Origin of the sequence: Citrobacter sp. wls615 (genome assembly GCF_005281355.1) — a bacterium.
In the GTDB taxonomy this organism is placed as follows: domain Bacteria; phylum Pseudomonadota; class Gammaproteobacteria; order Enterobacterales; family Enterobacteriaceae; genus Citrobacter; species Citrobacter werkmanii.
Genome location: NZ_SZXM01000006.1, coordinates 1 through 57468, shown reverse-complemented (window position 1 = coordinate 57468; position 57468 = coordinate 1). Strand labels below are relative to the sequence as shown.

At 53.1% G+C, this 57468-nt stretch carries 54 protein-coding genes (1 of these 54 only partly in view); 24 read left to right on the top strand and 30 right to left on the bottom strand.

The window, feature by feature from the left end; translation table 11 throughout:
* Nucleotides 1–874, bottom strand: partial view of a replicative DNA helicase gene (gene dnaB, locus FDX04_RS02650; protein ID WP_003826610.1) — the 5' portion only. The gene continues 542 nt to the left of window position 1, outside the view; only the first 874 of its 1416 coding nucleotides appear in the window; the start codon lies at nucleotides 872–874; its stop codon lies beyond the left edge, outside the window.
* Nucleotides 875–938: 64 nt separating this feature from the next.
* Here dnaB and FDX04_RS02645 point away from each other — a divergent pair, with 64 nt between their 5' ends.
* Complete coding sequence (locus FDX04_RS02645; protein ID WP_079226193.1) at nucleotides 939–1922, top strand: quinone oxidoreductase; 984 nt, start codon at nucleotides 939–941, stop codon at nucleotides 1920–1922.
* Nucleotides 1923–2085: 163 nt separating this feature from the next.
* Here the strand turns inward: FDX04_RS02645 and pspG are convergent, their stop codons facing one another.
* From pspG to FDX04_RS02630, 3 genes are all read right to left on the bottom strand, one after another.
* Nucleotides 2086–2328 carry an envelope stress response protein PspG gene (pspG, locus tag FDX04_RS02640; RefSeq protein ID WP_003031713.1) on the bottom strand — a complete coding sequence of 81 codons (243 nt, stop codon included), beginning with the start codon at nucleotides 2326–2328 and terminating at the stop codon, nucleotides 2086–2088.
* 133 nt (nucleotides 2329–2461) lie between these two features.
* The gene (gene dusA / locus FDX04_RS02635; RefSeq protein ID WP_137370416.1) at nucleotides 2462–3460 is read right to left on the bottom strand and encodes a tRNA dihydrouridine(20/20a) synthase DusA; all 999 of its coding nucleotides are present in this window, start codon (nucleotides 3458–3460) and stop codon (nucleotides 2462–2464) included.
* A gap of 106 nt (nucleotides 3461–3566) precedes the next feature.
* Nucleotides 3567–4055 (bottom strand): cupin domain-containing protein, encoded by a 489-nt coding sequence (locus FDX04_RS02630; protein ID WP_038636260.1) that lies wholly within the window; start codon nucleotides 4053–4055, stop codon nucleotides 3567–3569.
* 114 nt (nucleotides 4056–4169) lie between these two features.
* Here FDX04_RS02630 and zur point away from each other — a divergent pair, with 114 nt between their 5' ends.
* Nucleotides 4170–4688 (top strand): zinc uptake transcriptional repressor Zur, encoded by a 519-nt coding sequence (gene zur, locus FDX04_RS02625; protein ID WP_038636258.1) that lies wholly within the window; start codon nucleotides 4170–4172, stop codon nucleotides 4686–4688.
* Between the two features lie 41 nt (nucleotides 4689–4729).
* On the opposite strand, the gene FDX04_RS02620 is transcribed toward zur, so the two are convergent.
* The 4 genes from FDX04_RS02620 to FDX04_RS02605 all read right to left on the bottom strand — a co-directional run bounded on the left by FDX04_RS02620 (nucleotide 4730) and on the right by FDX04_RS02605 (nucleotide 7611).
* Nucleotides 4730–4939 (bottom strand): CsbD family protein, encoded by a 210-nt coding sequence (locus tag FDX04_RS02620; RefSeq protein WP_006688302.1) that lies wholly within the window; start codon nucleotides 4937–4939, stop codon nucleotides 4730–4732.
* Nucleotides 4940–5070: 131 nt separating this feature from the next.
* Nucleotides 5071–6396: an MATE family efflux transporter DinF gene (dinF, locus tag FDX04_RS02615; protein WP_061382695.1), complete on the bottom strand. Its 1326-nt coding sequence runs from the start codon at nucleotides 6394–6396 to the stop codon at nucleotides 5071–5073.
* Nucleotides 6397–6527: 131 nt separating this feature from the next.
* Nucleotides 6528–7133: a transcriptional repressor LexA gene (gene lexA / locus FDX04_RS02610; RefSeq protein ID WP_137370415.1), complete on the bottom strand. Its 606-nt coding sequence runs from the start codon at nucleotides 7131–7133 to the stop codon at nucleotides 6528–6530.
* A gap of 109 nt (nucleotides 7134–7242) precedes the next feature.
* Nucleotides 7243–7611, bottom strand: coding sequence for a diacylglycerol kinase (locus tag FDX04_RS02605; RefSeq protein ID WP_003826594.1), 369 nt, complete (start codon nucleotides 7609–7611; stop codon nucleotides 7243–7245).
* A gap of 171 nt (nucleotides 7612–7782) precedes the next feature.
* On the opposite strand from FDX04_RS02605, the gene plsB reads away from it, so the two are divergent.
* Nucleotides 7783–10203 (top strand): glycerol-3-phosphate 1-O-acyltransferase PlsB, encoded by a 2421-nt coding sequence (gene plsB / locus FDX04_RS02600; protein ID WP_137361111.1) that lies wholly within the window; start codon nucleotides 7783–7785, stop codon nucleotides 10201–10203.
* A 54-nt stretch (nucleotides 10204–10257) separates the two neighbouring features.
* Here plsB and ubiA read toward each other — a convergent pair whose 3' ends face one another.
* The 5 genes from ubiA to malK form a co-directional block, all read right to left on the bottom strand.
* The gene (gene ubiA, locus FDX04_RS02595) at nucleotides 10258–11130 is read right to left on the bottom strand and encodes a 4-hydroxybenzoate octaprenyltransferase (protein ID WP_042313002.1); all 873 of its coding nucleotides are present in this window, start codon (nucleotides 11128–11130) and stop codon (nucleotides 10258–10260) included.
* Nucleotides 11131–11143: 13 nt separating this feature from the next.
* Nucleotides 11144–11641, bottom strand: coding sequence for a chorismate lyase (gene ubiC, locus FDX04_RS02590; protein WP_042313004.1), 498 nt, complete (start codon nucleotides 11639–11641; stop codon nucleotides 11144–11146).
* Between the two features lie 180 nt (nucleotides 11642–11821).
* Nucleotides 11822–12769 carry a maltose operon protein MalM gene (gene malM / locus FDX04_RS02585; protein WP_069325183.1) on the bottom strand — a complete coding sequence of 316 codons (948 nt, stop codon included), beginning with the start codon at nucleotides 12767–12769 and terminating at the stop codon, nucleotides 11822–11824.
* A gap of 113 nt (nucleotides 12770–12882) precedes the next feature.
* The gene (locus FDX04_RS02580) at nucleotides 12883–14238 is read right to left on the bottom strand and encodes a maltoporin (protein ID WP_038636248.1); all 1356 of its coding nucleotides are present in this window, start codon (nucleotides 14236–14238) and stop codon (nucleotides 12883–12885) included.
* A gap of 90 nt (nucleotides 14239–14328) precedes the next feature.
* Nucleotides 14329–15438 (bottom strand): maltose/maltodextrin ABC transporter ATP-binding protein MalK, encoded by a 1110-nt coding sequence (gene malK / locus FDX04_RS02575; RefSeq protein WP_137370414.1) that lies wholly within the window; start codon nucleotides 15436–15438, stop codon nucleotides 14329–14331.
* Between the two features lie 360 nt (nucleotides 15439–15798).
* On the opposite strand from malK, the gene malE reads away from it, so the two are divergent.
* The 4 genes from malE (at nucleotide 15799) to xylE (ending at nucleotide 21368) form a co-directional block, all read left to right on the top strand.
* A complete protein-coding gene (gene malE, locus FDX04_RS02570; protein ID WP_032940895.1) occupies nucleotides 15799–16989 on the top strand; it encodes a maltose/maltodextrin ABC transporter substrate-binding protein MalE in 1191 nt (396 codons plus the stop codon).
* A gap of 130 nt (nucleotides 16990–17119) precedes the next feature.
* The gene (malF, locus tag FDX04_RS02565) at nucleotides 17120–18664 is read left to right on the top strand and encodes a maltose ABC transporter permease MalF (RefSeq protein ID WP_137361110.1); all 1545 of its coding nucleotides are present in this window, start codon (nucleotides 17120–17122) and stop codon (nucleotides 18662–18664) included.
* A 14-nt stretch (nucleotides 18665–18678) separates the two neighbouring features.
* Nucleotides 18679–19569, top strand: coding sequence for a maltose ABC transporter permease MalG (malG, locus tag FDX04_RS02560; RefSeq protein ID WP_038636242.1), 891 nt, complete (start codon nucleotides 18679–18681; stop codon nucleotides 19567–19569).
* A 323-nt stretch (nucleotides 19570–19892) separates the two neighbouring features.
* Nucleotides 19893–21368, top strand: a complete 1476-nt coding sequence (gene xylE / locus FDX04_RS02555; protein WP_137370413.1) for a D-xylose transporter XylE — start codon at nucleotides 19893–19895, stop codon at nucleotides 21366–21368.
* 45 nt (nucleotides 21369–21413) lie between these two features.
* Here xylE and psiE read toward each other — a convergent pair whose 3' ends face one another.
* Complete coding sequence (psiE, locus tag FDX04_RS02550; protein ID WP_003031674.1) at nucleotides 21414–21824, bottom strand: phosphate-starvation-inducible protein PsiE; 411 nt, start codon at nucleotides 21822–21824, stop codon at nucleotides 21414–21416.
* Between the two features lie 139 nt (nucleotides 21825–21963).
* On the opposite strand from psiE, the gene FDX04_RS02545 reads away from it, so the two are divergent.
* Both FDX04_RS02545 and FDX04_RS02540 read left to right on the top strand, forming a co-directional pair.
* Complete coding sequence (locus FDX04_RS02545; protein WP_137370412.1) at nucleotides 21964–22473, top strand: GNAT family N-acetyltransferase; 510 nt, start codon at nucleotides 21964–21966, stop codon at nucleotides 22471–22473.
* Nucleotides 22474–22483: 10 nt separating this feature from the next.
* Nucleotides 22484–22939: an acyltransferase gene (locus tag FDX04_RS02540; protein ID WP_137370411.1), complete on the top strand. Its 456-nt coding sequence runs from the start codon at nucleotides 22484–22486 to the stop codon at nucleotides 22937–22939.
* A 79-nt stretch (nucleotides 22940–23018) separates the two neighbouring features.
* On the opposite strand, the gene FDX04_RS02535 is transcribed toward FDX04_RS02540, so the two are convergent.
* The 5 genes from FDX04_RS02535 to pgi form a co-directional block, all read right to left on the bottom strand.
* Nucleotides 23019–25115: a YjbH domain-containing protein gene (locus FDX04_RS02535; RefSeq protein WP_042313024.1), complete on the bottom strand. Its 2097-nt coding sequence runs from the start codon at nucleotides 25113–25115 to the stop codon at nucleotides 23019–23021.
* On the bottom strand, nucleotides 25115–25852 hold the full coding sequence (locus FDX04_RS02530; RefSeq protein WP_137370410.1) for a capsule biosynthesis GfcC D2 domain-containing protein: 738 nt from the start codon (nucleotides 25850–25852) through the stop codon (nucleotides 25115–25117). Before FDX04_RS02530 ends, FDX04_RS02535 begins: the two co-directional genes overlap by 1 nt.
* Entirely contained in the window at nucleotides 25849–26487 is a 639-nt protein-coding gene (locus tag FDX04_RS02525; RefSeq protein ID WP_137370409.1) for a YjbF family lipoprotein, read from the bottom strand. Before FDX04_RS02525 ends, FDX04_RS02530 begins: the two co-directional genes overlap by 4 nt.
* A gap of 117 nt (nucleotides 26488–26604) precedes the next feature.
* Nucleotides 26605–26847 carry an exopolysaccharide production protein YjbE gene (yjbE, locus tag FDX04_RS02520; RefSeq protein ID WP_061382702.1) on the bottom strand — a complete coding sequence of 81 codons (243 nt, stop codon included), beginning with the start codon at nucleotides 26845–26847 and terminating at the stop codon, nucleotides 26605–26607.
* A gap of 421 nt (nucleotides 26848–27268) precedes the next feature.
* Nucleotides 27269–28918, bottom strand: a complete 1650-nt coding sequence (gene pgi, locus FDX04_RS02515) for a glucose-6-phosphate isomerase (protein WP_042313030.1) — start codon at nucleotides 28916–28918, stop codon at nucleotides 27269–27271.
* 314 nt (nucleotides 28919–29232) lie between these two features.
* Between pgi and lysC the strand changes: the two genes are divergently transcribed.
* The 3 genes from lysC to FDX04_RS02500 all read left to right on the top strand — a co-directional run bounded on the left by lysC (nucleotide 29233) and on the right by FDX04_RS02500 (nucleotide 32017).
* Entirely contained in the window at nucleotides 29233–30582 is a 1350-nt protein-coding gene (gene lysC / locus FDX04_RS02510; RefSeq protein ID WP_042313032.1) for a lysine-sensitive aspartokinase 3, read from the top strand.
* A gap of 92 nt (nucleotides 30583–30674) precedes the next feature.
* Nucleotides 30675–31601, top strand: coding sequence for a ketopantoate/pantoate/pantothenate transporter PanS (gene panS / locus FDX04_RS02505; protein WP_137370408.1), 927 nt, complete (start codon nucleotides 30675–30677; stop codon nucleotides 31599–31601).
* A gap of 143 nt (nucleotides 31602–31744) precedes the next feature.
* Nucleotides 31745–32017, top strand: coding sequence for a DUF3811 domain-containing protein (locus FDX04_RS02500; RefSeq protein ID WP_003826541.1), 273 nt, complete (start codon nucleotides 31745–31747; stop codon nucleotides 32015–32017).
* Here FDX04_RS02500 and rluF read toward each other — a convergent pair.
* The gene (gene rluF, locus FDX04_RS02495; protein ID WP_042313037.1) at nucleotides 32014–32889 is read right to left on the bottom strand and encodes a 23S rRNA pseudouridine(2604) synthase RluF; all 876 of its coding nucleotides are present in this window, start codon (nucleotides 32887–32889) and stop codon (nucleotides 32014–32016) included. The two genes, FDX04_RS02500 and rluF, sit on opposite strands and share 4 nt — an antisense overlap.
* A 349-nt stretch (nucleotides 32890–33238) precedes the next feature.
* Between rluF and FDX04_RS02490 the strand changes: the two genes are divergently transcribed.
* From FDX04_RS02490 to FDX04_RS24115, 9 genes are all read left to right on the top strand, one after another.
* Nucleotides 33239–34186: a sugar-binding transcriptional regulator gene (locus FDX04_RS02490; protein ID WP_121530049.1), complete on the top strand. Its 948-nt coding sequence runs from the start codon at nucleotides 33239–33241 to the stop codon at nucleotides 34184–34186.
* Between the two features lie 70 nt (nucleotides 34187–34256).
* The gene (locus FDX04_RS02485) at nucleotides 34257–35063 is read left to right on the top strand and encodes an SDR family oxidoreductase (RefSeq protein ID WP_137348851.1); all 807 of its coding nucleotides are present in this window, start codon (nucleotides 34257–34259) and stop codon (nucleotides 35061–35063) included.
* A gap of 9 nt (nucleotides 35064–35072) precedes the next feature.
* Nucleotides 35073–35480, top strand: a complete 408-nt coding sequence (locus FDX04_RS02480) for a mannose/fructose/sorbose PTS transporter subunit IIA (RefSeq protein WP_061382705.1) — start codon at nucleotides 35073–35075, stop codon at nucleotides 35478–35480.
* Complete coding sequence (locus FDX04_RS02475) at nucleotides 35480–35974, top strand: mannose/fructose/sorbose PTS transporter subunit IIB (protein WP_137361101.1); 495 nt, start codon at nucleotides 35480–35482, stop codon at nucleotides 35972–35974. The genes FDX04_RS02480 and FDX04_RS02475 overlap by 1 nt, the downstream gene beginning before the upstream one ends.
* A 65-nt stretch (nucleotides 35975–36039) precedes the next feature.
* Entirely contained in the window at nucleotides 36040–36837 is a 798-nt protein-coding gene (locus FDX04_RS02470; protein WP_042313048.1) for a PTS mannose/fructose/sorbose transporter subunit IIC, read from the top strand.
* Between the two features lie 11 nt (nucleotides 36838–36848).
* Nucleotides 36849–37673 (top strand): PTS system mannose/fructose/sorbose family transporter subunit IID, encoded by an 825-nt coding sequence (locus FDX04_RS02465; protein ID WP_042313051.1) that lies wholly within the window; start codon nucleotides 36849–36851, stop codon nucleotides 37671–37673.
* 68 nt (nucleotides 37674–37741) lie between these two features.
* Entirely contained in the window at nucleotides 37742–38965 is a 1224-nt protein-coding gene (gene sorE, locus FDX04_RS02460) for an L-sorbose 1-phosphate reductase (protein ID WP_042313054.1), read from the top strand.
* 1 nt (nucleotide 38966) lies between these two features.
* Entirely contained in the window at nucleotides 38967–39779 is an 813-nt protein-coding gene (locus tag FDX04_RS02455) for a shikimate 5-dehydrogenase (protein ID WP_137361100.1), read from the top strand.
* Between the two features lie 24 nt (nucleotides 39780–39803).
* Nucleotides 39804–40040, top strand: coding sequence for a hypothetical protein (locus tag FDX04_RS24115; protein WP_170972937.1), 237 nt, complete (start codon nucleotides 39804–39806; stop codon nucleotides 40038–40040).
* A gap of 86 nt (nucleotides 40041–40126) precedes the next feature.
* Here FDX04_RS24115 and FDX04_RS02445 read toward each other — a convergent pair whose 3' ends face one another.
* The 4 genes from FDX04_RS02445 to FDX04_RS02430 all read right to left on the bottom strand — a co-directional run bounded on the left by FDX04_RS02445 (nucleotide 40127) and on the right by FDX04_RS02430 (nucleotide 43099).
* Nucleotides 40127–40747, bottom strand: coding sequence for a histidine phosphatase family protein (locus tag FDX04_RS02445; protein WP_042313085.1), 621 nt, complete (start codon nucleotides 40745–40747; stop codon nucleotides 40127–40129).
* 259 nt (nucleotides 40748–41006) lie between these two features.
* Complete coding sequence (gene arsC, locus FDX04_RS02440) at nucleotides 41007–41432, bottom strand: glutaredoxin-dependent arsenate reductase (RefSeq protein WP_079225682.1); 426 nt, start codon at nucleotides 41430–41432, stop codon at nucleotides 41007–41009.
* 12 nt (nucleotides 41433–41444) lie between these two features.
* Nucleotides 41445–42734, bottom strand: coding sequence for an arsenic transporter (locus tag FDX04_RS02435; RefSeq protein WP_137361099.1), 1290 nt, complete (start codon nucleotides 42732–42734; stop codon nucleotides 41445–41447).
* A gap of 44 nt (nucleotides 42735–42778) precedes the next feature.
* On the bottom strand, nucleotides 42779–43099 hold the full coding sequence (locus FDX04_RS02430; protein WP_038636209.1) for a transcriptional regulator: 321 nt from the start codon (nucleotides 43097–43099) through the stop codon (nucleotides 42779–42781).
* Nucleotides 43100–43316: 217 nt separating this feature from the next.
* Here FDX04_RS02430 and pepE point away from each other — a divergent pair, with 217 nt between their 5' ends.
* A complete protein-coding gene (gene pepE, locus FDX04_RS02425; protein ID WP_032942056.1) occupies nucleotides 43317–44006 on the top strand; it encodes a dipeptidase PepE in 690 nt (229 codons plus the stop codon).
* A 127-nt stretch (nucleotides 44007–44133) separates the two neighbouring features.
* Here the strand turns inward: pepE and FDX04_RS02420 are convergent, their stop codons facing one another.
* Nucleotides 44134–45762, bottom strand: a complete 1629-nt coding sequence (locus FDX04_RS02420; RefSeq protein WP_038636190.1) for a Na/Pi cotransporter family protein — start codon at nucleotides 45760–45762, stop codon at nucleotides 44134–44136.
* 213 nt (nucleotides 45763–45975) lie between these two features.
* Complete coding sequence (metH, locus tag FDX04_RS02415; protein ID WP_137361098.1) at nucleotides 45976–49659, bottom strand: methionine synthase; 3684 nt, start codon at nucleotides 49657–49659, stop codon at nucleotides 45976–45978.
* A gap of 195 nt (nucleotides 49660–49854) precedes the next feature.
* Between metH and iclR the strand changes: the two genes are divergently transcribed.
* Nucleotides 49855–50679: a glyoxylate bypass operon transcriptional repressor IclR gene (gene iclR, locus FDX04_RS02410; protein WP_038636184.1), complete on the top strand. Its 825-nt coding sequence runs from the start codon at nucleotides 49855–49857 to the stop codon at nucleotides 50677–50679.
* Nucleotides 50680–50723: 44 nt separating this feature from the next.
* Here iclR and aceK read toward each other — a convergent pair whose 3' ends face one another.
* The 4 genes from aceK to metA all read right to left on the bottom strand — a co-directional run bounded on the left by aceK (nucleotide 50724) and on the right by metA (nucleotide 56743).
* Nucleotides 50724–52505: a bifunctional isocitrate dehydrogenase kinase/phosphatase gene (aceK, locus tag FDX04_RS02405; RefSeq protein ID WP_137370407.1), complete on the bottom strand. Its 1782-nt coding sequence runs from the start codon at nucleotides 52503–52505 to the stop codon at nucleotides 50724–50726.
* 102 nt (nucleotides 52506–52607) lie between these two features.
* A complete protein-coding gene (gene aceA, locus FDX04_RS02400) occupies nucleotides 52608–53912 on the bottom strand; it encodes an isocitrate lyase (RefSeq protein WP_042313073.1) in 1305 nt (434 codons plus the stop codon).
* A gap of 31 nt (nucleotides 53913–53943) precedes the next feature.
* Nucleotides 53944–55545, bottom strand: coding sequence for a malate synthase A (gene aceB / locus FDX04_RS02395; protein WP_137370406.1), 1602 nt, complete (start codon nucleotides 55543–55545; stop codon nucleotides 53944–53946).
* Nucleotides 55546–55813: 268 nt separating this feature from the next.
* Nucleotides 55814–56743, bottom strand: coding sequence for a homoserine O-succinyltransferase (gene metA, locus FDX04_RS02390; RefSeq protein WP_042313076.1), 930 nt, complete (start codon nucleotides 56741–56743; stop codon nucleotides 55814–55816).
* 157 nt (nucleotides 56744–56900) lie between these two features.
* Here metA and FDX04_RS02385 point away from each other — a divergent pair, with 157 nt between their 5' ends.
* Nucleotides 56901–57338 (top strand): acetyltransferase, encoded by a 438-nt coding sequence (locus FDX04_RS02385; RefSeq protein WP_137370405.1) that lies wholly within the window; start codon nucleotides 56901–56903, stop codon nucleotides 57336–57338.
* Nucleotides 57339–57468: the final 130 nt, after the last annotated feature.

Below are 57468 nucleotides of genomic sequence, written 5' to 3'. Positions count from 1 at the left end.
CGTCATCCAGTTGACCGGTACGGATTTTGGTTTGGTCTACGCGTGAGAGCGAGGCCAGGGAACGCATCATGATCTGTTCTGAGGGCATTTCCAGACTAAAGATAAGAACTGGCTTATCCTGCAACATCGCCGCGTTTTCGACGAGGTTCATTGCAAATGTCGTTTTACCCATCGACGGACGCGCAGCGACGATGATGAGGTCTGACGGCTGCAAACCAGCGGTTTTTTTGTTGAGGTCGTCATAACCGGTGTTCACCCCGGTAACGCCGTCGTGCGGCTGCTGGAATAGCTGCTCGATACGCGCGACGGTGGCGTCGAGCACATCGGTAATGTTTTTCGGGCCTTCGTCTTTGTTGGCGCGGCTTTCAGCGATTTTAAAGACGCGGGATTCCGCAAGGTCCAACAGATCTTCACTGGAGCGTCCTTGCGGATCGAATCCGGCTTCCGCAATTTCGTTCGCGACCGAAATCATGTCACGGACAACGGCACGTTCGCGAACGATATCCGCATAAGCGCTAATGTTGGCCGCACTTGGCGTATTTTTCGATAACTCAGCCAGGTACGCAAAACCGCCGACGCTGTCCAACTGGCCCTGAACTTCCAGCGACTCTGCCAGAGTAATCAGATCGATGGGTTTTCCCATCTCCTGCAAGCGATGCATTTCCGTGAAGATATGCCGGTGCGGGCGGGTATAAAAATCTTCCGCCACCACGCGTTCGGCCACGTCATCCCAGCGTTCGTTATCCAGCATTAAACCGCCCAACACCGACTGTTCCGCTTCAATCGAGTGCGGCGGTACTTTCAGCCCGGCGACCTGGGGATCGCGCTCACGAGCATCAGTCTGTTGTTTGTTGAAGGGTTTATTTCCTGCCATAGTGAATGGAGTTACCGAGATAATGATTGGGTCGAAAGATTACCACATTTCTTTTGGAGGAAGCATGGCAACACGTATTGAATTTCACAAGCATGGTGGGCCTGATGTACTCAAGGCTGTGGAGTTTACGCCAGTTGACCCGGCGGAAAACGAAATCCAGGTCGAGAATAAAGCGATTGGGATCAACTACATCGATACCTACATCCGCAGTGGTCTTTATCCACCACCTTCTCTGCCCAGCGGTCTGGGTACCGAAGCCGCGGGCGTGGTCAGCAAAGTTGGCAGCAAAGTGACGCACATTAAAGCTGGCGATCGCGTGGTGTATGCTCAGTCTGCGCTTGGCGCTTACAGCTCAGTGCATAACGTGCCGGCTGATAAAGCCGCTATTCTGCCTAACGCTATCTCATTTGAACAGGCAGCCGCCTCGTTTCTGAAGGGGCTGACCGTTTTTTACCTGTTACGCAAAACCTATGAAATCCAGCCTGACGAACCGTTTTTATTCCACGCAGCCGCAGGTGGCGTCGGTCTGATCGCTTGTCAGTGGGCGAAAGCGTTGGGAGCGAAACTGATTGGCACCGTCGGCAATGCGCAAAAAGCGCAAATTGCGCAGCAGGCCGGCGCGTGGCAGGTAATTAACTATCGTGAAGAAAGCATTGTTGAGCGGGTAAAAGAGATCACCGGCGGTAAAAAAGTGCGGGTGGTGTACGACTCGGTGGGGAAAGATACCTGGGAGGCGTCTCTCGATTGTCTGCAGCGCCGCGGACTGATGGTCAGTTTTGGCAACGCGTCCGGACCAGTGACCGGTGTAAATTTAGGGATTCTGAATCAGAAAGGTTCGCTATACGTGACCCGTCCCTCTCTGCAGGGTTACATCACCAACCACCGCGAATTAACCGAAGCCAGTAATGAGCTTTTCTCATTGATTGCCAGTGGGGTCATAAAAGTGGATGTCGCACCTGGTCAGACATTTGCGCTGCACGACGCGCAGCGTGCCCATGAAGTGCTGGAAAGTCGCGCCACGCAGGGATCGAGTCTGCTAATCCCGTAAAGAATTAGGGCTTCCCGCAGGAAGCCCTTTCTTTTTTTAGTTCGGCTGTATGTAGGGTACAGCTCGATGAATTCGTTAACCTGGCAATAGTGACAGATTTGATAATCAATTCCTATTTGGTTCTAAAGGCAATGTTTCAGGTTGTGACGGACCACTCAATACCTTAGTAAAATCGGCGGTTATTGCGCTGATACTGTGGGACTTTTGGCGCTTTTATCGCCTTGATCACCCACACCACGGCAACGGCCAATAGCAGCCAGGGCAACAGTTTAATCATCAAGGCAAATAGTCCGCCCAAAAACATCACGGCGGTGGCTACCACCAGCGCGGCCAGCACCCCCAGCAACGATACGCCGGTGACCATCAGCATGATAAAAAATCCAATCACAAAAAGTAGTTCCAGCATGACTCTCTCCCGAAATGAAATACTCTCCATTCCTTTACAAGAAACATGCCAAAGTTAATCTACTGATTTATAAACACAACGCCCCGTGACAAAGCACAGGGCGTGGTGAAATTAACTAACTATTAGTGAGAAACTAACGCTTATCGGTCACCAGCTTCAAAGCATGTTCCAGGACGTTAATATCGGCTCCGGCTTTATGCGCGTTCTCACTCAGGTAACGACGCCACTGACGTGCGCCGGGGATCCCCTGAAACAGTCCCAGCATATGGCGTGTGACATGCCCCAGATAAGTGCCCTGACTCAGTTCACGCTCAATATATGGGTACATGGCACGCACCACGGCGACCGGATCGGCATCATGGGTAGCGGCAGCAAAAATTTCGCGGTCGACCGACGCCAGAATTCCGGGATTTTGATAGGCTTCACGCCCCACCATCACGCCATCCATATGTTGCAGATGCTTTTTCGCTTCCTCCAGCGATTTAATACCGCCGTTGATCGACATCGTCAGATGCGGGAAATCACGCTTTAACTGATAAACACGGTCATAATCCAACGGTGGGATCTCGCGGTTTTCTTTCGGGCTTAACCCGGACAGCCAGGCCTTGCGGGCGTGGATGATAAACATCTCGCATTCGCCGTTGCCAGACACCGTGTTGATGAAGTCGCACAGGAATTCGTAGCTGTCCTGATCATCAATGCCGATTCGGGTCTTCACCGTCACCGGAATCGACACCACATCGCGCATCGCCTTGACGCAATCGGCGACCAGTTGCGCATTCCCCATCAGGCAGGCGCCAAACATGCCATTCTGTACGCGGTCGGAAGGACAACCCACATTGAGGTTAATTTCGTCATAGCCCCGCTGTTCAGCGAGCTTCGCACACTGCGCCAGCGCAGCAGGATCGCTCCCGCCCAGTTGCAACGCCACCGGATGTTCTTCTTCGCTATACGCCAGATAATCGCCTTTACCATGAATGATCGCTCCGGTGGTCACCATCTCCGTATACAGCAGCGTCTGGCGGGACAGTAAGCGCAAAAAGTAGCGGCAATGTCTGTCCGTCCAGTCGAGCATCGGCGCGATAGAAAAACGATGAGCGGGAAAAGCGGTAGACTGAGATTCAGGCAGCATGGCGAATATTCAAGCATCCGGTTAAAAAAGGGGCGCTACTATAGCATAGACCGGTGCGATAGTGCGCCTCATCATCGTGGCTACCGCAGCATATTCTCGCAGTGCGTTATTTGCGCCCCGGCTTGCCGTCATGTGGGCCAAAAAACTGCGGCGGATGGTCAACCCAGCGATCCTCGCGCGTGGCGGCATAGACCGGATTAAGCGGGTAATAAATGCGATTATATTTTTTGTTTGCCTCACCCACGACCAGCAGGCGCACCTCTTCACTGGTGTTATTGATAAAGGTGTGACATACCCCGGTTCCAGCCGGAAAACCGACGCTGTCGCCAGGCTCGAGCTTCCATAAATAACCGTTGATCCAAGCTTCCGGATAGCCTTCCAGCACATAGATAAACTCTTCTTCATCGCTTTCCGCATGAGGATAAGATGTGCGACGCCCCGGCGGCAGGCGTTCATGATGAATACCCAGTCTTCCTAACCCCAGTTTACGGGCAAGCGGCGCGCCAATAGCAAAAAGTTCATTGCTGTCGGGGTAGGTGGAGTCATCAGCCCCCTCCACCTCTCGCCAGTGGCGAATACAGTCGGGTCTTTTCATGTTGATTCTCCAGAATACGATGCGTCAGGTATAGCACACAGCGGCGGATCTCGGCGTTTTATGCAGAACATGATAAAGTAAGGGATTAACCTTTCACACAAATCGAGGCGCCAAATGGACAAAACCACCACGCAGGAGTTATTGGCTCAAGCTGAAAAACTCTGTGCGCAACGCAACGTGCGGCTAACGCCACAGCGCCTCGAAGTGCTGCGCCTGATGAGCCTGCAGGAAGGCGCCATTAGCGCTTACGACCTGCTCGACCTGCTACGGGAAACCGAGCCGCAGGCCAAGCCGCCAACCGTTTATCGTGCGCTCGATTTTCTGCTGGAACAAGGTTTTGTACATAAAGTGGAATCGACCAACAGCTACGTGCTGTGTCACCTGTTCGATCAACCGACCCACAGTTCTGCGATGTTTATTTGCGATCGCTGTGGCGTGGTAAAAGAAGAGTGTGCGGAAGGTGTGGAAGACATCATGCATATGCTGGCGGCAAAAATGGGTTTTGCTCTGCGGCATAACGTGATTGAAGCTCACGGACTCTGCCCGGCATGCGTGGAGGTTGAAGCCTGTCGCCATCCAGGCGAATGCCAGCATGACCACTCAATTCTGGTGAAAAAGAAAGTCGGTCGCTAAGCAAGAGAGCGTACATCCCTGTACTCTCAGGAGGGGACTAATTACCAGCGGTAATCGTTGCGGGTTTCCCAGTCAGTGACTTCTTTCTCCGCCTGATCTTTTGCATAACCGTAACGCTCCTGGACTTTACCGACCAGCTGGTCACGTTTGCCTTCAATGACCGTCATATCATCGTCGGTCAGTTTGCCCCATTGCTCTTTCACTTTACCTTTGAACTGTTTCCAGTTACCGCCGACTTCGTCTTTATTCATCATCAAATCCTCATCGTTAGGTTGTGAATAGCCAGAGTATCTCGTCCAACTCTGCTATCTTTTCTGCTGGACGTGAGAATAAGTGTAGTCACTGATTCGGCATTCGATTCACTATTCAGAATTTTTAACCGTCAGGCTTCAACGAACCACGTCCCGTTGCGCCAGTGACGTCGCCAGATAAAGGCCAGCGAAAGCCCGCGCAGGGCAAGAAACACGGTGAGCGCCAGCCACAAGCCGTGGTTACCCAGCAGCGGTAGAGCCAGCAACGTTAATGCGAATCCCGCGGCGGCAACGGCCATGCTGTTGCGCATTTCTGCAGCCCGTGTTGCGCCGATAAACATACCGTCCAGCAAATAACACCAGACGCCAACCAGCGGCAAAATCACCTGCCAGATAAGATAGCGATCGGCCAGCAGTTGAATCTGCGGGAGCGAGGTTAGCAACGCTATAATGTGCTCGCCAAACAGGGCATAAACCAGCGAAAACAGAATCGCCACAAGACCGGACTGTCGACAGGCTGCGCGCCAGACATCCAGTAACTGGCTGCCATCCCGTGCACCATAGGCCTGACCAGAATGCGCTTCCACTGCGTAGGCAAACCCGTCCAGCGCGTAGGCGGTAAAAGTCAGTAGAGTCATCAGAACAGCATTTACCGCAATGATATCGCTCCCCAGACGTGCGCCCAGCACCGTAATGGCACCAAAACAGAGCTGCAGCAACAGCGAGCGCAGCATGATGTCGCGGTTAAGCGCCAGTAAGCGGCGGAAATTGCCACGCCACGCTTGTTTCAACATTGCCAGCGAAATTCCGCGCATATGCAGGACTTTGCGGACCATTAACAGACCGATCAGCAAGGTGGCGTATTCAGCAATGACCGTTGCCAGCGCCGCGCCCTGCACGTTCATATGCAGGCCCATTACCAGCCATAAATCGAGCACAATGTTGAGAACATTACCGACTATCAGCAGGATAACCGGCGCCCGCGCATACTGAACGCCAAGCAGCCAGCCGAGCAGCACCAGATTCGCCAGAGACGCGGGTGCGCTTAACCAACGGATTTCCAGGAAACGTCGGGCCTGCTCCAGTACCGCTTCACTTCCCCCGACAATATGCAGAGCCAGATCGATAATCGGCGTACGAAACAGTGCGATAAGCAGCCCCGCACCCAGCGCCAGCATTAGCGGCTGCACCAGCGCACGCGCCAGTGCCTGCGGATTTTTCGCGCCAAATGCCTGGGCGGTAAGGCCCGTGGTGCTCATGCGTAAAAAAAGCAGCAGCATAAAGAGAAAACTGGTCGCGGTGGCGCCAACGGCAACGCCGCCAAGATAAATCGGGCTATCCAGATGACCAATGACCGCAGTATCGACCAATCCCAGCAAGGGAACGGTGATATTGGAGAAGATCATCGGTAAGGCTAGACGCCAGAGTGCTTTGTCGGAGGAGGTAAAGAAAGGCATGAAATAGCGCCTGAAAAGAAGTTAGACGTACTGGAAGATGTTGCTCAGGCCCGGTAAGCACAGCACCACCGGGCTAGTTGCCGGATGGCGACGCAAACGTCTTATCCGGCTGTCGGGAAAGCAACCTGTGATTACAGCCATTCACCGTTACGAATGACGCCTACCGCCAGCCCTTCAATAGTGAAGTTTTGCTCGCGCAGGTCGACCACAATCGGTTTGAATTCGCTGTTTTCTGGCAGAAGCTCAACCTTGTTGCCCTGTTTTTTCAGGCGTTTCACCGTCACTTCGTCGTCAATGCGCGCGACAACAACCTGACCGTTACGCACATCCTGTGTTTTATGCACGGCCAGCAAATCACCGTCCATAATCCCGATGTCTTTCATCGACATACCGCTGACGCGCAGCAGAAAATCGGCGTTCGGTTTGAACAGTGAAGGATCGACCTGATAATGGCCTTCGATGTGTTGCTGCGCCAGAAGTGGCTCCCCTGCCGCAACGCGACCGACAAGCGGTAAACCTTCTTCTTCCTGCAACAGACGAATACCACGCGATGCGCCGGATACAATTTCCAGCACGCCTTTACGCGCCAGCGCTTTCAGATGTTCTTCAGCAGCGTTTGGGGAACGGAACCCCAAACGCTGCGCGATCTCCGCACGCGTCGGTGGCATACCTGTCTGGCTGATGTGATCTCTAATAAGATCAAACACCTCTTGCTGCCTGGCCGTTAACGCTTTCATTCCGCCCCCTGGGTGTATATACAGTTATGCTGTGAGTATATACAGCTAAAGGTGATTTTGGAACCGCAAACTGCACAAAAAACAGGAGAATGATGAAGTTGTGGAATCTTTATCGCAAATGCGACCACAACAGGATGCCCCAGGTGATCAGGGCGACAAAAATTGACAGCAATACCGCCGCCGACCCCATATCTTTCGCACGACCAGACAGTTCGTGGTACTCGGAACCGATACGATCAACCACCGCCTCTATCGCACTGTTAAGAATTTCAACGATCATCACCAGCATCACGGAACCAATCAGCAACACACGCGTAATGGCGTCGACGTCCAGCCAGCAGGCGATGGCAACGCCTAGCAGAACGGCAACGCTTTCCTGGCGAAATGCCGCTTCATTAATCCATGCGGCGCGAAAACCTTTCCAGGAATAGCCTGCAGCTTTGATAATTCGGGTGAATCCAGTGGTATTATTGGCCATCAAAAAGAACCTTTTTACATTATTAGCGTCAATGTCATTGTAACGTTACCCCGTTTGTTTCAGGGTGTGGCAAAGCAGCGCGAAGTATGACCGGATACACCAGAAATTCACTAAACTTTCTGATATCCTTGCAGCGCATTTGCATTATTAACCAGAGGCTTTACATCGTTTATGTCCGGCTGGCCACGAATTTACTACAAATTACTGAATTTACCATTAAGCGTGCTGGTAAAAAGCAAGTCTATTCCGGCGGAACCTGCACCGGAATTGGGGCTCGATACTTCTCGCCCCATTATGTACGTCCTACCGTACAACTCCAAAGCAGACTTGCTGACGCTACGCGCCCAATGTCTGGCGCACGATCTCCCGGATCCCCTGGAACCGCTGGAGATAGACGGAACTCTATTGCCGCGCTACGTGTTTATTCACGGCGGCCCACGTGTTTTCACCTATTACACGCCAAAAGAAGAGTCTATTAAGCTGTTCCATAACTATCTCGACTTGCATCGCAGCAATCCAGACCTGGATGTGCAGATGGTGCCGGTTTCGGTGATGTTTGGCCGTGCGCCTGGACGCGAAAAAGGCGAGGTCAACCCGCCGCTGCGTATGCTGAACGGCGTACAAAAATTCTTTGCTGTGTCCTGGCTGGGTCGCGACAGCTTTGTCCGCTTCTCCCCGTCGGTTTCCCTGCGTCGCATGGCGGATGAACACGGTACAGATAAAATTATCGCCCAGAAATTGGCGCGCGTAGCGCGTATGCACTTTGCTCGCCAGCGCCTGGCCGCAGTCGGGCCGCGCCTCCCTGCCCGTCAGGATCTGTTTAACAAACTGTTGGCCTCAAAAGCTATCGCGCGTGCGGTAGAAGATGAAGCGCGCAGTAAAAAAATCTCCCACGAAAAAGCGCAGCAAAATGCGATAGCGTTGATGGAAGAGATTGCCGCCAACTTCTCCTACGAGATGATCCGTCTGACAGACCGTATTCTGGGCTTTACCTGGAACCGTCTGTATCAGGGGATTAACGTTCATAATGCAGAGCGTGTACGCCAGTTGGCACACGATGGACACGAAATCGTCTATGTTCCGTGCCATCGCAGCCATATGGACTATATGCTGCTGTCGTACGTGCTGTATCATCAGGGTCTGGTTCCGCCGCATATCGCGGCAGGCATCAACCTGAATTTCTGGCCGGCAGGTCCGATTTTCCGCCGCCTGGGCGCGTTCTTTATTCGTCGTACCTTCAAGGGCAACAAGCTTTATTCCACTGTTTTCCGCGAATATCTGGGCGAGTTGTTCAGCCGCGGCTACTCGGTTGAGTACTTTGTCGAAGGCGGTCGTTCACGTACTGGTCGTTTGCTCGACCCGAAAACCGGCACGCTGTCGATGACCATTCAGGCGATGCTGCGCGGCGGTACGCGTCCGATTACCCTCGTACCGATCTACATCGGCTACGAACACGTAATGGAAGTGGGCACGTATGCGAAAGAACTGCGGGGCGCGACGAAAGAGAAAGAGAGCCTGCCGCAAATGCTGCGTGGCTTAAGCAAACTGCGTAATCTGGGTCAGGGCTACGTTAACTTTGGCGAGCCGATGCCGTTGATGACTTACCTCAACCAGCATGTGCCGGAGTGGCGTGAATCAATCGATCCTATCGAGTCTATCCGTCCTGCCTGGCTGACGCCGACGGTAAATAACATTGCCGCCGATCTGATGGTACGCATTAACAACGCAGGCGCAGCCAACGCCATGAACCTGTGCTGTACCGCGTTGCTGGCTTCCCGCCAGCGCTCTCTGACCCGTGAGCAGTTGACTGAACAACTCGATTGCTATCTGAGTCTGCTGCGCAACGTACCGTATGCCCCGGATGCGACGGTTCCTGCGCAGAGCGCCAGTGAATTGATTGACCATGCCTTGCAGATGAACAAGTTTGAGGTCGAGAAAGACACCATCGGCGACATCATCATTCTGCCGCGCGAGCAGGCGGTATTGATGACGTACTACCGCAACAACATTGCGCATATGCTGGTTCTGCCTTCGTTGATGGCGGCCATCGTAACCCAGCATCGTCATATTTCACGCGCCGCGCTGCAACAGCATATTGAAGCGCTGTACCCGATGCTGAAAGCGGAGCTGTTCCTGCGCTGGGAGCGTGACGAACTCGCTGGCGTGATCGACGAACTGGCCAGCGAAATGCAGCGCCAGGGACTCATCACCCTGGACGATGACGAACTGCATATCAATCCGGCCCGCTCCCGTACGCTACAGCTGCTGGCGGCGGGTGCTCGTGAGACGTTGCAGCGCTATGCTATTACCTTCTGGCTGCTGAGCGCTAATCCGTCTATCAACCGCGGTACGCTGGAGAAAGAGAGCCGCACCGTGGCACAGCGTCTTTCCGTCCTGCACGGCATTAACGCGCCAGAATTCTTCGACAAGGCCGTGTTCAGTTCTCTGGTGCTGACGCTGCGTGACGAGGGATATATCAGCGATACCGGAGATGCCGAACCGGAAGAGACGATGAAGATCTATCAGATGCTGGCCGAACTGGTCACGTCGGATGTGCGTCTGACCATCGAGAGCGCCACACAAGGCGAGTAAGCATAAAAAAACCGGTCAAAATGACCGGTTTTTATTTTGCAGGCTAAGCCAAACTCAAAAATGCCAGTAGCTCATTGCCAGGCCTAAAAACAGCACCAGACCAACATAGTTATTGTTCATAAACGCTTTAAAGCAGGCGTCACGTTCGCGATTGACGATCAGTTTCTGCTGATACACAAACAGCGCGCCCGCCACCAGCAGAGACCAGTAATAACCCAGCCCTAACCCGTTTAGCCAACCCACCAGCGCCATCAGCGCCAGCACGCCCACCTGCAGAATACCAATGATTAGCTTGTCGTTCTGGCCGAACAGAATCGCGGTCGATTTAATACCAATCTTGAGGTCATCATCGCGGTCAACCATGGCGTACTGCGTATCATAGGCCACAGCCCAGAGGATGTTGGCAAGGAACATCAGCCAGCAGCTCAGCGGTACGGACTCGCTCACGGCGGCGAACGCCATCGGGATCGACCAGCCAAACGCCGCCCCCAGCACCACCTGTGGCAGATGCGTATAGCGCTTCATAAACGGGTAAACCCACGCCAGCGCTAATGCCGCAACGGACAACAAAATGGTCATCGTATTAAGGGTCAGGACCAGCAGGAAGGCCAGTAATACCAATACGACAAACAGCGTTCGGGCTTCTTTCTCGGTGACTGCGCCGCTCGGCAGCGGTCGATTCGCGGTACGTTTAACATGGCCGTCAAACTTCCTGTCGGCATAGTCATTCACCACGCATCCGGCAGCGCGCATTAACCATACGCCGGCGACAAAAACCGCCAGGATCCACAGTTGCGGCATACCAGGGGTTGCTACCCATAATGCCCACAGCGTAGGCCAGAGCAGCAGTAAGGCGCCGATTGGCTTATCCGTACGCATCAAGCGGTGAAACGCCAGCAGCTTATTCTGCGTCAGACTCCACTCCATCTTTATCTTCCTCTCAGTACAACGGCGATGCAGGCAGAAAAAGCTCGGTAAGCATCAACGGCTTACCGCTCAGCCGCAGGCGGGAACGACGCCCCCACAGCGCTGCATCTTGGCCAATCTCAATAAAATCTCGGGTCAATGTCGATGACGTAAACAGGTAGCGTCCGAGCGGGGTTTTCCCCAGGTTTTGTAAGGCCAGTTCAGGGCCACACAGGGTGGATTCAGGCACCACGGTACGCCCGGCAAGCCAGGGTTCACCATCCGCGCATAACAGGATTTCGCGTAACCAATAGCGGGACTCTTTGGGCAGCAGCGTCAGTTCTTCAGCCACCTCATTTTGCCCAACGAACGCTTCGCGAATCAACGTGACGGTGACTTCTTTGCCCTGCTGCTCAAAACGTTTGGTCATGGAATCTTCCAGTAACAACCAGTCGAGCAGTTGCGGGTCCAGCGCCGGGATCGCATCAAAATAACGCAGCGCACGCAGTTGCGTTAACGCAGGGTGTGGCATGCCTTACTCTCCGATTTATAACCTAAAGGCATTGTATCGCAGAAAAGGCATTACGGGGTGAGCAAACACAATTAAGTGATCGGCAGAGCAACATAAGCGTAACAATTCGCACTGAAGGATAAAAAAAGGTGCGCCAGGAGACGCACCAGTTGTTGCAAAATCAACAATGTGGGGTGATGTTTACCCCTTGCCTTTTACACTGCTGATAAAGGTGGATCGGGCTGATTTGGATCCCAGACGTTCAGCTTCATCAAGCAGCTTCAGCGCTTTATCAACATCGCCTTTCGCCACGGCATCCTTAATCGCCTGATTAAAATAGCTTTCGGTGTCGTTCAGCATCGGCTCACTTTTCTTCACCGGCTGCGGCGCTGGAGCGGCAACCGCAGCTGCCGGAGCCGCATAAGTCACTGCAGGCGCTGCGGTATTGCCGACAGTGACAGGGCCAGGGCCGGAAGAACCGAACAGCGGCCCCACCAACACACTGGAGGACGAGCTGGTTTTGACTTTTAATTTCAACAGACCATCGGTGGTATGACGCGCGATCGGGTCCGGAATATCGGGAACAGCGTTACCGACACCCTTGGCATAAGCTTTCGCCGGATCAAGCAGGGTCGTGGTCTGTTGGAGGTCTTTATCCGTCGTAAAGACCAGAACATAGAGCTTTTGCTGGCCCAGCGCTGGCGTCAGACGCATTACGCCTTCCAGACGATCGGCACTCATCACGCCGGGCTCCTGGTAGGTGAAATAGCTGCTGGGGAAGAACGCAGATGGCGTCATGTTCTGATCAAGAATTAAGACATTTGGCGCAAATACGCTGGTTTGTTTGTTTACTTCACTGGTCAGCGTCAGGGTTAACTCGCCAATATTGGCCGGTACGCTCCAGGCCGCGACCGGACCGGTAATACCAGCAACATCCAAACGCTGGCCCGCGCTCGCAAGCTGCGTGGACTGAGTTTTAGATTGATCAACCGGCGTCCAGGTTAACTGTTGCAACGCAGCTGTCGGAATAGCAGGCGCCGCGGTGGTGTTCTGCGGAACAATATTCACATCGGCCAGGCTGATGCCAGGTGCGCTGGCAAATAACCCTGCAGATAAACAAAGGGCAACGAGACTTTTCTTCATTTTCATTGTTATCACCTCAGATAGCATGGGTTCAGCGGTGGCCAGGCAATAGCGCGCTAAACCGTAATCAAGAGGGGCTTACGCCCCTCTTTCGGTCTTTACGTCAGGTTAGTGCTGAATTACCACCAGATTTCCATCTGAGCACCGAAGGACCACTCATCGCTGTCGCCACGGCTGGTGGTGCTGATACCAGAATTCGTTGCAGCTGCGTATTTGGTTACGTCGTTACCATTTTTGACGTAGCCCCACTCCTCATCCCACTTGGCATAGGTTGCGAAGACACGAATTGCCGGGCGGGACCAGATGCTGTCGCCAGCCTGCCATTGTTGCGCGAGGGTGATTTTGTACTGGCTGTTGCGATCACCAGTCTGCTGAGATTTGACGTTGTCGTAGCCGACTTCCATCAGGGTGCTCATGATTGGCGTCCATTTGTACATCGGGCGGATACCGACGGTGTACCATTCGGTACCCAGATCGTTATCCATATCGAGGTTCTGGTACATACCGACGTACATCAGATCCCATTTGTCGCCCAGGGAGATGGCGCCGTGGTCAAGAATACGAACCAGGCTACCGTTGTTATTAATCACGTTATTGGCGTAATTGGTTTTACTACCATCTGGGTTAGTAATGGTGAAGGAAGAAGAACCGTAAGAACCCTGGTTCAAACCTTTACCCTGCGTGGTCATGGAGTCTGTCGCGTACTGAACAACAAACTTGTTGTAGCCCTTCAGCATGCTCTGGGTATGTTCAGCAGTGAACATCCAGCCATCTTTTGATGCGCCGTCTGCCAGGCTGTAATCATCTGTCGTATTCGCACGACCATAGTCAACACCCAGTTCCAACATACCATCAGTGTTCGTTGCCAACTGCGCTAAACGAACGTCAAATACGTCGTTAGCGGTGTCTTTGGTACGATCATAGATATTCTGGCTGCTGAACGCGTATGAACCACCCGCTTCCTGAGAACGGCTCGCGGCCAGAGACAGTTTACCGAAGCCCAGATCAATGTTTTCAATACCGGCACCAGGACCTGAAATATCCCAGTAGTAGAAGTCGATCATGTGCACGTCATGACGTTGGTAGAAGCGCTTACCGGCCCAGATAGTAGAGCCTGGCAGCCATTCAATCAGGTTTTTACCCTGCACGTTGGCTTCACGGAAGGCCGGGTCAGTCCCTTCCCAGTCATTCTGCTGTGCTACGGAGTAGGCGACGTTGGTGTCGAAGTAGAAGCTCTTATCGCCTTCTTTCCACACTTCCTGGCCTAATTTGATTTCCGCATAGGTTTCACATTCGTTACCGAGACGGTATTTACTTTGTGCACCTGTTGCCTGGAAACATTGTTGTTCGCCGCCACTACCCGTCCAGCCGATACCGGAACGAGCATAACCATGGAAATCCACAGCCATTGCCTGAACAGACATAATGCCTGCTGCCACAGCAACCGCCAGAGGAAGTTTGCGCAGAGTAATCATCGTTCTATCTCCTGAGATCATTGCTTTTCTTTAAACGCTGCCACCTTCTAAAACTGCGAATGGTTTTGCGTTTCGTTTTTTATGGGGACCTTAAACGCCCGGCTCCTGGTGCAACCGACGACATGCAGTGCCATCCTCACGGAACAGATGGCAAGGCTCTGGCGGCAGGCCGATAGCGAATGTGGCACCCTCTTCTACCAACACCACGTCGTTCTGGCGGTAAACCAGGTTTTGACGGATGGCGGGGATCTGGATATGAATTTGTGTTTCGTGACCAAGTTGTTCGACCACCTGGACTTCACCTTCGAGGGTGACATCGGCGATTTCGCTGGGCAGCAGATGTTCCGGGCGGATACCTAAAGACATATTGGCACCAACCTGAACGCGGGCACTGTCGACGGGTAACCAGACTTGCTGGCGGTTTGGTAATTCAACCTGCACCTGATCAATCGCCGTTGCGGTAACTTTCACCGGCAGGAAGTTCATTTTTGGCGAACCGATAAAGCCCGCGACAAAGCGGTCGGCAGGATAGTGGTACAGCTCCAGGGGTTTACCGACCTGCGCCACACGACCGGCATCCAACACCACAATTTTGTCTGCCAGGGTCATCGCTTCGACCTGATCGTGGGTGACGTAAATCATCGTGCGGCCAAGACGTTTATGCAGGCGGGAGATTTCAATACGCATCTGAACGCGCAGCGCGGCGTCAAGGTTCGACAACGGTTCGTCCAGCAGGAATACTCGCGGCTCGGCAACCAACGTACGGCCAATCGCCACACGCTGACGTTGTCCACCGGAAAGCGCTTTCGGTTTACGGTCCAGCAGGTGCGCCAGTTGCAGAACTTCAGCTACCTGATTAACGCGCTGGTTCATTACCTCTTTTTTCGCGCCGGCCAGTTTGAGGCCAAACGACATGTTTTCCGCGACGGATAAATGGGGGTATAACGCATAGGACTGGAAGACCATGCCCACACCGCGTTCGGCAGGTGGAATGTCGTTCATCCGGGTCTCCCCGATAAACAGGTCGCCGCTGGTGATGGTTTCAAGTCCGGCGATCATACGCAGCAAGGTCGACTTACCACAGCCTGATGGTCCGACAAACACCACGAATTCCCCTTCGTGAATGTCGAGATTGATATCCTTCGATACCACCACGTCACCCCAGGCTTTCGTTACATTTCGCAGCTGTACGCTCGCCATGCCCTTCTCCCTTCGTTACAACCTGTCATTGACAGCAACATTCATGATGGACTGACTATGCGTTATCCCTCACGGGCGTGAATCCTCCACCCCCCAGCTTTTTTATGGGGGAGGAGGCGGGAGGATGAGAGCGCAGCGTCTGAGACCCGGACCACCAGCCTCAGAGGAATTTCGTGATGCAGCTTGCAAAAATGGGTGGGGTTTTATGTGCGCCAGTGCGCAATACTCACATTTATGTAACACAGATCACATAAAGAGCGGGTGGGGCGTAGGAGTAAGGAGGATGGAAAGAGGTTGCCGTATAAAGAAACTAGTACCCGTTAAGCCACCTCTGCAAAATCACCAAACAGGATGGGAACTATGAATATCAAAACTGGCGCACGCATCCTCGCATTGTCTGCATTAACGACGATGATGTTTTCCGCCTCGGCTCTCGCCAAGATTGAAGAAGGTAAGCTGGTCATCTGGATTAACGGCGACAAAGGCTATAACGGCCTCGCTGAAGTGGGTAAAAAATTCGAGAAAGACACGGGTATCAAAGTTACCATTGAGCACCCGGACAAGCTGGAAGAGAAGTTCCCGCAGGTTGCCGCGACTGGCGACGGCCCGGACATTATCTTCTGGGCGCATGACCGTTTTGGCGGCTACGCACAATCTGGCCTGCTGGCTGAAATCACCCCAGACAAAGCGTTCCAGGACAAGCTCTATCCATTCACCTGGGATGCCGTACGCTATAACGGCAAGCTGATTGCTTACCCGATCGCCGTTGAAGCGCTGTCGCTGATTTACAACAAAGACCTCGTTCCGAACCCACCGAAAACCTGGGAAGAAATTCCGGCGCTGGATAAGGAGCTGAAAGCGAAAGGTAAATCCGCGCTGATGTTCAACCTGCAAGAACCGTACTTCACCTGGCCGCTGATTGCCGCCGACGGCGGTTACGCGTTCAAGTTTGAAAACGGCAAGTACGACGTGAAAGACGTGGGCGTGGATAGCGCTGGCGCGAAAGCGGGCCTGACCTTCCTGGTCGACCTGATCAAAAATAAACACATGAATGCGGATACCGACTACTCCATCGCCGAAGCGGCCTTTAACAAAGGCGATACCGCGATGACCATCAACGGTCCGTGGGCGTGGTCCAACATCGATAAGAGCAAGGTGAACTACGGCGTCACGCTGCTGCCAACCTTCAAAGGCAAGCCGTCTAAACCGTTCGTTGGCGTACTGAGTGCGGGTATCAACGCCGCCAGCCCGAACAAAGAACTGGCGAAAGAATTCCTCGAAAACTACCTGCTGACCGACCAGGGCCTGGATGAAGTGAACAAGGACAAACCGCTGGGCGCGGTTGCGCTGAAATCCTTCCAGGAACAGTTAGCGAAAGACCCGCGTATCGCGGCCACCATGGATAACGCCCAGAAAGGCGAAATCATGCCGAACATCCCGCAGATGTCCGCATTCTGGTATGCCGTGCGTACCGCAGTGATCAACGCCGCCAGCGGTCGTCAGACCGTCGATGCCGCGCTGAAAGACGCGCAGGGTCGTATCACCAAGTAATACAGTTGTGAACGTGCCGGATGGCGGCATACATGCCTTATCCGGCCTACAACGTATGTAGGCCTGATAAGCGCAGCGCCATCAGGCACGCTGACCAACAGGTTTTCATTGTTGTTGAGGATTGAACCCCATGGATGTCATTAAAAAGAAACACTGGTGGCAAAGCGACATGCTGAAATGGTCAGTAATGGGTCTGCTTGGTCTGCTGGTCGGTTACCTTGTTGTTTTGATGTACGCTCAGGGGGAGTATCTGTTTGCCATCATGACGCTAATTTTAAGCTCTGTTGGCCTGTATATTTTCGCTAACCGTAAAGCCTATGCCTGGCGCTATGTTTATCCTGGCGTGGCCGGTATGGGGCTGTTTGTCCTGTTTCCGCTCATTTGTACCATCGCCATTGCTTTTACCAACTACAGCAGCACCAACCAGCTGACCTTTGAACGTGCTCAACAAGTCCTGATGGATCGTTCTTATCAGGCAGGTAAAACTTACAACTTTGGCCTGTATCCGGCGGGTGATGAGTGGCAACTGGCCCTCACCGACGGTGAAACGGGAAAAAATTATGTTTCCGACACCTTTAAATTTGGTGGCGAACAGAAGCTGCAGTTAAAAGAAACCGAGGCGCTGCCAGCGGGCGAACGTGCGACGCTGCGCATCATCACCCAGAATCGTCAGGCGCTGACTCAGCTAACGGCTATTCTGCCGGACGAGAGCAAAGTCATCATGAGTTCACTGCGTCAGTTCTCTGGTACGCAGCCGCTCTACTCCCTGGCCGATGATGGGACGCTCACCAACAATCAAAGCGGCGTGAAGTACCGCGCTAATAACGATATTGGTTATTATCAGGCCATTAACGCAGACGGTAGCTGGGGTACTGAAAAACTCAGCCCGGGCTATACCGTCACCATCGGCTGGGACAATTTCACCCGCGTATTTACCGACGAGGGCATCCAGAAACCGTTTTTCGCCATCTTTGTCTGGACGGTAGTGTTCTCAGTCCTGACGGTGATTCTGACCGTGGCTGTGGGTATGGTGCTGGCCTGTCTGGTGCAGTGGGAATCTCTGAAGGGCAAAGCGATTTACCGCGTCCTGCTGATTCTGCCCTACGCCGTACCGTCGTTTATCTCGATTCTGATTTTCAAAGGACTGTTCAACCAGAGTTTTGGTGAAATTAACATGATGCTCAGCGCGCTGTTTGGTATCAAGCCGGCCTGGTTTAGCGATCCAACCACCGCGCGTTCGATGATTATCATCGTTAACACCTGGCTGGGTTATCCGTACATGATGATCCTGTGCATGGGGCTGCTGAAAGCGATTCCTGATGATCTGTATGAAGCCTCGGCAATGGACGGCGCAGGTCCGTTCCAGAACTTCTTTAAAATTACATTACCGCTGCTGATTAAGCCGCTGACGCCGCTGATGATCGCCAGCTTCGCCTTTAACTTTAATAACTTCGTGCTGATTCAACTGTTGACCAACGGCGGCCCGGATCGCCTCGGCACCACCACGCCTGCCGGTTACACCGACCTGCTCGTCAGCTACACCTACCGTATCGCCTTTGAAGGCGGCGGCGGTCAGGACTTCGGTCTGGCGGCGGCGATTGCTACGCTGATCTTCCTGCTGGTAGGCGCGCTGGCCATCGTGAACCTGAAAGCCACGCGTATGAAGTTTGATTAAGGGAGATAACGACAATGGCTATGGTCCAACCGAAATCACAAAAGTTACGTTTATTCGCAACGCACTTAGGGCTGCTGATTTTTATCGCGGCGATCATGTTCCCGCTGCTGATGGTTATCGCCATTTCGCTGCGTGAAGGTAACTTCGCTACCGGCAGCCTGATCCCGGATAATATTTCCTGGGAACACTGGAAACTGGCGCTGGGCTTTAGCGTAGAACACGCGGATGGCCGCGTCACTCCGCCGCCGTTCCCGGTGCTGCTGTGGCTGTGGAACTCGGTGAAAGTCGCCACCATTACCGCGATTGGTATTGTGACGCTTTCCACCACCTGTGCTTACGCCTTTGCCCGTATGCGCTTCCCGGGTAAAGCGACCCTGCTGAAAGGGATGCTGATTTTCCAGATGTTCCCGGCGGTACTGTCGCTGGTTGCCCTGTACGCGTTGTTTGACCGCCTGGGCCAGTACATTCCGTTTATCGGCCTGAACACTCACGGCGGCGTGATCTTCGCCTATCTCGGCGGTATCGCACTGCATGTCTGGACGATTAAGGGCTATTTTGAAACCATCGACGGTTCGCTGGAAGAAGCGGCCGCGCTGGATGGCGCCACACCGTGGCAGGCATTCCGCCTGGTACTGCTGCCGCTTTCCGTACCGATTCTGGCGGTCGTATTTATTCTGTCATTCATTGCCGCTATTACCGAAGTACCGGTCGCGTCACTGCTGCTGCGTGATGTGAACAGCTACACCCTTGCGGTTGGTATGCAGCAGTACCTCAATCCACAGAACTACTTGTGGGGCGACTTTGCCGCCGCAGCTGTACTTTCAGCCATTCCGATTACTCTGGTGTTCCTGCTGGCACAGCGCTGGCTGGTCAACGGCCTGACGGCGGGTGGTGTGAAAGGTTAAGTTTTATCGAAGTACCTGCCCGGCAACGGGCAATGCCACTGCAACCCTCAACTTATGTTATCCCAACCTGTGACTGTTATTCGGCGCTCTACGGAGCGCCCTTTTTTATGTTATTTTGCATTGCTGTTACGATTATTTCCTTTCGTGGCCCGCATCACTGCAATTATATTTACCGCCTGAAAATAGACAAATTAAATAGAATTAAGATCACAGAAAAGACAAAACATAATTGCAATGTAAAAAATGATAATTGTCTTCCCTGCCTGTTAAATCCACCATCACGACACTGATCAAAAGAGCTGTATCCTCTAAGGCAGGTCTGAATGAACACCCAATATAATTCCAGTTATATTTTTTCGATTACATTAGTAGCAACATTAGGAGGGCTATTATTCGGCTATGACACTGCTGTCATATCCGGAACGGTAGAATCCTTAAATACCGTGTTTGTCGCCCCGCAACATTTAAGTGAATCCGCCGCTAACTCGCTATTGGGCTTTTGCGTCGCCAGTGCGTTGATTGGCTGCATCATCGGCGGTGCGCTGGGCGGTTATTGCAGTAACCGCTTTGGTCGTCGGGACTCGCTCAAAATCGCCGCCCTGCTGTTCTTTATTTCCGGTATTGGTTCCGCGTGGCCAGAATTAGGATTTACCACGATTAACCCAGATAATGCCGTGCCTGTTTATTTGGCCGGGTACGTCCCCGAATTTGTTATTTATCGCATCATTGGTGGTATTGGCGTTGGTTTAGCCTCAATGCTCTCACCGATGTATATTGCAGAACTGGCTCCAGCGCATATTCGTGGGAAACTGGTTTCCTTTAACCAGTTCGCCATTATTTTTGGTCAACTGTTGGTGTATTGCGTTAACTATTTCATTGCCCGTTCCGGGGACGCTAACTGGCTAAATACCGATGGCTGGCGATATATGTTTGCTTCCGAAAGTATTCCCGCCCTGCTGTTTTTACTGCTGCTGTATACCGTACCGGAAAGCCCGCGCTGGCTGATGGCGCGTGGCAAACACGAGCAGGCGGAAGGCATTCTGCGCAAAATTATGGGCAACAGCCTCGCCACCCAGGCCATGCAGGAGATCAACCAGTCTCTGGAGCATGGTCGTAAAACCGGCGGGCGCCTGTTGATGTTTGGCGTGGGCGTTATCGTCATCGGCGTGATGCTGTCCATCTTCCAGCAGTTTGTCGGTATTAACGTCGTGCTCTACTACGCGCCGGAAGTGTTTAAAACGTTGGGGGCCAGCACCGACGTGGCGCTCTTGCAGACCATTATTGTCGGCGTAATCAACCTGAGCTTCACCGTGCTGGCAATCATGACGGTGGATAAATTTGGTCGTAAACCGCTGCAAATTATTGGTGCATTGGGTATGGCTATCGGTATGTTTAGCCTTGGCACCGCGTTTTACACCCAGGCTTCCGGGCTGATAGCGCTGCTGTCGATGCTGTTTTACGTCGCCGCATTCGCCATGTCCTGGGGACCGGTTTGTTGGGTGCTACTGGCAGAAATCTTCCCGAACGCGATTCGTGGCAAAGCACTCGCTATTGCCGTCGCCGCTCAGTGGCTGGCGAACTACTTCGTCTCCTGGACCTTCCCGATGATGGACAAAAATTCGTGGCTGGTTTCCCATTTCCACAACGGTTTCTCCTACTGGATTTACGGTTGTATGGGTATTCTGGCGGCGCTGTTTATGTGGAAGTTCGTGCCGGAAACCAAAGGCAAAACGCTGGAAGAACTTGAAGAGCTGTGGGAACCCGCAGCAGAGAAAACCCAGCCAGCCTCTGCGCAGTAACCCTGACATACAATACGCCGCAGCCGGATTGCGGCGTGTTGTCTTTTACTCTCGCTTCAGCCGTTTAGAATTACACAGCCACAGAGTGATCACCAACAGCAGGATCGCCGCAGAATAGATCAGCACATCCATCGGCGCTTTATGATCGACGATGATCAACCGCACAATCGCGGTGATCCCGATATAGACAAAGTAGCGCAGCGGAAAATGAAATCCTGACTGAAAGTATTTCACAATCAAGGCGATAAATTCAAAGTAGAGAAAGTAAACCACCAGCCCTTCCACCAGCTCATACTTGCTGGTTTGTTCCGGCGCGAACAGCACATCTGCCAGATGCAGCGTTTCTTTCCCCAGGAATACGACCAGGATCAGGCCCAGACTCAACAACCCCAGATTCAACACGGTCTGTAAGATGGTGGAGATAAACTCCACGCGCGGACGAGATAGCGACGTCATAACGGCCCCTCCTGTTCAGTAACAAGGTTCCTGTATAACGCAGAAATGTGACAGAGATCTACATTTTTTGTTTATGTTTTGTGCAGTTCAATAATAGTGCAACAATGCTTCTGACTCTAACATCTTGAACGGAATAGAAATGCTTAAGATTCAAATGGCAACCGTCGACGATGCCAGCTTGCTAAGCTCAATGGGCTATACCAGCTATCGACATCACTTTGCGCCTTTGTGGAAAAACCCGAGCGAGCTCGACGCTTATCTTGAGCAGGAATATTCCTTACCAGCGATATCCAGCAGTTTGGCCGAGCCAGGAACCTTCTGGCTTATCGCCTTTACCGATGCACCGGTTGGCTTTGCCAAATACAGTCTCCGCCACTCTATTGATCCAGAAGGGCGTTCAGGGGCATTGCTACATAAGATCTACCTGATGCCAGATGCAACGGGCAAACAGTACGGTGAGCAGCTTTTTGCCGAAGTTATTCGCCAGGCCAAAGAGCAGGATGAAAAATGGCTCTGGCTTGAGGTACTGGCTGATAATCCTAAGGCACGGCAGTTCTATGAACGGCAAGGGATGACGTTTGTAAAGGAAATTGCTTTCACTACCGCCTCCCAGACCAGCATTTTGTACGTTATGGAAAAGCAGATTTAAGAGGATATAAATGGTGAATATTCGTCAATCCGCTGTTAGCAACGTCACGTGCGGTGAGAATGTAGTGGTTTATGAACCGGCGAACCTGTACGACTGCATACTGGAGGATAACGTTTTTGTCGGACCATTTGTTGAAATCCAGGGCAACACGCAGATTGGCGCAGACAGCAAAATTCAGTCTCACACCTTCATCTGCGAATATGTCACCATCGGTTCCCGCTGTTTTATCGGGCATGGCGTGATGTTCGCCAATGATATGTTTCGGCAAGGAAAACCCAATGCCGACCGCACCAGTTGGGGAAGAATTACGATTGGCAATGATGTCTCGATCGGCAGTGGGGCGACCATTCTGGCAGTCACAATCTGCGATGGCGCAGTCATCGGCGCGGGAAGCGTGGTGACAAAATCGATTACCGAGAAAGGCGTGTACGCGGGCAACCCGGCAAAATTATTGCGTCGTTTGTAAATCGCAGGATGGCGGCATAAATGCCTTATCCGACCGGCAATGTAGGCCGGATAAGCGCAGCGCATCGGGCGATCAAGCATTAACGGAAGTTCTCGCTTCTGTCGCTGGTCATATCATACAGACCAAACTTACGTCCAAGCTGCTGCCCACCGTCACGCGTCAACGGCGTCCAGCCAATCGCCGCACGGCTGCGGGTTGGGCCTGAAGAGAAGAGATCCAGCGGCACGGAAACGTACACCCCTTTGGTAAAATCACCCTCGCCATATTCATCCGGCGAGGCGTCGGTGATGGTCGCATAGCCTCCTACCACCACACCGCTGTCGAAGCGTTTGGCAATTTCCAGCGTTCCCCCCTTATCTCCCGCCAGATACTGACCCACGCTGGCTTTTACCAGTACATCCTGAGCGAATGAAGGATTCCAGTAAGCCGTCAAATGCCCGGTCTTCACGCTGTAGTCGGTGAATTTCATCATATCCTGCGCGCTACGCCAGTCACGCTGTTTCACATAGTTGGCGTCAATGCCAAACGCCCAGTTGCTGTCTAACGGACGATACAACACTTCTGCCCCTGCCCCGCCGTACATGGTCTCCAGATAACCAGCGTAAACCTGTCCGTAGAACCCGTTTCCGAGTGACTGGAAGTAGTTGGCCTGCAGGTTATTCACGTAGACATCGTTTTGTACATACTCACGCACGTGGGTACGAACGCGTGGTAAATGCGAATCCTGTGGCGGGTTGGTGTAGTTAAATTTGTCATAGTTATTGGCGAGGTTGGCGAACAAACTCCCGGTAGTCAGCAGATGATCGGTCACCCACCAATCCGCAGTTCCCATTACACCCAACTGGTACATATAGAAGTTTTCCGGGCCGCCCACCGACTGATTGAGTACCGGATCGATATGAAAATCAAAGCGAGACTTATCAATATACCAACCCTGCTCAGTCGTTTTCGGCACCACAGGCTCAACGCGTTTTTGCGCCAGTTGTGTTTCATGACCCAACGGCTCACCTTCCAGGTGTCGCTTAAGGCTGGAAACCTCCGTTTCGGTCGTCACCTGCGGCAAGTTAAGGCGATTTTCGGTAATACGGATCGTGCGGATCCCGTCGGGAAGATCGTTCATCACGATCCGGTTGGCGCGTTCGATCCCTTCACGCGAATCACGGTATTTCACCTGTTCGCCGGTCACATACAGCGTATCGCCCTGCACCTGAATTTTAGGATCCGCCAGCCCGGCGTTATATTTCAGCAGCGTTAGCTGATTCGCCACTACCGAATGTTGCAGAATCGCATCCTGCGGCTGTGGCTGATACTTCGGACGGGCGTTATCGTTATAGTTTGGTCGCAAGTCGTTGAAGTTAGTCCGCAGCGTAAACCCAAACATAAAAGTGTTCCCGCGCTCATAGCTGAGGTTAACGTCGGCCCAATCGGTGACGCGATAGATAGCGCCGACGTTAAACTTGCTCTTTTGATCCAGCTTGCCCGCAAAATCCTGCTGGTAATTATTGCCTTCATACTCCAGTTTCAGGCGCAGCGGCTGCCAGGGTGTCTGATATTCCACGCCGCCAAATAACGATGCCGGACCATGAAACATCTGACTGCCGTCAATAGAACCAGCCTGCTTGTAGCTGTTATCGCGATGACAGAATTTATCGCTGTATGAGCAAAACGGATTGCTGACGTTGCCGCTGGTACCAAGATATCCCCAGCCCAGACCGAGCGAGAAATCAAACGGGCCCCAGGCTTTGTTCGCTACAATATACTCCGCATCAAACAGACCCGTCCCGCCGATATCCCGCGCGCCAACGGCCACCTGCGGCATCCAGTAGCTCTCTTCCCACAGCCGAAGTTTGAGATCAAACGCTTTATCCTTATATGTCTGATCGCCAGAAAATGACTCTACGCTGCTGTATTTTTTGGTACGCACATCGGTATAGCGCAGCGTGGTTTCCAGCCATGGGAACAGTTGCACCGACGCAGAGTAGTAGCGGTACTGATCGTTGTCCCGGTAGTTGAGGCTCATTTCCCCTTCACGCGCCATCCGTGCAGTCGGGGTTTGCAGCAGACCTACGCCGCCAAAATCGGACTGGGATGGACCAATGGGCGCAGGCCATGTTTCACCGTGACAGGCAACGCTTACGCCCAGCGCCAGTAAGCTGAGCAGATAAGTTTTTCTCATTATTCAGGTATCCGCTGGGTCAGGGTGTGAAGAATATCGGCATTGATTTCATCCGGGGTACTGCTCCAGAAGGCATCAGAGAGTCCGACAAAAATGATGCTGCCGGGCATCGGCTCAACGTGACGTTTGTTCCAGTAAGCGATAGGGACTTTTTGCGAGCGCCCATCGGGATAGATGACCCACGCGTAGCTGCGATCCGCACCGCTGAGCCGACTTTGCCCATCGAGATAGCTGGCGACATCACGCCCGGGCACAAACGGTTGTTTACCCGGACGGCTTAGCAAACCAAACAATGTGATATCCGTTGGCTGCGATCCAACCCATAGCGTGTAATTGCCCTGCAACGGCGGGTTGCCTCGCTCGCTGACGCGCACCACATCCGGGTCAAGGTTGATTTTCTGTCTACCGGTCACCTTCAGTGCCTGAATTTGCTGGCGTAATGTGTTGATAGCCGCGGCATCGTCACCGCTTTCTTCAGCACTCAGCGCTGCCAGACGAGCCAGTAATGTCTGCTGTTGGCGTTCTGCCGCCGCCGTTGCCCGCTCTTCGCTGATGACCGCTCCGGGCCACCAGCTATTACTCAACCGCGGCTGTCCAACCAGATCGATCAGATGCTCCGCACCGGTCAATATTTTGGGTTCAGCGCTGCCTGCAATCATTACTTTGACATTGCCCGCAGCAAAAACAGAGGATGCGCTCAGGCTAAAAATCAGCGCCATTACGGCTCGTTTCATCATGATTTTGCCGCCTTAATCAGCGTGGTTTTCACCGGGAAGAAGTTAGCTCCCAGATACTGTTCCGACTGACGGATTTGCCCTTCGCTATCGACCCAGTAGCGGTTATGCCAGCGCGTTTGATCGGTAGTTATCTCTTCATCAAGGATGCGCACTGGCGTTTCATCACTGCCGACCTGAATGCTGTCAGTGCCATCCCATGTGAAAACAGAGCGGGCGGTGGCATAGCGCACCTGCTGATGTTCAGTCCAGCCCATCGTGCGGGTCCATGTTGCGCCATCGGTTATCTGATTGGGTTTGACGAGCGGGTCCGCTGCCAGATTATTCACCTCAATCAGGTTGTCACCGCCGAGCTGCGTTTTCACAATGCGCCCATGCTGCGTCACGAGAATGGCCTGATCCTGAGTCACCCATTTCTGTTGTCCGTTTTCTGCAAACGCGAGTACGACAAACAGCTGTGGGCCACCATTGAGCTGCATATACTGGCTGGCGTAGGGCATGTTTTGGATTTCATCATCCGTCATTTGAACGCCGGGAGTACCAAACACACTATCCCACAGCGAATGGCCCAGCCCTTCGGTGGTGGCTGAGCACGCCTGTAGTAACAGGCAAACCAATATGAGCGCTGGTCGCTTCACGACACTTCTCCGCATTATTGCCGGGTGCGCAACGCTTACCCGGCCTACAAATCCCGCAGGCTTTTGGTAATTCAAAATAACCACACCGAAGTGTGGTTAGAATTAAACGTACCGGTATTACTGGGTACTGGTGGTTGTCGTGGTTGTGGTTCCGGTATTAGAACCATCACCACCACCGGTTGCCGCAAGGGCAACCCCCACCGCAGAACTTACGGTGCTCACGCTAGTAGCGGAGGAACTTCCTGCCGAAACCGACGCGGCAGCCGACCCTGCAGCCTCACCCACCTGAACGGGAGCAGCATAGACAGAGGTCACCGCAAGCGCAGATATAGCCCAAAGGCCATACAGAACTTTTTTCATCACAAATTCCCTTCATTTAATGAATGGAGATTTACCCAAAAGAATTTCGGGCGAGATCGAGTATACACAAGCCAAAGTGTGCAAATTACGTCAGGCGGGAATTTAGGATAATTAGAAAAGAAAGCAAATCGTCATTATTAATTAATAATATTAAACATTAAAATCAATCAGTTAAAATATAAACATCAGATATGCAATATCCGTAAATTCCGAAAATAACAGAGATGGAATTCCGGTAAGTTAATTACTTTAGGATTAAGCTCAATTAGGGAGTGAAGTAACAACGTAGATATCCTGGAGCAATCTTATAAAAAAAGCCGATATTAATATCGGCTTTTATATTTCATTAATGCCGGATGGCGGCTAAACGCCTTATCCGGCCTACAAATGTGTGCCTGTAGGCCGGATAAGCGCAGCGTCATCAGGCGCGCCAGGACTTATAACGGTTAATCAAACCGTTAGTCGAGCAATCATGGCTGGTGATCTCTTTATCATCATTCAGCTCCGGCAGGATGCGATTTGCCAGCTGTTTGCCCAGCTCCACGCCCCACTGGTCGAAAGTGAAGATGTTCAGGATAGCGCCCTGAGTAAAGATTTTGTGCTCGTACAGGGCAATCAGCGCACCCAGGCTGAACGGCGTGATTTCGCGCAGCAGGATGGAGTTGGTTGGACGGTTGCCTTCGAACACTTTGAACGGCACAACGTGGTCCAGCGTTGCCGGATCTTTACCCTGGTCGCGGTATTCCTGCTCTACCACCTCGCGGGATTTACCGAACGCCAGCGCTTCGGTCTGAGCGAAGAAGTTGGACAGTAGCTTCGGATGGTGGTCGGACAGCGGGTTATGGGTGATAGCCGGCGCGATGAAATCGCACGGTACCATTTTGGTGCCCTGGTGAATCAGCTGGTAGAACGCATGCTGGCCGTTAGTCCCCGGCTCACCCCAGATAATTGGGCCCGTCTGGTAGTCCACCGCGTTGCCGTTACGGTCAACGTATTTGCCGTTGGATTCCATATTGCCCTGCTGGAAGTAGGCCGCGAAACGGTGCATATACTGGTCGTACGGCAGGATCGCTTCGGTTTCAGCGCCGAAGAAGTTGTTGTACCAGATCCCGATCAGCGCCAGCAGCACCGGCAGGTTTTTCTCCGCCGGGGTAGTGGAGAAGTGTTTGTCCATCGCATGCGCGCCGGACAGCAGCTCAACGAAGTTATCGAAACCAACGGACAGGATGATCGACAGACCAATTGCTGACCACAGAGAGTAACGACCGCCAACCCAGTCCCAGAACTCAAACATGTTGGCGGTATCAATACCGAATTCGCCGACCGCTTTCGCGTTAGTGGAGAGGGCTGCGAAGTGCTTGGCAACGTGTTTTTCATCACCGGCGGTTTTCAGGAACCAGTCGCGCGCGCTATGGGCGTTGGTCATGGTTTCCTGGGTGGTGAAGGTTTTCGAAGCGACCAGGAACAGCGTGGTTTCCGGGTTCACTTTCTTCAGCACTTCAGCGATGTGCGTCCCATCGACGTTAGACACAAAGTGCATGTTCAGATGGTTTTTATACGGACGCAGCGCTTCGGTCACCATGAACGGACCAAGGTCGGAACCGCCGATACCGATGTTCACCACATCAGTAATAGCTTTGCCGGTATAGCCTTTCCAGCTTCCGGAAATGATCGCTTCCGAGAAGGATTTCATCTTCTCCAGCACCGCGTTCACTTCCGGCATCACATCTTTGCCGTCAACGATGATTGGGGTATTGCTACGGTTACGCAGCGCCACGTGCAGCACGGCACGGTCTTCGGTACGGTTGATTTTCTCACCGGAGAACATGGACTTGATGGCGCCTGCCAAATCGGTCTCTTTCGCCAGATCCTGCAGTTTGGCCAGCGTCTCTTCAGTGATGCGGTTTTTGGAGAAATCCACCAGCATCAGATCGTCAAACGTCGCGGAAAATTTGGTGAAACGATCGCTATCTTTCGCGAACAGATCGGCGATAGTAACGTCTTTCATCTCTTCAAAGTGTTTTTGTAGTGCCTGCCAGGCTGAGGTCTGCGTTGGATTGATGTTTTTCATTAGCAATACTCTTCTGATTTTGAGAATTGTGACTGAGATCGATTGTAACGCCAGTCACAGAAAAGTGTGATTGTTTTAATGCCATTGCCAGGGCATCCGCCAAACGAGGTTAAAAAGTATAGCCGTTATCAGCGTTGTTATTAGTACCGTTACTCAACGCAGTTGCAGCATGAAAAATCCGCATAATCCCAGCGTTGACAGTGCAAGCTACACATTTTATTTATAAATACGGTATTTGCATTTGCGCCTGCACCGGTTTCCGTTCTGCCTTATGTGCCATGGTCGCTCTATTCACTCCCTGACACGAGGTAGTTATGACTGATGTAGTTGTCTCCAAGTTTGGCGGTACCAGCGTGGCGGATTTTGATGCCATGAATCGCAGCGCCGATGTGGTGCTTTCTGATGCGAACGTCCGATTAGTGGTGCTTTCCGCATCGGCAGGCATTACTAACCTGCTGGTCGCGCTGGCCGAAGGGCTGGAGCCAACCGAGCGCTTCGAAAAACTCGACGCCATTCGTCAAATTCAGTTCAATATTCTGGAACGCCTGCGTTATCCAAACGTGATTCGTGAAGAGATCGAACGCCTGCTGGAAAACATCACCACGCTGGCAGAGGCGGCGTCACTGGCGACCTCAACCGCGCTGACCGACGAACTGGTCAGCCACGGTGAGCTGATGTCTACCCTCCTGTTTGTTGAGATCCTGCGTGAGCGCAACGTCCAAGCGCAGTGGTTTGATGTGCGTAAAGTGATGCGCACTAACGATCGTTTCGGTCGTGCAGAACCCGACGTCGCAGCGCTGGCCGAACTGACCACGCTCCAGTTAGCCCCGCGTCTGAGCGAAGGCCTGGTGATTACCCAAGGCTTTATCGGCAGCGAAAGCAAGGGCCGCACCACCACGCTGGGACGCGGCGGCAGTGATTATACGGCCGCCCTGCTGGCTGAAGCGCTGCACGCAACGCGCGTCGATATCTGGACCGATGTTCCCGGCATTTACACCACCGATCCGCGCGTCGTTCCAGCCGCTAAACGTATTGATGAAATCGCCTTCGAAGAAGCCGCGGAAATGGCGACCTTCGGCGCGAAAGTGCTGCACCCGGCAACCCTGTTACCTGCTGTACGTAGCGATATCCCGGTGTTTGTTGGCTCCAGTAAGGATCCAAAAGCAGGCGGTACGCTGGTATGCAATAAAACCCAAAATCCACCGTTGTTCCGTGCCCTGGCGCTACGCCGTAAGCAAACGCTGCTAACGCTGCATAGCCTGAATATGCTGCACTCTCGCGGCTTTTTAGCGGAAGTGTTCGGCATCCTGGCGCGCCACAACATCTCGGTAGATTTAATTACCACATCGGAAGTCAGCGTGGCGCTGACGCTGGATACCACCGGTTCAACGTCTACCGGCGATACGCTGTTAACACAGTCTCTGCTGATGGAACTGTCTGCCCTGTGTCGGGTTGAAGTGGAAGAAGACCTGGCGCTGGTGGCGCTGATTGGCAACGACCTGTCCAAAGCCTGTGGCGTGGGTAAAGAGGTGTTCGGTGTACTGGAGCCGTTCAACATCCGCATGATTTGCTACGGCGCATCCAGCCATAACCTGTGCTTCCTGGTGCCCGGAACCGAAGCCGAACAGGTGGTACAGAAGCTGCACCATAATTTGTTTGAATAATATTTCATCACGCGATAAATAATAACTATAGCCGGGCTCGAACCCGGCTTTTTTATAACAACACAACACATTTCAATCGCAAGGAATATAACATGCTCGCTACTCTGACGCGGCTGTTCCCATTATGGGCGCTGCTGCTCTCTGTTATTGCGTATTACACGCCCTCCACCTTTACGCCTGTCGGGCCATTCGTGCCGTCGTTACTGATGCTGATTATGTTCGGCATGGGCGTCCATTTGAAGGTGGATGACTTTAAACGCGTACTCTCACGTCCTGCGCCGGTCGCCGCGGGTATTTTCCTGCATTATCTGGTGATGCCGCTCGCCGCCTGGATTTTGGCGCTGGCTTTTAATATGCCGCCGGAACTGTCCGCAGGCATGGTGCTGGTCGGTAGCGTCGCCAGCGGAACAGCTTCTAACGTCATGATCTATCTGGCAAAAGGCGATGTGGCGCTCTCCGTGACTATTTCATCCGTTTCAACGTTGGTTGGCGTTGTCGCCACACCGCTGCTGACACGGCTGTATGTCGATGCGCATATTCAGGTGGATGTGATGGGTATGCTGCTGAGTATTCTGCAGATCGTGGTCATTCCGATTGCCCTGGGACTGGTCATTCACCATCTGTTCCCACGCGTCGTAAAAGCCGTCGAGCCGTATCTGCCCGCGTTTTCTATGGTGTGCATCCTGGCGATCATCAGCGCCGTCGTGGCAGGCTCCGCTTCGCACATTGCGTCCGTCGGCTTTGTGGTGATTATCGCCGTTATCCTGCATAACACCATCGGTTTGCTTGGCGGCTACTGGGGCGGAAAACTGTTTGGTTTCGACGAGTCGACCTGCCGTACGTTAGCTATCGAAGTGGGCATGCAGAATTCGGGGCTGGCCACTGCGCTGGGTAAAATCTATTTCGGCCCGCTCGCCGCCCTGCCCGGTGCGCTGTTCTCCGTTTGGCACAACCTTTCTGGTTCGTTATTGGCGGGTTACTGGTCCGGTAAACCGATTGATGAGAAAAAACGCCGCTAATTGTCGGCTGTAGGCCCGATAAGCGTAACGCTATCAGGCACAATGCGTGCAAATCGCCGGATGGTGGCTAACGCCTTATCCGGCCTACCCAGCCTCTGCACTTTGCCGTACACTGAGGATACCGGCTAACAGAGGGCACCCCTATGGCACTCCCCCGCATTACCCAAAAAGAGATGACCGAGCGCGAGCAGCGTGAACTGAAAACGCTGCTCGACCGCGCGCGCATCGCGCATGGTCGGCTGCTGACCAACGCAGAGACCAACAGCATCAAGAAAGAGTACATCGATAAACTGATGGCCTTGCGCGAAGCGGAAGCAAAAAAAGCCCGCCAGTTAAAGAAAAAGCAGGCTTATAAACCGGATGCGGAAGCATCGTTTTCCTGGTCAGCGAATACGCCCACGCGCGGCAGACGTTAACGCCCTTTCTTCTTACGCCCCGGTGAGGTAAAGCGTTTACCGTTTGCTGCCGGGCGCGATTTCTCTTTCTCCGCAGATTTTTCGATTTTCACTACCGGGCGCTTAATGCCTGCGGTTTTTGGCTTCGCTTTCGCCTTCGGTTTGGCTTCTGAGGACGAGTTCTCAATCAGCTTGAACAGATCGATCAGTTCGTCATCCGTCAGGTCGCGCCATTCACCAAGCGGCAGGCCAGACAAGCCAACGTTCATGATACGCGTACGCTCAAGTTTGGTAACTTCATAGCCAAAGTGCTCGCACATACGACGGATCTGACGGTTCAGCCCCTGAATCAGCGTGATGCGAAACACAAACGGCGCTTCTTTCTTCACCTTACATTTCTTGGTGACGGTGCCGAGGATTGGCACACCGGCCCCCATCCCACGGATAAAGTCATCAGTGACCGGCTTATCTACCGTCACCAGATACTCTTTTTCATGATCGTTACCGGCACGCAGGATTTTATTCACCAGGTCGCCGTGGTTGGTCAGAAAGATAAGTCCCTGGGAATCTTTGTCCAGACGACCGATTGGGAACACACGCTTGCTGTGATTCACGAAATCAACAATGTTGTCGCGCTCGCTGTCTTCGGTGGTGCTGACAATCCCTACTGGCTTGTTCAGCGCGATAAAAACCAGATCTTCCGCTTCACGCGGCTCAATCAACCGACCATTCACTTTTACGACATCGCCAGGCTTTACCTGATCGCCAATGGTGGCGCGTTTACCATTCAGGAAGACATTCCCTTGTTCGATAAAGCGATCCGCCTCGCGACGCGAGCAGATTCCGCTTTCACTGATGTATTTATTTAATCGGATGGATGAGTCGGGCAGCATAGTTTCTCCTTTGACAGCGAAATATACCCTACCTTGTGGGCGATAAAAAATAATCGTGTTCAAATGCCCGAGCGCTATTTGTGATCCGCCCCACCTTTTGACACAAAAGTGTCGGTAATCCATATCTGCAATTTTGTTGGATGAAAACAAGCAGAATCAATACATTAGAGCAGCACGCACATCTGTGCCGACAACGCGCAATCTCCACATCAAATGTGCAACACAATCGGTCAGTTCTTAACGCTGAAATAAGTGAAAATAGCTTTGAGATGTGAAACAGATGGGGTTATATCAGATCAAGAAGGCAATTTCGTGATTTGCACAAATGTGCAGGAGTCCAAAAATGGCGATGGAAAACAGCGATGATATCCGCCTGATCGTAAAAATAGCGCAGCTTTATTACGAGCAGGATATGACACAAGCGCAAATCGCCCGCGAGCTGGGGATTTACCGCACCACGATCAGCCGATTACTAAAACGTGGCCGCGAGCAGGGTATCGTCACTATCGCCATTAATTACGACTACAACGAAAATCTGTGGCTGGAACAGCAGTTAAAACAGAAATTTGGCCTGAAAGAAGCGGTCGTAGTTTCCTGCGACAGCGAACAGGAAGATGAACAACTTAATATGATGGGCGTGCACGGCGCACAGTTGCTGGAACGCTTACTGGAACCCGGCGACATTATTGGTTTTTCATGGGGTCGCGCGGTACGGGGATTGGTTGAAGGATTATCCCCGGCCAGCCAGTCACGCCAGCTGATCTGTGTGCCGATTATCGGCGGACCGTCCGGTAAACTTGAAAGCCGCTACCACGTCAATACGCTGACCTACGGTGCCGCGGCAAAGCTGAAAGGGGAATCACACCTGGCCGATTTCCCGGCGCTGCTGGAAAACCCGCTGATCCGTAACGGCATTATGCAGTCCCGGCACTTCAAATCGATTTCCGCTTACTGGGATAATCTGGATGTCGCGCTGGTCGGTATTGGGTCTCCGGCAATACGCGATGGTGCCAACTGGCACGCTTTTTACGGCAGTGAAGAGAGTGATGACCTGCATGCCCGCCATGTTGCCGGAGACATTTGCTCGCGCTTTTACGATATCAACGGTGTGACCGTAGAGACCAGGATGAGTGAAAAGACGCTCGCCATCGAAACCGATAAATTAAAACAGGCACGTTACTCCATTGGTATTGCAATGGGTGAAGAAAAATACAGTGGGATATTAGGCGCATTACGTGGGAATTATATTAACTGTTTAGTCACCAACAGTCATACCGCTGAATTATTGTTGAAGTAAATAAATTCTAATTGGTCCTGCCATAATTAATTTTATGTGGGATCCCCTTATCTGAAATCGGGAGTTTATTATGCAAACGTGGTTAAACTTGCAGGGCAAAGTCATTATTGTTACCGGTGGTGCATCCGGAATTGGCCTGGCCATTGTCGAGGAACTATTAGCGCAAGGCGCTAATGTACAAATGGCGGATATTCATGGCGGAGAAGGTAAATATGACAGCCATAGCGGATATCATTTCTGGCCAACGGATATTTCCAGTGCCAAAGAGGTTAATCATACTGTTGCTGAAATTATCCAACGCTACGGACGTATTGATGGACTGGTAAATAATGCTGGCGTTAACTTCCCACGGCTATTGGTTGATGAAAAAGCACCCGCCGGGCAATACGAACTCAACGAAGCTGCTTTTGAAAAAATGGTTAATATCAACCAGAAAGGTGTGTTCTTAATGTCGCAAGCAACGGCACGCCAAATGGTAAAACAGCATAACGGCGTGATCGTGAATGTCTCTTCCGAAAGCGGGCTGGAAGGTTCAGAGGGCCAAAGCTGCTATGCCGCCACCAAAGCCGCGTTGAATAGCTTTACCCGCTCCTGGTCGAAAGAGTTGGGCAAACACGGCATTCGTGTGGTGGGAATTGCGCCTGGCATTCTGGAAAAAACCGGTCTGCGCACCCCCGAGTATGAAGAAGCGCTGGCCTGGACCCGCAACATCACCGTCGAACAGCTGCGTGAGGGTTATACCAAGAACGCGATCCCGATAGGTCGTTCAGGACGTTTAAGTGAAGTCGCTGATTTTGTTTGTTATCTCCTCTCAGAGCGCGCCAGTTATATCACCGGAGTAACCACTAACATTGCGGGCGGAAAAACGCGCGGCTAAGGAGGTTTTATGGTCAATGCAATCTTCTGTGCTCACGGCAATCTGGCCTGCGCCATGCTGGAATCAGTACAGATGGTCTACGGCGATGTCAACGTCGAAGCGGTGGCATTTGTCCCTGGGGAGAACGCCAGCAACATCGTGGAAAAGCTGGAAAAGTTAGTAAGTATTCACACTAGTGATGAATGGCTGATTGCCGTCGATCTGCAGTGTGGCAGTCCCTGGAATGCTGCCGCTTCGCTGGCAATGCAAAACCCCACCATTCGCGTCATTAGCGGGTTGTCGCTGCCATTAGCGCTGGAACTGGTAGACAACCAAAGCTGTATGAATGTGGATGAACTGTGCGAACACCTGACGACCATTGCTCAACAAACCTGTGTCGTCTGGCAACATCTGGAAACGACCGAAGAGGATTTCTGATGAACATTACCCTTGCTCGTATCGATGACCGCTTGATTCACGGTCAGGTCACCACCGTCTGGTCGAAGGTGGCGAATGCCCAACGAATTATTATTTGCAATGACGACGTTTATAACGATGAAGTACGTCGAACATTATTACGTCAGGCCGCCCCGCCAGGAATGAAGGTTAACGTCGTTAATATCGAAAAGGCGGTCGCTGTGTACCATAACCCACAATATCAGAGCGAAACCGTTTTTTATTTGTTTACCCGCCCGCAGGATGCATTAGCAATGGTAAAACAAGGGGTAAAAATTGCCACGTTAAATATTGGTGGCATGGCCTGGCGACCAGGTAAAAAACAATTAACCAAAGCCGTTTCTTTAGACAGCGACGACATTTATGCGTTTCGTGAGTTAGATAAACTAGGCGTCACGCTGGATTTACGCGTCGTCGCATCCGATCCATCGATTAATATTCTCGAAAAAATAGAAGAACAATCTTTCGCTGAATAAATAAAAATGCCTGTGTACTTATGCTTTAACAGGCAGGGATGATCACATTCACAAGGTGACATATTATGGAAATAAGTACCCTACAAATTATCGCCATATTCCTATTTTCCTGTATTGCCGGAATGGGTAGCGTGCTGGATGAGTTCCAGACCCACCGTCCACTGATCGCTTGTACCGTTATCGGACTGATTCTTGGTGATTTAAAAACCGGGATTATGCTCGGCGGCACGCTGGAGTTAATTGCTCTTGGCTGGATGAACGTCGGCGCAGCGCAGTCTCCCGATTCGGCGCTCGCCAGTATTATCTCCGCCATTCTGGTTATCGTCGGTCAGCAAAGCATTGCGACCGGTATCGCCATCGCCCTGCCCGTCGCGGCGGCAGGTCAGGTACTAACCGTCTTTGCCCGTACCATCACCGTGGTGTTCCAGCACGCGGCGGATAAAGCAGCCGAAGAGGCCCGCTTTCGCACCATCGACATGCTGCACGTTTCCGCTCTCGGCGTACAGGCGCTGCGCGTTGCCATCCCTGCATTAATCGTCTCGCTGTTTGTCAGCGCCGATATGGTCAGCAATATGCTCAACGCCATTCCAGAATTCGTCACCCGCGGATTGCAGATTGCCGGTGGCTTTATCGTGGTGGTCGGTTACGCCATGGTGCTGCGCATGATGGGCGTGAAGTACCTGATGCCCTTCTTCTTCCTCGGATTTATTGCCGGAGGGTATCTCGATTTGAGCCTGCTGGCTTTCGGTGGGGTTGGCGTGATTATCGCGCTGGTCTACATCCAGTTGAACCCACAGTGGCGTAAAGCCGAACCGCAGGCGCAACCCGCCTCTTCTCAAGCTCTCGATCAGCTTGATGACTAATGGAGCCCACCATGGAACAGAAAAAACTGACCAAATCCGACCTGTTTAGCATGTTTGTTCGCTCCAACCTCCAGCAAGCGTCATTCAACTTTGAACGCATTCATGGGCTGGGCTTTTGCTACGACATGATCCCGGCTATTAAGCGCCTGTATCCACTGAAAGAGGACCAGGTTGCGGCCCTCAAGCGCCACCTGGTGTTCTTCAATACCACACCTGCCGTTTGCGGCCCGGTGATTGGCGTGACCGCCGCGATGGAAGAAGCCCGCGCCAACGGTGCGGAAATTGACGACGGGGCCATCAACGGCATCAAAGTTGGGCTGATGGGTCCGCTGGCCGGTGTTGGCGACCCGCTGGTATGGGGAACGCTGCGCCCGATTACCGCCGCGCTCGGCGCCTCGCTGGCGCTCTCCGGAAACATTCTCGGGCCACTATTGTTCTTCTTTCTTTTCAATGCAGTACGTCTTGCCATGAAGTGGTACGGCTTACAGCTTGGCTTTCGTAAAGGGGTCAATATCGTCAGCGACATGGGCGGCAACCTGCTGCAAAAACTGACCGAAGGCGCATCAATTCTTGGCCTGTTTGTGATGGGGGTACTGGTCACCAAATGGACCAGCATCAACGTGCCGCTGGTGGTATCGCAAACGCCTGGCGCAGACGGCGCCACCGTCACCATGACCGTGCAGAACATCCTCGACCAACTCTGTCCTGGCCTGCTGGCGCTGGGTCTGACGCTGCTGATGGTACGGCTGCTCAACAAGAAAATTAATCCGGTATGGCTGATATTCGCCCTGTTTGCGCTGGGGATTATCGGCAACGCGTTGGGCTTCTTGTCCTGATTTTTCCGCCCCGGCGATGCTGGGGCTACTTCAACAAATTGTCCTCGAAAGAGGAAGAGGTGGTAACAATGCAAACAACAACAGCTTTACGCCTTTATGGTAAACGCGATCTGCGCCTGGAAACCTTCGACCTTCCCGAAATGCAGGACGATGAAATTCTGGCCTCGGTCGTGACCGACAGCCTGTGCCTTTCTTCCTGGAAAGAGGCTAACCAGGGCGAGAACCACAAAAAAGTGCCGGATGATGTGGCCACTAACCCGATCATCATTGGCCACGAGTTCTGCGGCGATATTATTGCCGTGGGGAAAAAATGGCAGCATAAGTTTCAGCCCGGCCAACGCTATGTCATTCAGGCTAACCTGCAACTGCCGGATCGCCCGGACTGTCCCGGCTACTCCTTCCCGTGGGTAGGCGGTGAAGCCACGCACGTCATCATTCCTGATGAAGTCATGGAGCAGGACTGCTTGTTGGCCTACGAAGGCGAAACCTATTTTGAAGGCTCGCTGGTTGAGCCGCTATCCTGCGTGATTGGCGCATTCAACGCCAACTATCACCTGCAGGAAGGCACTTATAACCATAAGATGGGCATTCGTCCGCAGGGGCGCACGTTAATCCTCGGCGGTACCGGGCCAATGGGACTACTGGCGATCGACTATGCACTGCATGGCCCGGTTAACCCTGCGCTGCTGGTGGTAACCGACACCAATAACGACAAGTTGAGCTACGCCCGCAAGCACTATCCATCAGAACCACAAACGTTAATCCACTATCTCCACGCCCAGGATGCGGCTTATGACACCTTGATGGCGTTGAGCGGCGGGCATGGATTTGATGACATCTTTGTGTTTGTGCCCAACGAAGGACTGGTCACGCTGGCCTCTTCCCTGCTGGCTGCCGATGGCTGCATGAACTTCTTTGCCGGTCCGCAGGATAAGCAGTTTAGCGCGCCGATTAACTTCTACGACGTGCACTACGCCTTCACCCATTATGTTGGGACATCTGGCGGCAATACCGACGATATGCGCACAGCGGTAAAACTGATCGAAGAGAAGAAAGTTCAGGCAGCAAAAGTGGTGACGCACATTCTGGGGCTGAATGCGGCTGGTGAAACAACGCTGGAATTGCCGCAAGTCGGTGGCGGTAAAAAACTGGTTTACACCGGCAAAGCCTTACCATTAACCGCGCTCACTCAGATTGATGATCCAGCCTTGCGCGATATCCTGGAGCGTCATCAGGGGATTTGGTCGCAGGAAGCCGAACAGTACATATTGTCTCACGCCGAGGAGATTTAACATGATTAACCGCGACACCCAGTTGTGCATGTCGCTTGCCGGTCGGCCCGGTAACTTTGGCACGCGCTTTCACAACTATCTGTATGAAAAATTAGGGTTAAATTTTATCTATAAAGCCTTTACTACGCAGGATATTGAGGCCGCAGTGAAAGGCGTTCGCGCACTCGAAATTCGCGGCTGTGCGGTCTCTATGCCGTTTAAAGAGAGCTGCATGCCGTTTCTGGATGTCATCGATCCTTCCGCAAAAGTCATTGATTCCGTCAACACCATCGTCAATGACAACGGTACGCTGGCAGGATTTAACACCGACTACATTGCGGTAAAAAGCCTGATTGCCAGCCACCAGCTCAATAGCAGCGCACGCGTCATGATTCGCGGCAGCGGTGGAATGGGTAAAGCGGTTATCGCCGCGTTTCGCGATGCCGGTTTTCACGATGTGATCGTCGCCGCCCGCAATCGTGAGAGCGGCCCGGCGCTGGCAAAACAGTACGGTTTCCAGTGGCAGCCTCAGCCGGAAGGGATTGCCTGCGATATTCTGGTCAACGTAACGCCCGTCGGTATGGCTGGCGGTAAAGAGAGCGATGAACTGGCCTACAGCGAAGCGATGGTCGCTGCCGCCAGCGTGGTGTTTGACGTGGTCGCCCTGCCGCCGGAAACACCGGTAATCAAACTGGCACAACAATTAGGTAAAAAGACCATCAGCGGTGCAGAGGTGATTACCTTACAGGCCGTAGAGCAGTTCGCCATGTATACCGGCGTACGCCCGGATGACGCGCTAATCGCCGAAGCAGCAGAATTTGCGCGGGCGGGGTAAAGAAGCAGGAACTGAGCGCCTAGGATGGGCGCTCTAATAGCCATTAAGCAGGAAATCAATCGCATCTCGAAGTTCTGCCCTGTTTGCGGTCAGGTCTCCCACACAGTTACCCATATTCTTCACTGGTCTGTCATCATATGTGTCATCACCAAGCAGGATGACGATGGATCGTTGGCAGCCTGGATTAAACGCATGGTTAGAAAAGAGCTGAAGCAGAAAGGGATTGAAGTCTGGTGGCCGGAATTCTGTATCGTTTTCTGAAGATCTGTTTAGAGCGGGGAGCTGACATTGTGCTTAAATAATGATGACTCTGGCAGGATGGGTTTTCAATGATTGAAAGGTAGCCACTAATTCAGGTGACGTAAATGTGTAGCAATCCCCCACTTTAGGCCGATACATTTTCCATTAATCAGGTCGATAACAGAATAACTTGCATTGGGGTGAGCATAGCGAGGGAAACTATTGACAGTCCCTTCTTTAAGAATTGCCAGAGTGCCCTGACTGACATGCCCGTGAGACACAATACATATTGTTTGTTGATGTGATGAGGTATCTTCCAGGTTTTGTAAAAAACGCATAACTCGCTGAGAAGCATGCGCCAGTGACTCCCCCCCAGGTGGACAATACTCTGCATCAAGCCTGAATAACGCATTTGCATCGTTCGGATGTTTTTGTCTGAGTAGTTCTAACGGCATACCTTCAAACTGACCAAAGGCCTGCTCTTTAAGGGCCGGTTCAGCCGTCAGTGAACAGCGAAAGTGTTCAGCCAGGCTTTGCCCCATTTGCCAGGCTCGTCCAAGCGGAGAAGCGTAAACACGCTCTATTTGATACTCACTTGCACTAAACGCTGCTAGTAGGACGGATGTTTCACGCAAACCCCGACAGGTCAAGGAGCTATCGCTGTGCCCCTGAATAATTCCTTCCAAATTCCACTCTGTTTCTGCGTGTCGAACAAGTATCAATTTCATTGTTAGCGGGCCATGCTCGTTGTTGATTAAAATGCCCCAACTACGCGATGTCAAACACATACCGTTGAAGCAGCGGAAGGCTTTCCTGTTTTGGAAATAATGAACAAGTGTAGCTTATTGCCGTTATGCAGCGGCTCTGGGTGTGAGGCGCTGAATTTTATCCGTAGTTAACTTCCGCTTATGGCACAGAGCGGACGTACTGGGTGAATCGGACGCCCGCATAACGTTAACAGGCCTCCAATATTTTGAAGTGGGCCGATTACTTAACCCGCTTCCCCGTTTCGTCAATGACCTTCTCGCCATCCTCTTTGGTAAACGTTCCTTTCTGACCTTCCGGCAGAATATCCAACACTATTTCTGAAGGGCGACAAAGACGAGTGCCGAGCGGCGTAACGACTACCGGCCGATTAATCAGGATCGGATGTTGAAGCATGAAATCAATCAACTGCTCATCACTAAATTTCTCTTCATCAAGACCCAGGTGTTCGTAAGGCTCAACATTCTTACGCAGTAATGCACGCACCGTAATTCCCATTTCTGAAATAAGTTTAATCAGCTCATCACGGGTCGGTGGCGTATCGAGATAATAAATTATCGTCGGTTCGTTGCCGCTGTTACGGATCATCTCCAGCGTGTTACGAGAAGTGCCGCAGGCAGGGTTGTGATAGATGGTAATGTTGCTCATATCTGTATCTCATTACAAAGTGAGGGAGAGCCGCAACGCCAGCGCGGCCAAAGTGACAAACAGCACGGGCAGAGTCATGATAATGCCGGTGCGGAAGTAATATCCCCAGGTAATCGTTATATTTTTCTGGGCAAGCACATGCAGCCAAAGCAGGGTTGCCAGACTGCCAATGGGAGTGATTTTCGGACCTAAATCGCAGCCAATCACATTGGCATAAATCATTGCCTCTTTGACGATGCCAGTCGCCGTACTCCCGTCAATCGACAGCGCGCCAATCAGTACCGTCGGCATATTATTCATCACCGATGACAGGAACGCGGTCAGGAAACCGGTGCCGAACGTTGCTGCCCATAGCCCCTTTTCTGCCAGCAGGTTCAGCACGTCAGACAGATACTCCGTGAGCCCTGCATTGCGCAGGCCATAGACTACCAGGTACATGCCCAGCGAAAAAATAACGATCTGCCATGGCGCACCGCGCAGGACTTTTCCGGTGTTGATGGCATGACCTCTTTTCGCCACTATAAACAGTACTGCTGCGCCAGTAGCCGCTATCGCACTGACCGGGATCCCCAGAGGCTCCAGCACAAAGAAACCGACAAGCAGCAATAACAGGACAATCCAGCCCGCCCTGAACGTTGCCGGATCCTTTATCACACTGGCGGGCGTCTTCAGCAGAGAAACGTCATACGTCGCCGGAATGTCCCTGCGGAAGAAGAGATGAAGCATGACCAGCGTGGCCGCAATCGCTGCCACATCTACGGGGATCATAACGGAGGCATACTGCGTAAAGCCCAGACCGAAAAAGTCCGCCGAGACGATATTCACCAGGTTAGAAACAATGAGCGGCAGGCTGGCCGTATCTGCAATAAACCCTGCAGCCATGACAAAGGCCAATGTCGTGCCCTGGCTGAATCCCAGTGCGAGCAGCATCGCAATTACAATCGGCGTCAGGATCAGTGCGGCGCCGTCATTGGCAAACAACGCAGCAACAGCGGCCCCAAGCAAGACTATCCACGTAAACAAAAGGCGGCCACGTCCGTTACCCCAGCGGGAGACGTGCAGTGCGGCCCATTCAAAGAAACCGGACTCATCGAGCAGCAGGCTGATGATGATGACCGCAATAAATGCCGCTGTCGCGTTCCAGACGATATTCCAGACAACGGGAATATCAGCGATATGAATGACTCCGGTTCCCAGCGCCAACGCAGCTCCGATACTCGCGCTCCAGCCAATACTCAGGCCTCTGGGTTGCCAGATCACCAGTACCAGCGTCAGTAAAAATATACTCCCTGCCAAAAACATTTCAAACCCCATTATATATGATTATGTGAATATGATTTCCTTCCTCAGCAAGAGGTGCAGGCCGACTTTGCCAACCATTCCCGCACATCTTCCCGAAGGCACTGCCAGGACGTCGTGATTGTCTCAGCGGCCCACGCAGGAATATGAGGTGACAGACGATAGTGAATCCATTTGCCTTCCCGACGATCCAGAACTAGCCCAGACTCGCGAAGGATAGCCATATGGCGTGATATTTTGGGCTGTGATTCGGCGGTAGCTGCACAGATATCGCACACGCACAGTTCTCCGGACTCCCGCAAAAGCATGACAATGGCGAGCCGTGTTTCATCCGACAGGATTTTGAAAAGCTGAACAGGTTGTAGCATTTTCCTCTCCGTTCCTTTTAGAGTACACATATGGTAAATCATATATATTAATTTTGAAATCATCTGCGCTCTCTGGAGGAGAAAAATAATTGACACTTAAAAAATAGTCTCAGCTTCTATCTCCCCCTTCCAACATCGTGAGCCATATCAGGAAGGCGTTAGATCGATAGTGGTAGCATTACCGCGGTTTGTAATTTTCTGATTACATGGAGAAATGATGGAACTGCTTTTATTGAGTAACTCGACGCTGCCGGGCAAAGGCTGGATGGAACATGCGCTGCCGCTGATCGCAGAGCAACTGAACGGTCGCCGCACTGCGGTGTTTATTCCATTTGCCGGCGTGACGCAAACCTGGGATGAGTACACGGCGAAAACGGCAGCCATCTTTGCGCCAATGGGCGTTAACGTTACTGGCATTCATACCGTTGCCGATCCGATTGCAGCCATTGAAAACGCCGAACTGGTGATTGTCGGCGGGGGTAACACCTTCCAGTTGCTGAAAGAGAGCCGCGAGCGCGGACTACTGGCGCCGATTGTCGATGTCGTCAAACGCGGTGCGCTGTACATTGGCTGGAGCGCGGGTTCCAACCTTGCCTGCCAGACCATCCGCACCACCAACGACATGCCGATTGTCGATCCAAAAGGCTTTGATGCGCTGGGTCTTTTCCCGCTGCAGATTAACCCGCACTTCACCAACGCTCTGCCGGAAGGCCATAAAGGCGAAACGCGTGAACAGCGTATTCGCGAGCTGTTGGTTGTGGCGCCGGAACTGACGGTGATTGGTCTGCCGGAAGGGAACTGGATCAAAGTGAGCAACGGTCAATCCGTGCTTGGCGGCCCGAACACCACGTATATCTTTAAAGCGGGCGAAGAAGCGGTTGCCGTTGAGGCGGGTCACTGCTTTTAGTTGGTTTGTTGTCTGATGCCGGATGGAGGCTTCGCCTTATCCGGCATCAAGGTAGATGACAGCATTGACGGTTATCCGTAGGCCCGGTAAGCATCAGCACCACCGGGCAACATGTCACCTGTCCTCGTTAGTACTCGCGCTCGTCGTCTTCATCCGGCTGTTCCAGCACGCTGTAAGCCACAGAGCAAAACAGTGAGTTCAGACGCTGCATATCGCCCAGTAGCGCCAGGTGCAGGGAACTGGTCTCAATGCTCTGCACGTTCTGTTGATGCAGACGATCCACGTGCGCATGCGAATAACGACGGTTAAGGATGCGGAAACGGTGCTTGCTGCGGCGCAGACGACGGGCGCTGGTCACGTCGCCAGAGAAGAATACCGACATCGCCAGTTGCAGATTACTGAGCAGTTGATCGTACAGTGCATCAAGTTCTTTCAGCCCTTCGACAGAGAATGCCCGACGCGCTGCCAGCGACTTGTCGGCAATCTCGCTGCCCATACGCTCGACAATATCCGAAGCCTGTTCAAGGTTGAGCGACATTTCGATAATCTCAGCCCAACGGCGCGACTCTTCTTCTGCCAGTTCATCCTTTGGCATCCGCGCCAGATAGAGCTTAATCGCCGTGTACAGCACGTTGATATCGTCTGCCATCCTGCGCAACTCTTTCTCTTCACGCGGTTCGCCATGCATCACCTTCTTTAGCCCGTCCATCATCTGCTCCATCGCATCGCCAATACGCAGGGCTTCACGGGCGGCATTGGCCAGGGCCAGGGTTGGGGTATCCAGTGCGCTGATGTCCAGATGCTTAGGCTTCAGGTGGGCGTCCAGTTCCGGCTCATCACGGATAATACGTTTGCAAAAACGCGCCATCGGTTCGGCGAACGGCACCATCGCTATGCAACGTACCAGGTTGTAGAAAACATGGAAATAAATGACCAGCTCAGATTTCGGCAGCGGCAGCTCATCCATCAGATTCGCCAACGGATGAACAAACGGCAGGATAATCAGACTTCCCACCAGCTTAAACAACAAGCTGCCTAGCGCCACGCGACGGGCAGCAGCGTTAGCCGCGCTATTGTTGAGCATCGCCAGCAGGCCGGAACCAAGGTTGGCGCCAATCACCAGGCACAACGCCACCGGAAACGAGATAATGCTGGCAGCGGTCAGGGTTGCCGTCAGCAAAACCGCCGCCAGGCTGGAGTAACTGATAACCGCGAACATGGCGCCAATCAGCGCATCCAGCATAATATCGCCGGTCAGCGAGGCGAAAATAACCTGTACGCCGTTAGCCTGGGTTATCGGCGTGACCGCCTGCACAATCAGCTCCAGCGCCAGTAAAATCAACCCCAGCCCGATGCCAACCCGGCCCAGTTGCCCCACGCGGGACTGCTTACGCCCGAGAAAAAAGATCACGCCGATGAAAATCAGCAGTGGCGATAGCCATGAGAGATCGAAAGTCAGGATACGCGCCATCAGCGCGGTCCCCACGTCGGCGCCCAGCACAATGACCAGTGCCGGGGTAAGCGCCACGAGATCCTGGGCGACAAACGAGGTCACCAGCATAGTGGTGGCGTTGCTGCTTTGTACCAGCGCCGTCACGCCGATACCCGCACAAAAGGCGAGCGGCTTCTTTTCAACGCTACGGCTGAGTACGGTACGCAAGCGGGCGCCAAAGACGCGCATCACGCCGGTACGCACAATATGTGTGCCCCAAACCAGCATAGAGACAGCAGAAAGCAGGTGTAACAGAGTTAGCACGGAATCAGGTTCTCCTTATCGTTATATGTTCCTGAGGTTCATCGCAATGACATACCGCCTGAGGGCGCTACGCTTATCAGGCCTACAAAAATGAGCCATCCGGCAAGCAGTGCCGATGAACGTTCTTTCAGTATAAGGGTTTAAACGTAAGAAAGAGACAGGGCACTCATTGAGTGCCCTGTTTGTTGTAAAGAAAGATGACAGTTTTGTGAATCAGTCAGCGTCGTAGCCGAGGTTTGGCGCTAACCAACGTTCAACTTCTGCCACGCTCATGCCTTTACGGAAGGCATAATCTTCAACCTGATCGCGCTGAATTTGCGCCACGGCGTAATACTTACTGTCAGGATGACTGAAATACCAGCCGGAAACTGAGGCCCCAGGCCACATGGCGAAGGATTCAGTAAGCTTCATCCCGGTATGTGCTTCGACATCCAGCAGCTCCCAGATGGTGGCCTTTTCGGTATGTTCCGGGCACGCCGGGTAGCCCGGCGCCGGACGAATGCCCTGGTAGTTTTCGCGGATCAGCTCTTCGTTACTGAGGTTCTCATTCGCCGCATAGCCCCAGTAGACTTTACGCACGCGCTCATGCAGATATTCCGCGAACGCTTCCGCCAGACGGTCAGCGATGGCTTTCACCATGATCTTGTTGTAGTCGTCATGCTGCGCTTCGAAGGCGTCTGCCAGCGCATCCTCCTCCAGACCGCCGGTCACCGCGAAAGCACCGATGTAATCCGCTTTGCCGCTCAGTTTCGGCGCGACAAAGTCAGACAGGCAGTAGTTGGCGAAGCCGACTTTTTCCGTCTGCTGGCGCAGGTGATGACTCACGCTGATAACGTGCGTACGCGTCTCGTCACGGTAAATCTCGATATCGTCACCCACGCGGTTAGCCGGGAACAACCCCACCACACCCCGCGGGTTCAGGGTTTTCTCAGCGCTGAGTTTATCCAGCATGTCGTTGGCGTCTTTGAACAGGCGCTTCGCCTCTTCACCCACCACTTCATCTTCGAGGATGCGCGGATACTTCCCGGCCAGCGACCAGGTCATAAAGAACGGCGTCCAGTCGATGTAATTGCGCAGCGTTTCGATGCTGGCCTCGACTTCCTGCACGCCTAAACGATGCGCGACCGGCGGCGTGTAGCTTTCCCAGTCGAAGGCAAGATCGTTATCACGTGCGGCCTGTAACGTTACCGGCGGCGTGCGAGGTTTCTTACGCGCATGCTGGATGCGCACGGTTTCATACTCTTTACGGGTACGGGCAACAAAATCGTCGCGCTGAGTGTCGGAGAGCAGCGCGGCGACTACGCCGACGGTCCGCGAGGCGTTCTGCACATAAACCGTCGGGCCGCTGTAGTTCTGCTCAATTTTCACCGCGGTGTGCGCTTTTGAGGTGGTCGCCCCGCCAATCAGCAGTGGGATGGTGAAACCCTGACGCTCCATCTCTTTCGCCACGTTGACCATTTCGTCCAGCGACGGGGTGATAAGCCCGGAAAGACCAATCAGATCGGCATTCACTTCACGCGCCGTTCTGAGGATTTTCTCCGCGGGCACCATCACGCCAAGATCGACGATTTCGTAGTTGTTACATTGCAGCACCACGCCAACGATGTTCTTGCCAATGTCGTGCACATCACCCTTCACGGTGGCGATGACCATCTTGCCGTTGCTGGAGCCTTTCTCTTTACTGGCTTCGATATACGGTTCGAGGTAAGCCACCGCCTGCTTCATCACGCGCGCGGATTTCACCACCTGCGGCAGGAACATTTTGCCCTCGCCAAACAGGTCGCCGACCACGTTCATGCCGTCCATCAGCGGCCCTTCGATCACCTCAATCGGGCGTTCGGCCTGCTGGCGCGCTTCTTCTGTGTCGAGCTCGATAAATTCGGTAATGCCTTTCACCAGCGAGTATTCAAGGCGCTTTTTCACGTCCCAACTACGCCACTCCGCCATCTGGGCATTCGCGGTGTCGTCGGTTTTACTGCCGCGATATTTCTCCGCCAGCTCCAGCAGACGCTCGGTACCATCTTCACGTCGGTTGAGGATCACATCTTCAACCGCGTCGCGCAGTTCGGTCGGGAGATCGTCATAAATCGCCAGCTGTCCGGCGTTGACGATGCCCATGTCCATCCCGTTGCGAATCGCATAGTAGAGGAATACCGCGTGGATAGCTTCACGTACCGGGTCGTTGCCGCGGAACGAGAAGGAAACGTTAGAGACGCCGCCGGAAATCAGCGCGTGCGGCAGCTCGCGTTTGATGTCCTCACAGGCGCCGATAAAGTCCTGCGCGTAGTTGTTGTGCTCTTCAATACCGGTGGCGACGGCGAAAATATTCGGGTCGAAGATGATGTCTTCCGGCGGAAAACCCACCTCTTCGGTGAGAATTTTGTACGCCCGGCGGCAAATCTCGATTTTACGCGCGCGGGTATCGGCCTGGCCCTGCTCGTCAAAAGCCATCACCACCACCGCAGCACCGTAGCGACGCAGCAGCTTCGCGTGATGGATAAAGGTCTCCACCCCCTCTTTCATCGAGATGGAGTTAACGATGCCTTTACCCTGAATGCACTTCAGCCCTTTTTCGATGACTTCCCATTTGGAGGAGTCGATCATAATCGGCACGCGGGCAATGTCCGGCTCGCCAGCAATCAGATTTAGGAAGCGCACCATCGCCGCTTCGGCGTCGAGCATCCCCTCATCCATGTTGATGTCGATAATCTGCGCGCCGCTTTCCACCTGCTGGCGGGCGACGTCCAGCGCTTCGCTGTACTTCTCTTCTTTAATCAGGCGCTTAAATTTCGCTGAGCCGGTGACGTTGGTACGTTCGCCGACGTTCACAAACAGGCTGTCGTCGCCAATATTCAGCGGTTCAAGGCCGGACAGCCGGCAGGCCACCGGGATTTCTGGCAACTTGCGCGGCGGTAAACCTTCTACCGCCCGGCTCATCGCGGCGATATGTTCCGGCGTGGTGCCGCAACAACCGCCAACCACATTGAGGAAACCGGCCTCGGCCCATTCGCGAATCTGTGTCGCCATGGTGTCGGCGTCGAGGTCGTACTCGCCGAAGGCGTTCGGCAGCCCGGCGTTCGGATGCGCGGTAACGTAGCATTCGGCAATCCGTGACAGCTCCTGCACGTACTGGCGCAGCTCGTCCGGGCCTAAGGCGCAGTTCAGACCGAAGGTCAGCGCATCGGCATGGCGCAATGAGTTATAGAACGCTTCGGTGGTCTGCCCGGAAAGCGTACGCCCGGAGGCGTCGGTAATGGTGCCGGAAAGCATTATCGGCAGCTCGACGCCCAGCGCTTCGAACTCGGTTTTTACCGCGAAAATAGCGGCTTTAGCGTTGAGGGTATCGAAAACGGTTTCAATCAGGATCAGGTCACTGCCGCCTTCCACCAGCGCTTTGGTGGATTCGCGATAGGCAGCCACCAGCTGGTCAAAGGTAATGTTGCGGTATGCCGGGTCGTTGACGTCGGGTGAGATAGAGGCCGTACGGTTGGTTGGACCAAGCACGCCCGCGACATAGCGCGGTTTTTCCGGCGTACGCGCCGTCCACTCATCTGCGCAAGCGCGCGCCAGTTTAGCTGCCGCAAAGTTGATTTCCGCCGACAGGGATTCCATCTGGTAATCCGCCATGGCGATAGTCGTGGAGTTAAAGGTGTTGGTTTCGATGATATCTGCACCCGCCTCAAAATAGGCGTTATGGATCGCGGCAATCACCTCCGGCTTGCTAAGCACCAGCAGGTCGTTGTTACCCTTCAGGTCGCAGGGCCAGTCGGCGAAGCGCTCGCCGCGGAAATCCTCTTCGCTCAGACGATATCCCTGGATCATGGTGCCCATCCCGCCGTCCAGCACCAGAATACGTTCATTTAATTGCTGACGTAATTGTTCTACTTTGCTGCTCACACTCGCTCCCGACAACGCTCAACCAGACCGAAAAAAACTCAACAGGTCATACTGGCACAAACCTGAGAGGCGGAAAAGAGAACAACGGCCAACATGAGACATGTTCAGCTTCACTCATCCGATCAGTACAGGAATTCTTGCATTATAATCGAATAAAACGAAAATGATTTCCACGATACAGAAAAGGAGTCCGCCATGGTTGCCCCTGTCCCCGCTAAACGCGGTAGAAAACCCGCCGCTGCCACTACGCCTGCAACCGGGCAGGTTCAGTCTTTGACCCGGGGTCTGAAGCTACTGGAGTGGATTGCGGAATCCAACGGCAGCGTGGCGCTAACCGAGCTGGCGCAGCAGGCCGGTCTGCCCAACTCCACGACTCATCGTCTGCTGACCACCATGCAGCAGCAGGGTTTTGTCCGTCAGGTGGGCGAATTAGGCCACTGGGCCGTGGGCGCACATGCATTTATCGTCGGCAGCAGCTTTTTGCAAAGCCGCAATCTACTGGCGATTGTGCACCCCATTCTGCGCAAACTAATGGAAGATTCGGGTGAGACGGTAAACCTGGCCGTGCTGGATCAAAGCGACCATCAGGCCATTATTATCGACCAGGTGCAGTGCACCCAGTTGATGCGCATGTCTGCGCCTATCGGCGGCAAGCTGCCGATGCACGCCTCCGGCGCGGGCAAGGCATTTTTATCTCAATTGAGTGAAGAACAGGTTACCGGTCTGCTGCACCGCAAAGGGCTGCACGCGTATACCCATGCCACGCTGGTGTCGCCGGTCCATCTGAAAGAGGATTTAGCGCAGACGCGTAAGCGCGGCTATTCCTTTGATGATGAAGAACACGCGCTGGGCCTGCGCTGCGTGGCATCGTGCATTTATGATGAACACCGTGAGCCGTTCGCCGCCATCTCCATTTCCGGGCCAATCTCACGCATTACCGATGACCGCGTGACCGAGTTTGGCGCAATGGCAATCAAAGCAGCGAAAGAAGTCACGCTGGCGTACGGCGGGTTTAGATAAGCAAGGGTTGGGGCCGATTTTTAGGCCTGATAAGCGCAGTGCCATCAGGCACTGCGTACATTGCCGGATGGCGGCGCAAAGGCCTTATCCGGCCTACGGTCGGTTTCATAACGTACGCTAAACCGCTGCCGACGACGGTAAGCGTAAACATCTTCCACGTGCCCTTCACGGATCCGCGTTTGCAGCCCTCGCCAGTAGTCGGCGCTGAACAGGTCGGCGTGCATCTCCTCAAACAGCGGCCCGATGCGCGGGTCGGCACATAGCCAGTGACGAAACTCTTCCGGGAAGACATCCCCCGGCGACACGCTGTACCACGGTTCAGCGCTCATCTCATCCTCCGGGTAGCGCGGCGGTGGGATATGACGGAAATTCACCTCCGTCATATAGCAAATTTCATCGTAGTCGTAGAACACCACGCGCCCGTGGCGGGTAACACCAAAGTTCTTAAACAGCATATCTCCCGGGAAAATATTGGCGGCGGCCAGCTGACGAATGGCGTTGCCGTACTCTTCTATCGCGTCGCGCAGCTGCTGGCCTTCGACCTGCTCCAGCCAGATATTCAGCGGCACCATGCGGCGTTCGATATACAGATGGCGAATAACAATCTGATCTCCGAGATCGGTAATTTTTTCCGGCGCTTCCTGTAGTAGCAGTGCCATCAGCGCCGGGTCGATTTGCCGTTTATCCAGTACAAAGTTTTCAAACTCCTGGGTATCGGCCATACGCCCGACGCGGTCGTGCTCTTTCACCAGCTGGTAGCAGGCGCGGACGTGCGCGGCGGACATCTCCTTTTGCGGCGCAAATTTGTCTTTGATGATTTTAAACACCCGGTCGAAGCCCGGTAGGGTAAACACCAGCATCACCATGCCGCGGATCCCCGGCGCTTCGATAAATTGCTCATCGCAATCAGCGAGATAGAGCAGATACTCGCGGTAGCTTTCAGTCTTCGCATGTTTCTGACAGCCAATCGCCATATACAATTCAGCGGTGGTTTTACCGGGCAGGATCTCGCGCAGCCACTCCACTAACGCCGCGGGCAGCGGGGCATAAACCATAAAATAGGAACGGGCAAAGCCAAACACAATGCTCGCTTCCGCCGTCGTGGTCAGACAGGTGTCGACAAACAGTTCGCCTTCGTCAGTCCGATGGATTGGCAATAAAAACGGCAGCGTCCCGGAAGGGGTAATCAGCTTACCGACCAGCCAGGCGGCCTTATTGCGATAAAACAGTTCGTTCGCCACCTGTAAATGACAGCGCGGCAACACATCCGCACCCAGCGTTTCGGTCAGGTGTTCGATGATGTAGTGGATATCACGATGTTTATTCTGCCACGGTAGACGCAGAGGCAGATCGCTGAGGACGCGGGTGAGCAGCCACTCCCAGCCGGTATCAGGAAAAAAGTCTTTCGCCAGCGGGCGTGGGATCGTGCGAAAACGGCGCTCTGGCTGAGAGCTAAAAATAAACAGCCGCTCGGGAGTCAGCGAGCGGTGGTCAAATAACCGGCAGTAAACGGAGTTAAAGAAGCTCTCCGCAATCTCGAAGCGCGGATAATCCGGCAAGAGCCGGGTGTAATGATCTTTCACGCGGAGCAAAAAATCCGCGTCGGTACTTTTGCCGTCAGTAATGCAGCGCAGCTGTTCCACCACCAGACCCACATGGTGATCGTAAAGGTGAATACGGCTTTTCATCGCCTGCTGAACCGCATGCCAGTCGGCATGTTCAAAACGCTGCTGCGCGCCGGAGGTGACTTCCAGAAAACGCCCGTACTGGGCGTCGAAACCTTGCAAGATAGTCTGAGCAATCAGTAATTCCAGGCCACGCGTCATCGATTTCTCCCATCCGGCACAACGTCATGCCGGATGGCGCATGCGCTTTTCCGGCCTACATCCCTTCGTAGGCCCGGCAAGCGCAGCGCCACCGGGCATTGATCAGAACTGCGATTCTTCGGTGGAACCCGTTAACGCGGTAACGGAAGAGGCGCCGCCCTGAATGATGGTGGTAACTTTATCGAAGTACCCGGTACCCACTTCCTGCTGGTGGGACACAAAGGTATAACCGTCTTTTGCCGCCGCAAATTCTGGCTGCTGAACCTTCTCAACATAGTGGCGCATGCCTTCACCCTGCGCATAGGAGTGCGCGAGGTCGAACATGTTGAACCACATGCTGTGAATACCCGCCAGGGTAATGAACTGGTATTTATAGCCCATGTCCGACAACTGCTGCTGGAAGCTGGCAATGGTTTTATCATCCAGATTTTTCTGCCAGTTAAACGACGGCGAACAGTTGTAGGCCAGCAGTTTACCTGGGAATTTCGCATGAATGGCATCGGCAAAGCGCTTCGCCAGTTCGAGGTCTGGTGTGGAAGTTTCACACCACACCAGATCCGCATACGGCGCGTAGGCCAGACCGCGGCTGATCGCCTGCTCAATACCAGCATGTGTACGGAAGAAGCCTTCGCAGGTACGTTCGCCAGTAATGAACTCGCTGTCATAGGCATCGCAGTCAGAGGTAATCAAATCAGCTGCGTCAGCATCGGTACGCGCAATCACCAGCGTCGGCACGCCCATCACGTCGGCTGCCAGACGGGCAGCCACCAGTTTCTGAATAGCTTCCTGAGTCGGCACCAGCACCTTACCGCCCATGTGACCGCATTTTTTCACTGATGCGAGCTGATCTTCGAAGTGAACGGCTGCTGCACCAGCCTCAATCATCGATTTCATCAGTTCAAACGCGTTCAGAACCCCGCCAAAGCCCGCTTCCGCATCAGCAACGATCGGCAGGAAGTAATCCACGTAGCGCGGATCGTTCGGCTCAATACCACTTGACCATTGGATCTGATCCGCACGACGGAAAGTGTTGTTGATCCGATCCACCACTGCCGGGACGGAGTTCGCCGGATACAGCGATTGATCCGGATACATGCTGGAGGCCAGGTTAGCATCTGCCGCTACCTGCCAGCCTGAAAGGTAGACCGCTTCAATACCGGCTTTCGCCTGTTGCAGCGCCTGGCCGCCGGTCAGCGCGCCGAGGCTGTTGATATACCCTTTCTTCGACTCACCGTGCAGCAGACGCCACATTTTCGCCGCGCCAAGCTGCGCCAGCGTGCATTCCGGGTTGACCGAGCCACGTAATTTCACCACATCCTCCGCGCTATACGGACGGGTGATGCCTTCCCAGCGCGGTTGAGTCCACTCTTTCTGTAATTCTTCGATTTGTTGAGTACGGGTTTTCATGTGCAGATGCTCCATATTGTTATGTGGTGAGTTAAGCCAGCAGGCGGTAACCTGGCAGGGTCAAGAAATCGATCAGTTCATCAGAGGTCGTGATTTGCTCCATCAGGCGCGCGGCATCGTCAAAACGCCCACTGCTGTAGCGGTGCTCGCCCAGTTCGTCCTGAATCACCAACATCTCTTCGGCCAGCATCTGGCGGAACAGCGGTTTGGTCACCGGCTTGCCGTTGCTGAGCGTCTTCTGGTGGTGGATCCACTGCCAGATGGAGGTGCGGGAGATTTCGGCGGTGGCCGCATCTTCCATCAGACCGTAAATCGGTACGCAGCCGTTACCGGAGATCCACGCCTCGATGTACTGCACCGCGACACGGATGTTGGCGCGCATACCCTCTTCGGTACGCTCACCTTCACAAGGCGCCAGCAGCTGTTCAGCGGTAATTGGCGCATCTTCTTCACGCGTCACAAACAGCTGATTTTTGTTTTCTCCGAGCACGTCGTTGAATACCGTCATTGCGGTATCTGCCAGGCCCGGATGGGCAATCCATGTACCGTCATGACCGTTATTCGCTTCCAGCGCTTTATCCGCTTTTACCTTGGTCAGAACCTGGTTGTTACGCTCGGCATCTTTACTGGGAATGAACGCAGCCATGCCGCCCATCGCAAACGCGCCGCGTTTGTGACAGGTTTTAATCAACAGACGCGAGTAGGCGCTGAGGAATGGCTTATCCATCGTCACTACCTGACGGTCCGGCAGCACGCGATCCGGGTGGTTCTTCAGAGTTTTGATATAGCTGAAAATGTAATCCCAGCGGCCACAGTTCAGGCCCACAATATGGTCACGCAACGCGTGCAGAATTTCGTCCATCTGGAAAACAGCGGGCAACGTTTCAATCAGCAGGGTCGCTTTGATGGTGCCGCGCGGCAGATTAAAGCGGTCCTCTGCATAGCTGAACACTTCACTCCACCAGGCTGCTTCTTGCCAGGCCTGCGTTTTTGGCAGATAGAAATACGGGCCACTGCCTTTTGCCAGCAACGCTTTGTAGTTGTGGAAGAAGTAGAGTGCAAAATCGAACAGGCTGCCTGGGATGGATTCGCCACGCCAGGTGACGTGTTTTTCCGGCAGATGCAGACCGCGCACACGACACACCAATAAAGCTGGATTGGGTTTGAGTTGATAAATTTTACCCGCTTCGTTGGTGTAACTAATGGTGCCATTGATCGCATCGCGCAGGTTGATCTGCCCGTCGATAACTTTGCTCCACTCAGGGGCCAGCGAATCTTCAAAGTCAGCCATAAAGACTTTGACGTTCGCGTTCAGCGCGTTGATGACCATCTTGCGCTCAACCGGGCCGGTAATCTCTACGCGGCGATCCAGTAAATCATCAGGAATACCGCGAATTTTCCAGTCACCCTCACGAATGGAAGCTGTTTCCGAAATAAAATCAGGCAACTTACCGTTATCAATATCCTGCTGCTGCTGGATCCGCGCAGCCAGAAGCTTATTCCGCTTAGGCGTAAATCTTGTCACCAGTTCAGTCAGAAACTCCACCGCTTCTCCGGTCAGAATTTGCTGTTCTTGTTCGCCGCGCGGCCTGGTAAAGACCAGTTCATCGGTTGTCGTTGCCTGTTGATTCATTGCGTAGTTCCTCGTCAGTGATCCAAACACATCCCCAATGCGAACGAAGGATCGTTGTGCGGTTTTCGTTCAGCACAACTAAGACTACTCATTTAAATCTCAAAATCAAAAACAATTTCCATTTTTAATTTAATTATCAATTAACCTATTGATAACAATATAAATAAAATTTAATTACACATTGAGGTGCGTTTCGGAAATAAAAAAGGCACCCGAAGGTGCCTGATTCAACATGCTGAAACGCTTAAGGATCGTCTGCTACAGAAGATTAATCCAGCGTTGGATTCATGTGACGCAGATCATATGGCGTGATCTGGTAGACGTAATAGTTGAGCCAGTTGGTAAACAACAGATTGCCATGGCTACGCCAGGTTGCCCGCGGTTTGTTTTGCGGGTCATCTTTCGGGAAGTAGTTATAGGGTACTTCCGGGGATAAGCCCGCTTCAACGTCACGAAAATATTCGCTACCAAGCGTGTGCGCGTCATACTCCGGATGACCCGTCACAAAGGCAATGCGTTTATCTTTACTGGCGAACAGATAGGCATCGCCCTCTTCCGTTTCGGCAAAAATCTCGAGATCGGTATAGTCGCGGATAAGGGCGGCAGGGAAATCGGCATAGCGCGAATGAGGGGCCAAAAATGCGTCATCAAATCCGCGCGTCAGCAACGCATGAGGATGCAGAATATGATGCTCATACACGCCGGAGAGTTTGTCCGTGCGGGTTTGTTTGGGAATGCCATAAAGGATATTCAATGCGGCTTGCACCGCCCAACAGACAAACAGCGTCGAGGTAACGTGATCTTTTGCCCATTCAAGCACTTGCTTAATCTGCGGCCAGTAAGCCACGTCATTAAACTCAACCAGACCCAGCGGTGCCCCTGTAACAATCAGTCCATCAAAGTTCTGATCGCAGATATCCTCGAAATTACAGTAAAAGTTATTCAGATGCTCCGTTGGGGTGTTGCGTGACTCGCGGGCATCGATGCGCAATAGCTGAACATCTACCTGTAGCGGTGAGTTAGACAATAAACGCAGGAACTGGTTTTCCGTTTCAATCTTCTTCGGCATCAGGTTAAGGATGAGCACCTTCAGTGGACGAATTTCCTGACCGGAAGCGCGGGAGGTCGTCATGACAAAGACGTTTTCCTCACGCAAGAAATTGACGGCGGGTAGCTCGTCCTGCACGCGAATTGGCATAACCTGATAACCTCACTACATACGTTTAAACGTTTAGACATCCAGACAGCTGAAGATACCCAGGAATCATGCGAATGTCGAGCCTGCATCCTCAAGTTGAGAAAGTTTCACGGCTCCTTGCTGTAGAATAGTGCAGTAAAGAAAAAAGGAGAATGCTATGACCATTACCATTCGTCGTTCGCGCCAGGACGAAGGAGACAAGTTAGTTTCTATTTGGTGTCGCTCAGTGGATGCCACGCACCATTTCCTCTCTGCGGATTATCGAATTGAGCTGGAGGAGCTGGTACGTTCATTTTTACCAGAAGCCCCTCTATGGGTTGCAATAACAGGGCAGGATGAGCCAGTCGCCTTTATGCTTCTGACCGATCAGCATATAGATGCCTTATTTGTCGATCCGGATGTGCGTGGTAGTGGCGTTGGTAAGCTGCTGATTGAACATGCTTTATCAATGAGTTCCACGTTAACAACTAACGTTAACGAACAGAATGAGCAAGCGGTTGGATTCTATAAGAAGATGGGATTCAGCGTGACGGGACGTACAGAGGTGGACGATCTTGGGCGACCGTACCCGTTGCTCAGTCTCGTGCGCGGGTAGCAGGACAAGCTTTTGCGTGGTGCGGAATTGCAGGGGTACACGAGTTTTGTAAGCCGGATAAGGCGTTTACGCCGCATCCGGCAGGTTTCATTTCGTACACGCGCAAAAAAGCCCATCCGGCAGGATGGGC

Excerpts from the sequence above, each read along its gene's own strand:
- FDX04_RS02445 (WP_042313085.1), bottom strand. The coding sequence starts at position 40,747 with ATGAAATTGATACTTGTTCGACACGCAGAAACAGAGTGGAATTTGGAA.
- aceB (WP_137370406.1), bottom strand. The coding sequence starts at position 55,545 with ATGAATCAACAGGCAACGACAACCGATGAACTGGTCTTTACCAGGCCG.
- FDX04_RS02480 (WP_061382705.1), top strand. The coding sequence starts at position 35,073 with ATGGTCAATGCAATCTTCTGTGCTCACGGCAATCTGGCCTGCGCCATG.
- pepE (WP_032942056.1), top strand. The coding sequence starts at position 43,317 with ATGGAACTGCTTTTATTGAGTAACTCGACGCTGCCGGGCAAAGGCTGG.
- FDX04_RS02435 (WP_137361099.1), bottom strand. The coding sequence starts at position 42,734 with ATGTTTTTGGCAGGGAGTATATTTTTACTGACGCTGGTACTGGTGATC.
- FDX04_RS02465 (WP_042313051.1), top strand. The coding sequence starts at position 36,849 with ATGGAACAGAAAAAACTGACCAAATCCGACCTGTTTAGCATGTTTGTT.
- FDX04_RS02620 (WP_006688302.1), bottom strand. The coding sequence starts at position 4,939 with ATGAATAAAGACGAAGTCGGCGGTAACTGGAAACAGTTCAAAGGTAAA.
- FDX04_RS02530 (WP_137370410.1), bottom strand. The coding sequence starts at position 25,852 with ATGATGAAACGAGCCGTAATGGCGCTGATTTTTAGCCTGAGCGCATCC.
- FDX04_RS02580 (WP_038636248.1), bottom strand. The coding sequence starts at position 14,238 with ATGATTACTCTGCGCAAACTTCCTCTGGCGGTTGCTGTGGCAGCAGGC.
- FDX04_RS02540 (WP_137370411.1), top strand. The coding sequence starts at position 22,484 with ATGGTGAATATTCGTCAATCCGCTGTTAGCAACGTCACGTGCGGTGAG.
- ubiA (WP_042313002.1), bottom strand. The coding sequence starts at position 11,130 with ATGGAGTGGAGTCTGACGCAGAATAAGCTGCTGGCGTTTCACCGCTTG.
- FDX04_RS24115 (WP_170972937.1), top strand. The coding sequence starts at position 39,804 with ATGGGCGCTCTAATAGCCATTAAGCAGGAAATCAATCGCATCTCGAAG.
- FDX04_RS02490 (WP_121530049.1), top strand. The coding sequence starts at position 33,239 with ATGGAAAACAGCGATGATATCCGCCTGATCGTAAAAATAGCGCAGCTT.
- FDX04_RS02605 (WP_003826594.1), bottom strand. The coding sequence starts at position 7,611 with ATGGCCAATAATACCACTGGATTCACCCGAATTATCAAAGCTGCAGGC.
- FDX04_RS02455 (WP_137361100.1), top strand. The coding sequence starts at position 38,967 with ATGATTAACCGCGACACCCAGTTGTGCATGTCGCTTGCCGGTCGGCCC.
- malG (WP_038636242.1), top strand. The coding sequence starts at position 18,679 with ATGGCTATGGTCCAACCGAAATCACAAAAGTTACGTTTATTCGCAACG.
- FDX04_RS02485 (WP_137348851.1), top strand. The coding sequence starts at position 34,257 with ATGCAAACGTGGTTAAACTTGCAGGGCAAAGTCATTATTGTTACCGGT.
- malM (WP_069325183.1), bottom strand. The coding sequence starts at position 12,769 with ATGAAAATGAAGAAAAGTCTCGTTGCCCTTTGTTTATCTGCAGGGTTA.
- plsB (WP_137361111.1), top strand. The coding sequence starts at position 7,783 with ATGTCCGGCTGGCCACGAATTTACTACAAATTACTGAATTTACCATTA.
- metA (WP_042313076.1), bottom strand. The coding sequence starts at position 56,743 with ATGCCAATTCGCGTGCAGGACGAGCTACCCGCCGTCAATTTCTTGCGT.
- malK (WP_137370414.1), bottom strand. The coding sequence starts at position 15,438 with ATGGCGAGCGTACAGCTGCGAAATGTAACGAAAGCCTGGGGTGACGTG.
- lysC (WP_042313032.1), top strand. The coding sequence starts at position 29,233 with ATGACTGATGTAGTTGTCTCCAAGTTTGGCGGTACCAGCGTGGCGGAT.
- yjbE (WP_061382702.1), bottom strand. The coding sequence starts at position 26,847 with ATGAAAAAAGTTCTGTATGGCCTTTGGGCTATATCTGCGCTTGCGGTG.
- aceK (WP_137370407.1), bottom strand. The coding sequence starts at position 52,505 with ATGACGCGTGGCCTGGAATTACTGATTGCTCAGACTATCTTGCAAGGT.
- rluF (WP_042313037.1), bottom strand. The coding sequence starts at position 32,889 with ATGCTGCCCGACTCATCCATCCGATTAAATAAATACATCAGTGAAAGC.
- FDX04_RS02630 (WP_038636260.1), bottom strand. The coding sequence starts at position 4,055 with ATGAAAAGACCCGACTGTATTCGCCACTGGCGAGAGGTGGAGGGGGCT.
- xylE (WP_137370413.1), top strand. The coding sequence starts at position 19,893 with ATGAACACCCAATATAATTCCAGTTATATTTTTTCGATTACATTAGTA.
- FDX04_RS02475 (WP_137361101.1), top strand. The coding sequence starts at position 35,480 with ATGAACATTACCCTTGCTCGTATCGATGACCGCTTGATTCACGGTCAG.
- FDX04_RS02430 (WP_038636209.1), bottom strand. The coding sequence starts at position 43,099 with ATGCTACAACCTGTTCAGCTTTTCAAAATCCTGTCGGATGAAACACGG.
- aceA (WP_042313073.1), bottom strand. The coding sequence starts at position 53,912 with ATGAAAACCCGTACTCAACAAATCGAAGAATTACAGAAAGAGTGGACT.
- pspG (WP_003031713.1), bottom strand. The coding sequence starts at position 2,328 with ATGCTGGAACTACTTTTTGTGATTGGATTTTTTATCATGCTGATGGTC.
- pgi (WP_042313030.1), bottom strand. The coding sequence starts at position 28,918 with ATGAAAAACATCAATCCAACGCAGACCTCAGCCTGGCAGGCACTACAA.
- FDX04_RS02535 (WP_042313024.1), bottom strand. The coding sequence starts at position 25,115 with ATGAGAAAAACTTATCTGCTCAGCTTACTGGCGCTGGGCGTAAGCGTT.
- sorE (WP_042313054.1), top strand. The coding sequence starts at position 37,742 with ATGCAAACAACAACAGCTTTACGCCTTTATGGTAAACGCGATCTGCGC.
- FDX04_RS02545 (WP_137370412.1), top strand. The coding sequence starts at position 21,964 with ATGCTTAAGATTCAAATGGCAACCGTCGACGATGCCAGCTTGCTAAGC.
- psiE (WP_003031674.1), bottom strand. The coding sequence starts at position 21,824 with ATGACGTCGCTATCTCGTCCGCGCGTGGAGTTTATCTCCACCATCTTA.
- FDX04_RS02500 (WP_003826541.1), top strand. The coding sequence starts at position 31,745 with ATGGCACTCCCCCGCATTACCCAAAAAGAGATGACCGAGCGCGAGCAG.
- arsC (WP_079225682.1), bottom strand. The coding sequence starts at position 41,432 with ATGAGCAACATTACCATCTATCACAACCCTGCCTGCGGCACTTCTCGT.
- lexA (WP_137370415.1), bottom strand. The coding sequence starts at position 7,133 with ATGAAAGCGTTAACGGCCAGGCAGCAAGAGGTGTTTGATCTTATTAGA.
- dinF (WP_061382695.1), bottom strand. The coding sequence starts at position 6,396 with ATGCCTTTCTTTACCTCCTCCGACAAAGCACTCTGGCGTCTAGCCTTA.
- zur (WP_038636258.1), top strand. The coding sequence starts at position 4,170 with ATGGACAAAACCACCACGCAGGAGTTATTGGCTCAAGCTGAAAAACTC.
- panS (WP_137370408.1), top strand. The coding sequence starts at position 30,675 with ATGCTCGCTACTCTGACGCGGCTGTTCCCATTATGGGCGCTGCTGCTC.
- malF (WP_137361110.1), top strand. The coding sequence starts at position 17,120 with ATGGATGTCATTAAAAAGAAACACTGGTGGCAAAGCGACATGCTGAAA.
- FDX04_RS02470 (WP_042313048.1), top strand. The coding sequence starts at position 36,040 with ATGGAAATAAGTACCCTACAAATTATCGCCATATTCCTATTTTCCTGT.
- ubiC (WP_042313004.1), bottom strand. The coding sequence starts at position 11,641 with ATGCCACACCCTGCGTTAACGCAACTGCGTGCGCTGCGTTATTTTGAT.
- FDX04_RS02385 (WP_137370405.1), top strand. The coding sequence starts at position 56,901 with ATGACCATTACCATTCGTCGTTCGCGCCAGGACGAAGGAGACAAGTTA.
- iclR (WP_038636184.1), top strand. The coding sequence starts at position 49,855 with ATGGTTGCCCCTGTCCCCGCTAAACGCGGTAGAAAACCCGCCGCTGCC.
- FDX04_RS02645 (WP_079226193.1), top strand. The coding sequence starts at position 939 with ATGGCAACACGTATTGAATTTCACAAGCATGGTGGGCCTGATGTACTC.
- dusA (WP_137370416.1), bottom strand. The coding sequence starts at position 3,460 with ATGCTGCCTGAATCTCAGTCTACCGCTTTTCCCGCTCATCGTTTTTCT.
- malE (WP_032940895.1), top strand. The coding sequence starts at position 15,799 with ATGAATATCAAAACTGGCGCACGCATCCTCGCATTGTCTGCATTAACG.